This is a genomic window from Bacillus sp. N447-1, from assembly GCF_022701035.1.
In the GTDB taxonomy this organism is placed as follows: domain Bacteria; phylum Bacillota; class Bacilli; order Bacillales; family Bacillaceae_G; genus Bacillus_A; species Bacillus_A cereus.
Map to the genome: position 1 here is coordinate 1 of NZ_CP065510.1, position 57,671 is coordinate 57,671.

Sequence of the window (57,671 nt, forward strand, 5' to 3'; positions counted from 1 at the left end):
AACTCATTTTTAGCGATGCATCATTTCTTAATTACAATAGATAATTTATAATTTGCATGCTTGTTTAAATCCGTCAAAATTGATCTAATGATTCATTTGATGGAAATCTGCATTCAAGAAGATAACAACCATCCCCACTAATTTTATAGTTATTTATGATGTGTTTCTCTTGTGTTTTAATAAAAGAAAGATATGGCTGATGATGTGTATCTTTTATATAGATATTAATAAAAGCATACATAAAGCAACCTAACTTAACTTGATTTACTTTAATGCTATAACCTTCAATTACTCCATTATCCTCTAATTTAGCAACTCTAGATGCAGCTGCTTGTCCTGTCAAATGAACTTTCTCTCCTAATTCTTTCATAGTAATACGACTATTTTGGGACAACTCTTCTAATATTCGCATGTCTGTTTGATCCAGCATGAAATCAAATCCTTTCAAAGAAGTGTAAAAAACGTTTATGTAAATGTATCTCTTCTCAAGCAGTTTGGTAATACTAAAACCTGTGTTGATAACAAACTTTTTGAAAATAGCCCAACACTTTTACTTTAAACAAGAATAATTTAACATTTGTTCTCCACACATTATTTTAAATGAATCTCTACATTTTCTCCAATTAGAATGTTGTTTACCTTATTTAATAATCATGAACACAAAAATATGTTACTTTTTCAAACTTCAAGTCTAAATACAAAAACACTTGATTTTATCTATGTAAATACATATTGCGCATGTATAGAATATACGTAAGCAACTAAACAAAAATAATAAAGGAGTTGTAATTATGAAAATTACACAAATTAGAAATGCAACAATTGTTGTAGAATATGCAGGGAAAAAGTTTTTAATAGATCCAATGTTAGCTGAGAAAGGTACTTACCCACCTTTCCCAAATTCACCAAGACAAGATCAAAATAATCCTTTAGTTAGCTTACCAATATCAGTTGAAAATATTATTAATAGTATAGACGCTGTCATTGTTACTCATTTACATTTAGATCACTTTGACGAGGCAGCGCAAAAAATATTGCCAAAAAATATAAAAATGTTTGTACAAAATGAAGAAGATGCTGCAGAAGTTAGAAACGCTGATTTCCAAAATGTAGAGGTTTTACAAGAAGATACAGTCTTCGAGGGTATCCAGTTAATCAAAACAAAAGGCGAACACGGAAGAGGGGAAATCTTAAAACTTGCTGGTTTAGTGTGTGGCGTTGTCTTCAAGCATCCAACTGAGCAAACATTGTATGTGGCTGGGGATACAGTATGGTACGACGCTGTCCAAGAAGTGATTGATACAAATAAACCTGAAATCATTGTGGTAAATGCTGGAGACAATCAATTCTTTGAAGGCGGTTCTCTTATTATGGGGAAAGATGATGTCTATGAAGTTTATACGGCTGCTCCTAATGCAAAAATTATTGCTGTCCACATGGAAGCTGTAAACCATTGGGCATTGTCTAGAGAAGACTTAAAGAGCTTTATTAATGAAAAAGGAATCACGTCTAATGTGTTAGTACCAGACGATGGTGAATCTTACACATTTTAATTAAAGAAATACACAGCAATTGTAGAATTTATTTTATAGAGAGAGGAACCGTTATTATGTCAGTTGAAGCGAATAAAGAATTGGTCCGTCGTTTTTATGAAGCTATTCAGCAAGAGAATTATGAGGCCCTACATGATTTCTGTCATCCAGACTTTGTTTTTTACCCACAAGTGGATACACCGTTTCCTGGTGTAGAAGGTCTTGTTGAATCAGAAAAGAAAAACTTTGATGCGTTTCCAGGCTTCAAAATGCCGATTCAAGCGATGATAGCTGAAGGAAATCAAGTTGCCGTTTACTTCATGTTTGAAGGTACACATACAGGAATTCCATTTCTTGGTGTCCCTGCAACAAGTAAATCCGTTAGATTTTCTCTGATGATGCTGTTGCAAATTGCTGACGGCAAGATTATTGAGAAAAGATCACATGTTGATGTGCACGACATTTTACGACAACTTGGAGCTAATTAAGAGGCCCTTTTAAGGGCTTCTTTTATTATTTCTAAAGGCTATAGATGCGGCGATGATTAAATATGACTACCTTGTTGGGGGGAGCATCAGGAAACCAACATATCGCTGAAATTTTTGAATTATATTTATTAAAAAGGTTATCAAAGCGAAATAGTATTTAGTCATGCAACGATCTAACACCCTATGCTCTAGCCTTGCACACCCGGTGAGGGCTTTATTTATTTGGACATATTTACCACTTTCATTTCCGAAAAATTTAGATTAATCACCCTTTACCGACTTCCTTCATTCTCGGTCACAATATCTTATAGGAGATCCCCGATTCTCTAAAAACTGGATTTCACGGGATCCTTCTATTTATTTGACTCCGCTAAAATGATGTAATCATAATGTTTCAGAATAACTTCTGCGCTGTTATTTCCTCCTCTAGCTTTTAAATCACGTATCATTTTAATGATTTTCTCTCGTTCATCTTCATTTTGTTGTTGGTTTCTGTTGCAAAGTTGGAAAAAATATAGAGAGGTCTATAGATTTGAAACAGGTTTTAAGCAATCACTACTAATTGCTGTAGTTCTTTGCAACAGAACCAAATTTCTAGACTTAAAATATTGTTCAACTATATTCAACTAATTTTTTAAAAGTGATAAATGAAACCTTCGGAAAGCTCCTTTTATGTTGTTCGCCAATAATAGGCAAAAAAAATCATCGTGGCACCCAAGATAGCACAAATCATATACATAAATGAGTATGAAGAAAAATCAGCTATAGGTCCCATAGTAATACTACCTAGCGAAACACCTAAATCTGCCATGGCAATAAATAAACCAATTAACACATTACGACTCTTTTGTGGCAAGACAAAAGTCAGATACGTTGTTAATGCCGGATAGAGAAGTGCCTGAGGTATTCCCATTAAAATTGCACCCATATAGAAAAAAACTGCACCACCTGTTATAGAAAAGCTTACACACTGTGCAGCTATTGCTAAAAGAAGCATAGTCCCCATAATAAAAGACGCATGCCATTTACCGTCTGAAGGAATCCTTTTTCTTAAAGCAAAACGAACAAAGACAACAGTACCCGCCTGAAGCATGAGATAAATTCCAGCATTACCACTTTTTAATTGTGTAGCGTATAGTGGTATAAAGGTTGTAATAGCTCCAAATACAATTGAAGCAACTAACATTAACACACTGCATTTGAATAAAATTGGATTTCTTACTAACTGCGTAAAAGATTTAAGGATACTTACTTCTTGCTCATTACTATCTGAAACAGGTTGATTCTTGCTTTTTTCCATTTTAGCACTATAGCCAAACATCGCTGTAGAGATAGCAATCGTTATTAGTACCACTGTAAAATAATCCATTCCTCCAGTCTCCCAAATGCTGTATGCTACTACGGGTCCAATAATACCTGGCATATTAGCAAATAAAGAGTAAAGTGAAATCCCCTGAGAACGATCCTTCTCTGGCAGCGCATCAATTATACCCATCTGTAATGCCATTGAGAAGAAAGCTGTCGAAACTCCTTGTAGTATACGGGCAATTAAAAAGCCCCCTATTCCAGCAATCGTATATAGTATTAAAGCAAAACCATTGAGAATGAGAATAATACGTAATATTTTTAACGGGCCTTGCTGTTGAATAATATGGCCTGCCCACGGGCGAAAGAACATAGTTGTAAATAAATATCCTCCCATAATCAAACCAATTGTTGTATTGTTCGCCCCTAATATCCCCCCTTGTAAAGGAATAATAACGTTTAATATGGCATTAGCACTAAAATAAAGAAAAACTAATATATATAAACGCAGAAAAGGCCAAGACATAGCTCCATTCACAATTTCTCCTCCTAATTCTATAACTCTGAATACTGCAGCGTACTCTTTTCATATCTACAAATAATGAGGCATACTTCTCGTGAATAAAATCAAAACGTTACTACCATCCTCAGTAATTTCCTTGCATATTCTGAACGAACATCCTTTAATTGTTCAATCTGAGTTATTTCTTCAATCTGACCATCTTTAAAGATTATAATTCTATCGCAGATATAGGCAGCAGCCTGAATATCATGTGTTATAAAAATATAACTCATATCATAAATCTTTCTGAACTTCTTTAATAATTCAAGCACTTGTTTTTGAACAGATACATCTAAAGAACTGATTGCTTCATCTAATAAAATGCATTTTGGCTCTGTTGAGATGGCTCTTGCGATACATACTCTCTGAATCTCCCCTCCTGATAACTCATGAGGGTATTTCTTTCTATAGGACGGATTTAACCCCACTTGATTTAATAGATTATCAATCTTGCTATTGTATTCTTTTTGATCTTTTTTTTGAGTTTTTAATGGCTCCATAATTGCTTCTCCAACAGTAAAAAATGGATTAATTGAGGAAGTGTAGTCTTGAAAGACAGCGCTAATATTACCTAGCCTCACCGTTCTGTCCTCTACACGCTTTCCCTCAAATACAACTGTTCCACGATCAGGTTTTTCAATTCCTAATATCAAACGTCCTAACGTTGATTTTCCACTGCCACTTTCTCCGATGATACCGAGACATTCGCCATTTTTGCACTCAAAACTAACTTTTTTCAAGATTTTCTGCTTTTCTCTAGAAAAGGATCCACCTTTATTATAGGATTTTTCAACACGATCAACTTTCAACAATTAGAACCCCTCCCCACTATTTTCTTAAAATTATTACTCAGTGCTAATCTAGTGGATACTAAATATCTTGTATATTCATGTTGTGCCTCTGAAAAGATGGTTTGGATATCTCCTCTTTCAATAACTCTCCCATCCTTCATCACCAAAACGTTATCGGCAATTTTTTTTACAACACCTAAATCGTGGGAAACAAAAATCATCGAACAACCCATTCTTTCCCTTAATGTCATAAATTGTTCAACGACCTCAAATTGTGTAATTGTATCTAGTGCTGTGGTCGGCTCATCAGCAATGATAATATCGGGCTCTAATACTAATGCCAACGCAATCATAATTCGTTGCAGCATTCCACCCGATAGCTGGTATGGATACTTATTCATAATCTCTATCGGATCTTTCAACATGACACTTTCCATGGCATATTTCATTTTCCACTCTATTTTGCTGTTATCCCAACCAAAATGTTGAGCAAGTGTTTCTCTCACATGGACACCAATCACACAGGAAGGATTAAATGCACTCATGCCATTTTGTAGAATCATACAAAGGGTTTTTCCCCTTTTCTTCCTCATCTCTTTCTCAGAAAGACTATTTAAGTCTTCTCCTTTAAATAGAATATCTCCCGATTGATGAATCCAAGGTTTATTCAATCTCATAATTGACCTACAAGTTACTGATTTACCGCTGCCACTTTCTCCTACGATCGCCAGGCAATTTCCATATTTCAAATGAAATGAGCTATTATCAATGATCAGTCTACCAGTGTTGTTATCCCAAATTCTCAAGTTTTTGACTTCTAACAGATTCATAGATTTATTTTGCCACCTCTTTTTCTTTGAACTTATCTTTAAAGGTGATCCCGTTTTCTCGAGCATGATTATTAGAAGCTCTTAATTTAGGATCTAAAGCAATCTGAAGTGCATCTGATAAAAAATTAAAAGCCGATACCAAAGTAATAATAGCTAACCCGGGCGCTAACATTGACTCAGGCTTTGAAAACATAATATTTCTCGCCTCATTTAGCATCATTCCCCATTCGGCATTTGGAGCTTGAACTCCTAAACCTAGAAATGAAAAACCCGATATTTGTAAAATCATTGAACCAATAGAGCTACTTGAGATAACCGCTATATCAGGCAATGCAACAGGAACAATATGCTTACATATAATTTGTATATCACTAATACCAGATGCTTTAGAAAATTTCACATAGTTTAACTCTGAATATTGCATAACAGATGTTCTGATTACTCGAGCAAACCATGCCCATTTGATTAATATAAACGCAAGTAGTATATTCTTAAAACCCACGCCTAGAATCCCCACAACTGCCAATGCCATAACATACCCTGGAAAAGAAAGCATAATATCACAAAACCTCATAATAAAAGCATCTACTCGTCCTCTAAAGTAACCGGCTATGAGGCCTAAAATAGTTCCAATTAAAACAATTATCAATAACGTAACTAAAACCCATAGAATGCTAGGACGAATTCCATAAATTAGTCTAGATAAGACACATCTCCCTAAGTGATCATTACCGAATAGGTATTCCCACGATGGGGTTGCATACCGAAGTCTCATATTAACTTCCTCGGGATCATGTGGCGCAAGTAGAGGGGCAAATATACCAGCAACAATTGTCACAACAATGACTACCAAAGATATAATGGCTAACTTATCTTCACTTAAAGATTTTAGTATTTTCACTTATAGATCATTCCTTAATTTAGGATTCATTACAGCATTTATGATGTCGGAAATTATATTAAACAACACAAATGCTACCGCTAGTATGAGTACATACGCTTGGATGACCGGTAAATCTCTACTTAGGATAGATTTAACACTCAGACTTCCTAATCCCGGCCATGCAAACATATTTTCTATCACTACTGTGCTTCCCAATATAATAGGGATAGACATACAAAATATTGAAACGGCAACTTGCGATGAATTTCTTAAAACATGTATAATAATTTTCCTCTCTGTTAAGCCGCACGCTCTTCCATACAGTACATAATCTTCATTTAGATTATTTAACATCGAACTTCTAACAGTTCGAAAATAAATGCCTGTATAACTTACCGTGATGACAATAACCGGAAGAATATAACTTTTATACGAATCCATCCCGCTTGTTGGTAGTAGGTCTAATTTCACAGAAAAATACCAAATCATAATAGCGGCAAGCAAGTATGGCGGCATTGCTGTTAAAAAGAATAAAATCCCTCTTACTGATTTATCAATTACCCTTCCTTCTTTCATTGCACAGATCACACCTAATAATATTGACAAAATAATAATGGAAACAGATGACACTAAGGTTAGTTTTAATGTATTTAGAAAGGCTGGCCCTATTAATGACCAAACTGGTTTTCCTGTGACGTATGAATTCCCAAAATCTAATTGCAAGCAGGCAATGGTCCAATGTATATATTGTTCTATAAATGGTTTATCCAGCCCTAGCTTCTCTTTCGTTTGCGCAATTAATTCATCTGTTATTTCTGGAATATCTTGTGCACGTAGTACCATTTCAACTGGATCTAAAGGGGAAAGATTTATTAAAAAAAACGTTTCCAATGAAACAACTAAAAGTAAAGGAATTGATATTAATAGCCTTTTAATAATATAGATTCCCATAGAAAACCTCCTTTGAATAAAAAATATTAATAAATAAAAGGGGGAAATCCCCCTTTATATCCCTATTTAAAGTTCATTCTCTCAAATGGTAACTCATATTGTGTTTGCTTAAATGAGATGCCTTTTAAGTTTCTAGGAGCGATTACAGTGACACGACCATATGAAATTGGAATAAAGACTGCTTCCTCATGAACAATTTTTAAAATTTCAGCATACAATGATTTTCGTGCTTCCTCATTAGCTGATACCATAACCTCAGCAATTTTACTGTAAAGCTCGTCTGCCTGTGCAATACCACTTGTAGTATGCAAATAAGAAGCATTGGAGGTAAAACCAGCTATTGTACTTTGTGGATCATATGCTAGTCCCCATGTTTGATTGAATAATAAGTCATAGTCCCCAGTTGATCTTCTATTAGCGATTGAAGTTGATTGTTCACCAATAATTTTTAATTGAATACCTGTACTTTTTAACGAACTTTGAATAAATTCAGCCTCTGCTTTTTGAGAAGGAGAATTACTATCATAATAAAGATTCATTGCTAGTTTATTGCCAACTTTAGTTCTAACAACAGCATCACCTTGCAATACCCATCCTGCTTTTTTTAAAATATCTTTTGCTTTTTCTAAATCATAGCCTCGTTTCTTTAATGGAACGTCCGCATAATTAACATTAGAAGAAAACAGTGTATTAGCTACTGTTTCGGTATTATTTAAAATATCCTTAGTAATTGTTTCTCTATCAATAGCGTACCAAATGGCCTCACGAACGGCTTTTTCACTTACTGGATTATCAGTTTTACTACTATTAGCCACAATAATTTTCGTATTAATCGCTTCACTTCTAGCAATTTGATAGTTACCTGAATCAATCAATTGATTCATTGCCTCGACATCAATACTGTCTGCACCTCTATCATCTGTGAAAGCAAAATTAACTTCTCCTTTTTGTAATGCTAAAAATGTTGTTTCCCCTGCTGGCAAAACTTTCGAAGTAATCTTCTTAATTTTAGGTGAGCCACCCCAATAGTTTTCATTTGCTTTAAAAGTTGCGGATTCATCGATTTTCTGTTCATCGAGAATATATGGACCTGTACCGTTGTAGCCATTTACACCACTTTTTGTTCCCCCATTAACAAAATTTTTAGGTGATATAAATACATAAGGTCTAGTCATAGATAATTCAACTAGAGTTGGATAATATGCTTCTGATAGCACCAATTCAACTGTATATTCATCTACCACATTACAAGCTACTATTTTTGTTGATAGTTTAATCCAGGAATGCTTTTGTGCATTATTTTGTACAGCATCAATATTTTTTTTCACTGCTTCTGCGTTAAATGGTTCACCATCATGAAATTTCACATCTTGCCTTAGATGGAAAGTATATATTTTTCCATTTTTTGATATCTCCCATGATTTAGCAAGTAAAGGCTTAATCCCTTCTTTTGTATTTTCAACTAATGATTCATATACCATTCCTTGAGCGGACATCGAACCTGTATACAAATGCGGATTCATATCATTAATATCTTTAGATACCGCATAAGTTAATGTTTTTTTATTACTGGTTGAAGGATCACTCTCCTTCTTCTTGCTATCTGGGCTTTTCAAAATTACAAAGCAGGCAGCTAGAACGCATAAAGTAAAAAAAACTAGAGTCACTAACTTAAACCTTTTCATCAACAAAATATTCCTCTCCCTTTAGTCTTCTTAATTTAGGTGTAATTTATTGTTGCTGTTTAACTATGATTAACGTTCCAAACCTATTGATTAGAATACTGAATAAATCGAAATCATTACGATTTATATGGTATATTAGTCTATTTTATTTAAGATAAAATTATTCCACCATCTTTTCTCCAATACTTTTTTCTATTTCACTACAAATCATATTTAAATCTTCATCGAAACTTTGAATAAAATATGCGTTAGATAATGATTCTCCTTTATAGGATCGGGCAACTTTTTCAATTTTACTCTCATATGTTTTAATGAATTTATCTATTGTTGGACAATTTAAACCTAAATATTTTGCAATTCCTTGTATTATTTTGATACGATAATAGTCTTCCTTAGGCATTCTCGGGATATCCCAATATCCTTCTCTATTGACAAACATTTTTCTAATTGGAACAGCTGAAAAATCAAAATATTTCCCATCCTTATCTGGTTCTGAAAAGGATCAATTAATAGTGATGTATAACGTATATACAATAAATATTCTTGATGGATACTTTCTAAATGATTAAAATTTTCTATATCTTGCCGAGATAGACTTTCCAATCTTACTGGATAATTGTCATCTGTCATAAATTTCAACAAATTAAGTCTTTTAATCTTCATTTTTTCTACAATACTCATAATTTCTTTCCATTGGGCCAGCATATCATGTATTAAATATTGTGTAATTGGACCCTCAGGATAAATTTTATACACAAACTTTTGAGTATCTATATCCTCAAATATTGCACTTAGCGAAAAATCATTCATAAATAATGGTGGGTGGACATACAAAGAAATATTTCTTGTTTCTGCCTCAATTGGAGATTTCATGATTTCTAGAGTAATTCCTAATTGTTCAAATGCCTTACAGAGTATATCGACATTTTTTGATGGATAATCCGTCGAACCTATATAGATTTTTTTCTTAACCGCTGTTGTCAAAACATGATTAGAAGGGCTGTCGTGCATCCATCGTGTATCCCCATAATATGTAGAAAAACTAATAATTTCTGCTTCTGGATTAATACTAAACATATAATTACTTATTAAGCTGTTTGAACCAAAAGTCGGAGAAATTAAAACAATACACCTTACTTGTTTCAAAAGCTCCATATCAATCTGCTTTATTACTTCAATATATGCATCAGTTGTTACAGAGAGAATAATGGTATCCCAATTACCTTTAATTGTTTCATATCCTTTAAAAACTTGATCAACTAAGTATTCACCTTCCATATTTCGATGTTTTTCATTTTGAATACTTACACGAACTAGATGATTACTTTGCTTAAAAGTTGAAAAAAAGTTCTGTGAACGAGCAGATTCTCTTCCGGAAATCCCCACTTTGCTATTCAATTGTTTTTTTAAATTCACAGCAAGCTGGATAGATGTAGGGCCAGTTCCTAATACTAAGACACGCTTAAAAGCACTCATAAAATCCTCCCTTTCTCATAAGTAAACAGGTTATACTTTTTGATACAACTCAATATCAAACACATCATTTGAACGCAATATGTCATCAACTTTATTCCATTTTTGTTTATCGACTTCCCTCGAAGGATAATTAAATAGAGACTTTAACTGATTACCATATCTTATAGCTACGACTACATTTTCATTTGTTAATGTATGTAATTTTTCTAGTATGTTATATTTATCTTTAACGGTCGAACTAAAAATGATATGAGTCGCGTCTTTTGTAAAATCAAGATTTTCTACTGGTACTCTCTCTAATCTAATATTTAATCCTGCACCTAGTCTTTCTACAACATTTAATCCAAGTTCGATAGCTTCATCATCAATATCTATGCCAACAACTTCTGCTCCAGTTCGCTTAGCAATTAATATTGGTGTCATTGGAAATGAACCTGATCCTACTAGTAATACTTTTGAATCAGAAGTAATTTGAAAACTCCCAAATTCTTTTTCAATACATGATTCGATATTCTTAAAGTAATCAGTTATTTCAGCAACTCCAGTTAGAAGCTTCAATGCACGATATTTTTCCATAATAGCTACACAAAACGCTGATTTTTCTCTTAAGGAAACCGCAAGTTGCTTCAAATCATAGTGTTCTTGTTGCTGCAATTTCTCCCATATTTCTTTGTTCCGCGTGTTTACAATGAAGTGTGAGTATTCATCTATTAATGTCTCTAACTCCAAGCAATTATTGATAGTGTGATCATATCTTCCTGTCAAAGTATTAAATCTCTCCAGATAATTAATCATACATTTCAGAAAATTTTCTAAGTCATTCATTCATTTTCTCTCCAATACAATGTAATAGTTAAACAGTTATAAAAGCTTTTCCTTGTGCTACTATTTCAACACCTCCTTCAATTTTAAGACTTGTTAACTCTTCTTCATGACATTTGGAAAAAACAGTAATAGTTCCACCAGGTTGTCTTACATGTACAACAACCTCCTTTTGATTTTTCCAAGCCAAATAAGCTCCTAAAGAGGCAGTACCTGAACCGCATCCCCGTTCCCATATCATACTATCAAGATTTGGAACATAGATAAGCGGAGCCAATTCACTAGAATTCGATTTATACAATAGGATACCTATCAATTTAGTGTCTAAGGTTAATGCCAGTGATTTTGCTAATGTTTGGGCTTTTTTTCTCACTGATTCACTAATAGCCTCTACTTCTATCACTATATGAATAGCGTCATGATAATTCACTATAACAATGTCCAAATCGTTTCCTTCATGCTTTATAGTTTTCTGTTCTATCTCTTTAGGAACAGGCATAGTAACTTGGCAATAATACCCCTCAAACTCTCTTCTTACTTGACAAACTATGAGTTCGTCTGTTCCCGAAACCTCTAATAATATTTCTATTAAATCATTATGTTGAAGTCCTTTTTTATTAGCAATAAAGGTTGCAAGCGCCATACAAGCGTTACCACAAAACTCACCTCCAGCCATTTGAAGAAGTGCGTCGGCTTCATACTTTGTAGATTCTTCTATAAATCCTACTTGTTCTGCATACACACTGTCATACGACATAATTTTTTTTGCAATCGTCTTATACTCTTTAACTGGATGATTAGTCTTAACGAGAATTGTCATATTTTGAGTTGGATTAAATTTTATAAACTCTATTTCCTGTATCATCACAACTATCCTTTACACTGTTTTTTATTTACATTTTCTTTTTTCACAAAACGCAAATAGGAATGATTACGGTTTTCATTTCATGGAATAGATTATATCATAATGTTTGATGGCGTCAATATACTTTCTAGTCTTTTTAACTTAGAAGCTCTACTTTATACCCACCAGCATAAAAATAGATATACTATAAGAGGTATCGCCACATCGCTATAAAGCTAAGTTTTTACACTATCTATAAATGAAAAAAGAGATCGAATTTGGACATTGATTATTCGAAAAGCGAACAAAATTATAATTTGTTAAATGAACAAAAATTGAAATATGAGAGTATCATTAAACAAGAAATCTGTGAGGGGATGAAACGAAAACCTCGGGCTAATTCTATTTGTTATAACTGCTTCGCCGGATTATATGAATTCATTAAGTCCAAGAGAACAGAGACGCTATTTTGAGAATTTATTAGAATGTATTCAAGAGCGTTATGGTAAACAAAACACGTTATATGCAATGGTTCACATGGATGAAGCATCGCAACAGATGCATGTTGATGTGATGCCGATTACTGAAGGTTATCGTTTATGAGCCAAAGATATTTTCACGAAAGAAGAATTAATATCGTTACAAAATGATTTTCCTATGAAAATGCGTGAAAAAGGCTTTGATATAGAACGTGGAGAAGGTTCGGAACAAAAACATTTGTCTCCGCAAGCTTTTAAGGAAAAACAAGATTAACAGCTAGAAGTGGAACAGTTGTGGGATGTAAAAAAGCATTTATTAGAATTCCAAAAATCAACAAAAACTTCTTATCCATTTTACTTGCAAGTAAACCTGCGAATGGTCGAGTTAGCATAGCTGAAAGTGTGAATATATCAGTAACTAAACCAACCTGACTAGCTCCGCCTCCTATTTCGGTAACAAATAAAGGTAAGGTAGGCAATAGCATCTCAAAGATCATAAATAATAATGCGTTGGAAATTACCACAAAGACGAATGATAACGTCCAAATTTTATTATTTGTATGTTTCAATTGTATCTCCTCCTATTAAATCATTAATTCATTGTCATTATAACTGACTTTCGTCAGAAATAAAGTGGTGTAAAATATTCAAGGAAAGGAATAAAACCTAAAAAAACGTTTCTTCTGATGAAGAAACGCCTTCTAAATAATAATTTAAATACTTTCAATCTTGCTGATTCAATTACTACGTTTTCTGCCTCGACAACTTTATTATTTTTTAAAGGACTTTATTGTACGTTAAAAAACCTTATTATCGCTTAATAAAAAAGCCTATGAACGTTTGCAGAATACAGAATTAGTGCAAGAAAATAAAGAATTGAATCGTCAAGTTGATAGTTTGTATAGCGATTTAAAAGAAGCTTATAAGATAGTAACAACAAACATGATTCTAAAAAAAAATAGGTGCTATTCTTGAAGAAGCACCTATTTTTTAAAACGAAGCTTTAATCCATGGAGAGTATTAGCAACCTTCATAAAACAAGATTTACGGATGTCTCGCTATCATCAAATTTCAAAATATGTTCTACCTGCAAAGAGCAAGCAACTAATTTCTAGCCCTCTACCTTTCTTTCCTCTAATAATTCTTTTGCCATCTTTCGAAATTCCTGATTAAATGCATCGTCCATTCCGTTTTGAACATTTGAGAAAAGAATGACAAAAATTTGCTTATCCCAATTGAAATTATTAAATGTATTCCATCCAGATAATACACCATGATTATGGAAATAATCTGGATAAACATAAAAACTAAATCCATATTTCCTTGTAGAAGTTACATTGAACATATCTAATAAACTTTGCTTGGAAAGCAGTTTTCCCGTCAGAATTGCCTCATCTAATCTTTTCATATCGTCTACAGTTGTATACATTTCACCACAACCGTATAACCAGTGTATTTTCAACTTAGGAGTAGATACGAATTCATTATTTTTCTTTGTATAACCTTCTGCCAAAAATATATCTTCAGGGAGCTTTCCCCCCATACCAGATTGATGCATTCCAACTGGAGTAAAAATATGCTCTTTTACATATTCAGCTAATGGTTGCTTCGAGATTTGTTCTACAATATAAGCAAGGACCATATAATTATAGTCTGTATATCTCCAGCCTGTACCCGCAGGAAATTCAAGATTTTGTGAACCAATCCATTTTACTAATTTTTCATGTGATGCTGCATCTACCTTTCCCTTCCCTTGCTCTGGTAGTCCAGATGTATGCGTTAATAAGTTCCTTAAAGTAATATTTTTATCCGCGGGGAATGAAGGGATATATTGATTCACATTGTTTTCTATATTTAACATCCCTTTTTCTTGCAGCTGTAATATAGATACTGCGACTACTGTTTTAGTGATAGAACCAATACGATATTTTGTTCTTGGTGTCGTTAACACTTTATCCTTCATATTTGAATAGCCATACCCTTTTCGTAATACCACATGATTTCTATCCGTCACAAGTACCGTTCCATTAAACTCTTTTTCTTTTAAGTAGTGGTCTAATTTTTTCGATGCAATCTCATAACGGGCGCGCCTTTCAGTATTTACTTTTGGCTTATCATTTTCTATTTTACTTTTAGAATCTGAAAATGAATTTAGTTTTTGTATCCTACTTTTATTTGCTTGCATTAACATATATATACTTAAGCAAAAAAATGTAATAATAAAAAAAATGATTAAACATCTCTTAAGCATACAGGAGTCCTCTTTTTCTTCAATTTCTATTGATTATTATATTTATTCTATCTCTATTCATCTAAAACATGATTTTAATTTTTTTAATTCTATGAAAAGACTAAACGGATTCTCTATCTTTTTAAAGAATTATCCATACTGGGAGTTTATTCAAGGTATGTTTTCCAAGCCTGATACAAAAATAAAAGAGAATAAAGCGCATATGTTTCTAACGAAACCATATCTTATGCTGTAAGTTCAAACAATTGATGAATAAACTCCTTGTGATTTTGAATATACTAATTTAGTAAATTAATCTGTCTCTCTATTATAGGACAAATAGTATTTTTTAATGGTTTATAAAACCTATTACTCAATTCATGAATGAAATATCTGCTGTACATTGAATTTACAGTGGAATCGCTGGTTAGAGCTCTTCCCATTAAACTAGCACTACCCACTACCAAACAACCAGCTAGGCATCCTGCTATGATCACATATTTTATAATTCTCATTGTAAGCTCCTCCAGAAATTTTTAATAAATGAAAAGGTCACAAAAAGAAAATATTAATTTATATAGCTGAACTTTGACTTTTTCCAACAATGTTTCGTTGTGTTCTTCCTGTTTTGTGTCTTTCTACAATGTATACAAATGACAAAGCGAAATTGTTGCAGTGCTCAGAAAAATTAATTATACTAACAATTTTTTCCTATATATCCACTAAGATGTGGATGAGAGTTCACGAACTATAAAAAGGAGGCAAATCCGAGTTCCTACAGAAATGCTGCTCTTCAATTTTTGTTTGTGCTACCTTTGATTTGTTCCTTAAAACAAGTCAAAGACACGTTGTAAAATGAGTTGTACTTATAATATTCTCTTTTCAGCCAATAATATGCTGTAATGTCCTATTGGCAACCCTTTTCACTTTCATCTAAAATCTCCCTAACCAATTCAAGGAACCGGTTCTACAAAGGATTATAATACATTCTCAAATTTTAATATACATCTTAATTTTACCATTCCGGATTCTTCCTTAAATTACTGGTAGTTTTTGCTGCAAAGTTTTTAAAACAAAGCAAAATTTTTGTAAAATAGAATGAGGAGAATCTTAAATGGGATATTTTAAAGGAAAGCAATTTAAACAAGATAATATTTTGGTAACCGTTAGTTATTATTATGCGCTGGGTTCATGAATATGGACACTTAATTTATCAAATTTGGAAGGAGAAAATAAAAGCGTACAACTATCTTGGAAATTGGATGAAACCTATAAAAATCAAAGGAGAATGGCGTTACCTGCATATGCAGTTACAGAAAAAACATTACTTTCATTGGTTTTAAATTGGAATTGTTCTCATAAAAGCGTGATAGCAAAGAATAATAGTTGTAAGTTATATATTACAAAAAAATATAAGTACTAATACTTAAGAATAAAATTTAATCCACCGATTCATACATTTTGAGTAATCGACCATTATTTTATCCTCCAAGAACAGAATGTTCGTTCTTATTACAACCCCATTATTTACAATAAATACGGTACGTGAAATTACGTTTGAATATTAAGATTAAGGTCCATCTACTTAACAGGTTATAACTATTAGGATTTATCAAATTTTAAGAATACTATTTGTATGAGATATCCATTTAATTATTGTATAATAATATTAAAAATAAAAATTGTGGATTTACACCATACATCATTTCTTCTATCAAGAGGGTATTTATAAAAGAACTAAAAACATTTAAATATTTGTATGAGCATGTAGGTGATCAATTTATAATATCTATTCTTCTATTGGAACCATCTGACCTTGGAAAAACCGAATTAGGTGAATTATCAAAAAACTTTTTTAGATAGTAGTTCCCATATAGCTAAAATCAATTTCGCCAATCACAAAAGTGAAAGCTCACTTGTAAGTTTAATAGGAAGGCCTCCAGGTTATGTAGATAGTGAAAATGAGATTGACTTGGTTCAAAAAATTAATAAAAGTAAGGGCGGAATACTACTAGTTGCTAAATTTTAAAAAACAAATTCAGCAGTACACAATTTTCCCCTTCAGTTACTCAAAGAAGGCCAATTTGATGATGCATTAGGCAATATTCATAATTTAAAAGGATATATAATTATATTTACATCTAATTCCTGTCACACCATACAAAACCCCTAATTCTCCAATAATGGTCATTTTATCTCCATCCTTTCAGCTTGATAGACAAATTCCCTTAATTATCTCTGTACAATTAATAATCATCAATCAATTCATTCCAAGTTAATGGATGTTCAACGCGTCCTCTAATTAAATCCTGCAAAAAAACATCTCAAAACAAGTGAATTAGTTTAAAGAAATTTTATTTTTTTTGCATTTTACGGGGGTTCAAAAATGCAATCATCAATAACAAACCGGGTATCACAAATTGTAACGGTAGGTGCACATAGGTCATGTCAAATATCAACCCTATACTAGAATGTTCTGCAAAATTCCTTGCCATAACCTGCCCTAGAGAGACAATAATCACACCAAGTGGAATAAAAAGAGAATGGTAACTTTGCAACTTAATTAAATGAGCAGTTCCAACCGCAGCGCCATAGATGTATACACCTACTTTAAAAAATCCTCCTGCTACCATCATCATTATAACAACCGCATCAATCCGCTCAAGAAAGTCTGCTATGGAAACCATCCGTACTGTCACTAGTAGAGGTGCATTGATTCTCTCAATCAAATAAGGCCCAAGAACAGATAGCATTCCTATCATATTAATAGTTAATATTGCTCCTGCAGTTAAAACTGCAAACATACCTACTGTCTTTATCTTCATGCTATCTTTTAACGATGGCCAAACCATGGTAAATACAATCAATTCTCCATATGGTAATGAGAAAAGATTAGGAAATGATGCCTTCCATATATTTTTTATGTCTGTACCAAGTACAGGAGTAAGTTGTTTCAGATCGACAACCCCTGAAGCATAAATAATGATCCATGTAGAAATAAATATTATCAGAGCAATAGGGAACATTATTTCTGCCATTCTTCCAAACACTTCAATGCCGCCACGAAGAGTATAAATAATAACAACTACAAAACTTGCCATAATAATCAGAGTAGGGGTTCCAACTAAAACGCTAGAAATGATAAGTTCAGCAAAATCTCGACTAATCCTTGCAGCTTGAGTTATAAAATAAATAATATAAGTGATACATAATGGATATCCAATAAACTTCCCACAAATAGTTTGAATGATTTGAATTAATGAATTACCCGGATAATACTCAGATAATGTAGTAAAAATTGATATTAAAATACATCCACCAATCATGCCAACTAACAGAGCCAGCCAAGTATCTTGTTTTGCTTCTGTTCCTAAGGAATGCATAATAGCCGTTCCCATTTCAAAAGCTAACATTAAAAAACAGAGTTGTTTTATTCCTATTTTTTCCTGATTCATTTTATCCCCACCTTGGGTTATCAAGGAGAAAATGAGAAATTAATCTACGGATCTGAATTGTCACAGTAGAGCTTTCCTCTTTCTCCAAATCATCAATTTTTTTGTTTGTTAGCTATTATTAACATGCATTCTCTTATTTAAACAAAAGTTAAAATGAGACATGTTGGTTGAATTTAACTTTTGTTTTTCTAAAAAAATTTGCCGATTAGCAAAGTAAGAAGCATCGTTTCACATAGACTTTATTCCGAACATTTCCTGCTACATCAAATGAACGTCTAGCTGTAAATTTATACTTTCTTAAAGTACAAAAAGCAAGTTAGAGATAGTTTACAATTGAGTATTTATAACTAAATTAAGGAAATAATACCATTTAGATAAGATGCGAAAAATAATATATCTAACCATACTGACCAATATACATGAAGAGGGATTCCAAAATGATAAAAATTTGTTTTGCTGTTGTGCTCATCTCTTTCATCGGGGGGTGTATGTATTATTACGTAAATGAGATATTGTCAAAGCTTTTGGTTAATATAAATTTATACACTTTCACTATTTTGGAAATACTGATTGCAGTTATGGGCGCTTTCTACATAATCATTACGGCTATTCTGTTAGTAGTTTCCTTTATACGTAGGTTATTTTTTTCATCTGTTGGAAAAAAAGCATGATTCTTGCATTAAGGGAGCAGCTTCTCTCAACCTTCCTGAGAAATTTGGGTAAAAAGCGGTGTGAAAATTATAAAGAATTCAACGTGAGGGGGATTTTGCATGGTAAAAGTAACACTAGGTTGGTTGAAAAATTTAGGGATTTCTGAACAAAGACACACAAACTCTCCATGTGAATCCTCACCAACCATTAAGTCCCTCTTAGAAAGCGATAAACTTGGCACAGATCTTTCGCAGAATATAGAACAACTGAGAATAATCTTTGATCGCTCATCCGATATCGTATATAGGGAGTTTCGATTGGGCGAGATGCAAAAAGGAATGCTTATTTTTTTAGATGGTCTTACCGACATAGAATTGATTGATGACGATGTCATCAAACCTTTGCTGGAATATGGGAAAGATTCATTGTCATCTTCGATGCTTCATTTTGAGGAATTGGAGACTATACTTCGGAATCAAGTAATTTCTGCTGCACAGATAAGCAGCGGAGCAAAACTTCAAGAGGTGATAGATCATGTACTGTCTGGGGATGCCGCTTTAATCTTTGACGGTACAGGACAATCCCTATTCATCAGTGCAAGAGCATGGGAGTCCCGTGCGATCGAAGAACCGGCAACAGAAGCTGTTATCCGCGGTCCTAGGGAAGGATTTACGGAAAACTTACGAACCAATACGAGTCTCATTCGTAGGAGATTGAAAACCCCCCAACTCAAAATGGAAGCATTAAAGGTGGGGCGATTATCGAAAACGGATATTGTCATTACTTATTTGGACAGTATTGCGGATGAATCTTTAGTAGCTGAGGTCCACGAAAGAATTAACCGTATTGACCTTGATGCGATTTTAGAAAGTGGATATATTGAGGAGTTAATTGAAGACAATCCTTACTCTATTTTTCCACAAGTCCAGTGTACTGAACGACCGGATAAAGTCGTCGGCAATTTATTAGAAGGGAAAGTAGGTATTATTATTGATAATACCCCTTTTGCTCTGACTGTTCCGGTTACCTTTTATGAAATGCTACAGGCAAGTGAGGATTATTACGGACGCTATATGATTTCAACAACGATCCGATGGATGCGCTTTCTATTTTTGGGGATTGCTTTATTATTACCATCTCTCTATGTTGCCGTTTTAACGTATCATCAGGAAATGATTCCGACTACTCTATTATTCAGCATGGCCGCCTCCCGTGAAACGGTCCCCTTTCCAGCTATTGTCGAAGCATTGCTGATGGAAATTTCCTTTGAAGGATTACGGGAAGCAGGGATTCGTCTACCGAAGCCGATTGGACAGGCGGTGAGTATTGTTGGAGCTTTGGTAATTGGTCAAGCCGCTGTTCAGGCCGGTCTTGTTTCTGCCCCTATGGTTATTGTTGTTGCCAGCACCGGTATCGCTTCTTTTATCATTCCGAGCTTCAGTCAAGCAGTCGCAATCAGAATGCTACGTTTCCCTATAATGATATTAGGTGGAGCGCTGGGATTATACGGCATATTAATAGCCATCTTTTTTATTTTTAGTCATATGTGTCGTCTTCGTTCATTTGGCATACCGTATTTATCTCCTATGGCTCCTTTGCATCTCGGCGACCTTAAGGATGTGCTTGTCCGAGCTCCATGGTGGAGCATAAAAAATCGTCCGCAAGAGACAGCAAAGGGAAATCGACAACGATTGAATAAGTCATTGCGTCCACGGCAATCGAAGCAGAATAATTAAGATTCTTCATGGAAGGGTAATGCTAGATGCGAATACGAATTTTTTTGATTTTACTTTTTTGGATGATGCCATTTCTCTCCGGCTGCTGGAGTCGAGTGGAGATCAATGACCTAGCATTTGTAACCGCAACTGGAATCGACAAGATGGAGGATGGAAAAATCCGTGTAGCACTACAAATAGCTATTCCACGAATGTTGGGTGCTCCAGGTCAAGGAGGTTCTGGGGGTGAAAAAGGCATAGGAACCAAAGCTGTATGGGTTGTTTCAGAAAAGGGGACCACAATTATGGATGCCTATCGGAAACTTCAAGAAAAACTGCCGCGGGAAATTACCCTTTCCCATAACCGTATTATTATAATTGGTGAAAAAATGGCCCGGTCCGGCGTCTCATCGATACTCGATTTTTTTACTAGAAATCGGGAGGCTCGTATGCGCAGTTATATAGTATTCACAAAAAGTGAGGCTTTAACACACCTAAAATTCATTCCTAAATTCGAAAAAATACCAGCTGAAGTCTTGAGAGAGGAAGAGGAAAAACAAATTAGCTTAAAGATAAATCTGAGGGATTTTGCTCAGATGCTTGTGGCAGAAGGGGTAGAGCCGATTGCTGCTGAAGTAAAAATCGTGCCCTCGAACGTAATAAACAAAGAGGCATCCCAAAACCAGGAATCCAAGTCAAGTGTGGAAACTAACGAGTCTATCAAAGGGACAGCTGTGTTCAAAAAGGATAAATTAATCGGTTGGCTAAATAACAGTGAGACGAGAGAAATTCTTTGGCTACTCAATAAAATGAAAGCGGATGTAATCACGATAAACATCCCAAAAGAAAAGGGAAATGGAAAAGTAAGTGTTCAAACTTTCAAGGTAGAAACGAAATTTATCCCCATTCTTAAACAAGGAAAATTAAACATCGGAGTCCAAGTAAAAGTTAATGCTACTCTGTATGAAGATAACTCAAAAATGGATTTAAGTAATCCTAATAATGTTTTATTTTTAGAAAAAAAATTGAAGGAAAAAATTGAAGAAAGAATTCAAGCAATACTTGATAAAGCGCAGAATAAATTCAAATCAGACATTCTCGGATTTGGAACAGCTGTACAACGGAAATATCCAAAAGAATGGGAAAATAAGTTTAAAGAAAGATGGCATCAGGAATTTCCAAAACTGAAAGTCAAAATTAACACCAATGTAACGGTGGATCGTACGGGTTTAACGAAAAAATCTCTGATGAGGGAAGAGAAGGAGTTTCAGAAACGATGAAGGCAATATTGATTGTGATCCTTTTTGTACTGCTTACTTCTCGAGATATGCCCCAATTGATTAGAAACAAAAAATATCGAAAAGATTTACTCGTATATAGTTTTTTAATGTTGATAGGATTAATCTTGAGTATTTTTGCTGCTTTCCTTGTCTATCTTCCAATTTGGATGCAGGGTAGATTTCTGTTTGCAATTCCTTTGTTTTCCTGGTTCTTTTACAAAGTTTTTTAACACATAAAAATGTAAAAAGATGGCTGGCCAATTTTATCAAAGCATTAACAGGTTATGTCATTCGCTATACAATGAAAAAACGGAGTCTAATTGAAGGCTTCGTCTTTTCATTGTATATGGCATGAAGCGTTCCTAAATATTTCGCCTATTATTTTCAAATACACAAATTAAAGAATGAGCTTTATCTGTATTTAAAACCGTTGGTTCTCCATAAATTCGAACCAATTTATTTATAATTTACCATTTAAAAACTGTGCTTCTCCTAGCCCAAAACTCCAATCAGCATCTCCGTTGATAACAATAGAAATCATAATATCACTTGGATCTATTCCACAATTTTCTCCAAGCTCTTGAACCAAAAACTTATACAAGTTTTGCTTTTGATCCTCGCTTCTTTGCTTACTAATTACACTTATTATTACCATTTTTTCACTTCTCTCAAATCCTAAACCAGTATCTTCTATAACCAATTCATGAGCAGGATGCTGATAAACGATTTGATAACGATCTCTTTCTGGCACATCGAAAGCTTTCACTACTGCTCTGTGAGCAGCATCTAACAGACTTCTCAAAGCTTTTTCATCTCTTCCTTCTATTAAATCGAATCTAATTAATGGCATAATAAATAACCTCCAAAATTAGTATTTAGCTCCTGTACCTAATTTTACTTTTGATGTGGCAACATAGCCTGCTCTACTCTATCTTCAGCGTATTAAACTGAGATATTATTCGTGCCTTTTGGTACCGCACAAATGATTACATAAACTTTTACATCAGGGATATTCATCATTCTAATCTATTCTTTTTCTGGCCAAACCTTTACATTCGGATCTAACAGCCATTTATGCTCTTCTTCCATAATGCGGTCTATCCATGGATTATCAGCAAGATGACGAATCATCCAGCAAAAGTACATCGCATATCCAGGAGCCGTTGACTGTGGGTGATCAAGTTCACCTGGAATTGTAACAAAGCTATTATGCACAACACGGAATGCATCCTCGCCAATCATCGTACAGCCGAATCCTTGCGGCTTATTAAAACGATAATAATACACTTCAGGTTGATCATGGTGATGAGGTGGATAACTCGACCATCTTCCTGGATACGATATTACTTCTCCGATTACCATATTGGAGTATGCTGCGTTATTATAATCAAAAATAGTCCGAATCACACGCTGCGCTGTTCCTTCCAACACACCTTCACCAGCAACAACATTTTGACAATCCTCCGGCGTATAAATTTTAGAGGGAAATGCTCTATCGTTATCCGTTTTTTGAACAAGAACTTCACTATCAGCAAGAGCTGTTACCTTAATCTGTACATTACTCGCAACATGTAGACACCATGGATCTTCTTCAAAAACAGATTGTCTTTGAATCTCTTGCACATTACCTTCCCATTCCAGACGAACTGCACCTTCTAATAAAAGAACAGCTGTTTCCTGATCTTTATCGAATAAAATCTCTTCTTTTCCATTAGACATCTTATAAATGCCAATATCCATTAACATGTTCGCATACTGACCATTGCTTTCCGTTAATAAATTATAGCCTTCTTGTAATCCTCCTAAATTACCAATCAAATTGCACGCCGCCTTTCTGCTCCTGAACTACTAATCCTTCATGCTCCTCTGCTTTGTTCACACTGCCGAAGATTTGCATATGCTGCTTTACATTCTCATATGTCGCTTGAATTACACCCTGATGGAACGTAAAATAATCTGAGTACGGCGCATTTTGAACATATGCGTTGACAGCGCTTACCACATTGTTAAATGTAGCTGTTGCAACGTTAATTTTACGAATACCGGATTGAATGCATGCTTGGAAGTCTTCTGCACTAATGCCAGAGCCGCCGTGTAATACTAATGGGATATCAACAACCGCGTCAATTTCTTGCAAACGATCTAGACGAAGATTGGGATCGCCTTTATACATACCATGTGCGTTTCCAATTGCGATCGCTAGTGCATCAATACCCGTTTCTTCCGCAAAACGTTTTGCTTCGTCTACGCTTGTAAGTAGCATATCGATATTCTCTGAGCCGTCCTCGCTGCCACCTACTCTACCAATCTCAGCTTCTACTGTTGCACTATATCGCTTCGCGAGCACTACTATTTCTTTCGTCTTTTGAATATTTTCTTCTAGCGTATAGTGTGAACCATCAAACATAACGGAACTAAAACCGATTTCTAACGTTTGCTTAATTTTCTCGCTTGTCATACCATGGTCGAAATGAACAGCTACAGGAACCGATGCCCCCCTTGCTGCCGCTATCATTAAAGGACCAATCATATGAATCGGAGAGTGATTTAAGCGAATCTCTGCAATTTGTAAAATAAGGGGAGAGCGTAACTCCTCAGCTGCCTGAATCGCACCCATGACCATTTCCATGTTCGCTACACTGAAAGCTCCCACTCCATAATTACCTTGGTCCGCTTTTGTTAAAATGTCTTTCATTTTTTCTAATGTCATTACAGATTCACCCTTTCCATCACTATCGTATAAAACTGTGACTACAGCCCTATTTTTTCACTAATATAACGGCGAGCCTTCACCGCATATTCAAAAGGGTTTGCTAGTACTGGATCCTGCTCAGCCTCAACGATAAACCAGCCTGTATAGTTAGAAGCTGCAAACGTTGTAAATACTTCATCAAACTCAATTGCACCATCGCCTGGAACTGTAAAAACCCCAGCCTTTACTGCCTCTAAAAAGCTTAAATCCTGTTCCTTCACACGAGTCATAACTTCCGAACGGATGTCTTTTAAATGCACGTGTTTAATACGATGTTGGTGCTTTTTCAAAACATAAATTGGGTTTTCTCCCGAAAACATAAGATGCCCTGTATCAAACAACAAGGAAACAAGATTTGGATCTGTCAGCTCCATGAGCTTATCGATCTCCTCTGTTGTTTGAATCCCTGTTCCCATATGGTGGTGGTATACGATTTTCATATCCTTCTCCATAGCTAGTTCACCAAGTCGATGCAAGCCGTCTACTAACAGCTTCCATTCTTCCTCTGTAAATACAGGCTTTGCTTTGTAGACAGGCAGAGCTAAACCTTGAATGCTTTTGCCTTGCTCCGATACAACGATGACCTTCGCCTCCATTGCATGCAGAAAATCGCGTTGCTCGATGAATGCCTCTACCGTTTCTTCCATAGGCTTTGTTGTCAAAGATGTGCTGAACCAAGCACTTGCAATTTCCAACCCTCGAAGGGATAATGCCTTTTTCAATACCTCTGTATCGCGCGGGTATTTGTTCCCTACCTCGCTTCCAGTGAATCCTGATAGTGCCATCTCACTTAAGCATTGCTCAAATGTATTCTCGCTGCCGAGCTCTGGAAGATCATCATTTGTCCAAGCTATGGGGGCAATTCCTAGTTTGATTGTGTTTTCCTTAAACATATCTATTTTTTCTCCTATTCCCTTAATAACTTCTCGCTTTTTGTTTGTTGCTTTCCTTATAATCATAAGCTGCTTGAATGCTCTCGCTCTTCGACACTTCTGCAATTCCTACATGCCACCATGCCCCGTAACCATGTGTCATTGTTTTTGGCAATACCTTTACATCAATTAACGTAGAAACTGTTTGTGTTTTTGCATCTACAATCGCTGCTTCTAATTCCTCGAGCGTTGTCACGCGGTACGTTTTCACACCGTATCCAGCTGCGCTCATCGCATAATCAATTTTCATAATGCCGCCGTTTAACAAACCTGTTTCGCTATTGCGGTAACGGAACTCCGTTCCGAAACTACCCGATCCGTGCTCCATTTGCAGGTTATTTATACAACCAAATCCGGAGTTATCAAGCAGTAGAATATTAATTTTTTTCCCTTCCTGTAGGCTTGTCACAAGCTCTGTATGAAGCATGAGATAGCTACCATCACCAACAACTGCATATACCTCTTTCTCCGGATCAGCCAACTTTGCTCCAAGTGCACCCGCTACCTCATAGCCCATGCAGGAATAGCCGTATTCCATGTGATACGTGTTTGGCTTGCGCGATACCCAGATTCGTTGCAAGTCGCCTGGAAGGCTGCCTGCTGCTCCGACAATAATTGCATCTTCATCAATCAGTTTGTTGATTTGACCAATTACTGCTGTTTGAGTCAGCTTTGTGCCAAGCACTTCGCTGTATTCCGGAATCGCTTCGTCAAGTTCTGACGCAATCTCTGGTATAAAACCTTGCTCTATATATTCAATGCTGTACAAACGCTCTCGCTCTACTGCCCACTCATCCTGTGCAACAGCAATTTCTGTTGTATAACCAGATTGATAGCTAACTGCTTGCAGTTCTTTTGTAAGTATTGTTAACGCTTCCTTTACATCTGCCACAACCTTGACCGCATCCAGCTTGCTTGCATGGAAATCAGATACATTAATTGTTAAAAATTCTACATCTTTATGTTGGAATAATTGCTTCGATGAAGTCGTAAAGTCTGTAAATCTTGTCCCAATGCCAATGACAAGGTCTGCCTGCTTAGCGATCGTATTAGCCGCTAGGTTCCCTGTTACCCCAACACCTCCAAGGTTCAAGCAGTGATTACTTTCAATTGCACTTTTCCCTGCCTGTGTTTCCCCAAATGGAATATGGAATGTTTCTGCAAATTTTCTCAACGCTTCAGCCGCTTCAGAGTAGCGTACACCACCTCCACAAATGATGATCGGCTTTTTCTTTCGTTGCAGGAGCGCTACCGCGCCTGCGATGCTGGCCTTTGTTGGCACGCATCGCTCAATGCGATGCACGCGCTTCGCAAAAAAGGATTCTGGAAAATCCCACGCTTCACCTTGCACATCCTGCGGCAGTGCAATTGTTACCGCACCTGTATCTACCGGGTTCGTCAACATACGCATCGCATTAATCATCGCGCTCATTAATTGCTCTGGACGGCTGACACGATCCCAATACTTGCTTACAGCCCGGAACGCATCGTTTGTGGAAATGGACAAATCATGTGTATGCTCTATTTGTTGTAGAACTGGGTCAGGCTGTCTTGTTGCAAACACATCGCCAGGGAGCAATAATAATGGAATTTGGTTCGCAGACGCAGTGGCCGCACTTGTTACCATATTAGCTGCGCCCGGACCTACGGAAGACGTGCATGCAATAATTTGTTTGCGGTGCTTTTGCTTTGCAAATGCCATCGCTGCATGAGCCATACCTTGCTCATTACGTCCCTGATACACCTCCAGTTCTCCTGAGTCTTCTTCCAACGCTTGACCAAGCCCCGTCACGTTCCCATGCCCAAAAATAGTGAAAATCCCCTTAATAAAACGTTCTTGTTTGCCATCAAACTCGACATATTGTTGATTTAAAAACTTCACTAACGCTTGCGCAGTTGTCATTCTCAATGTATTCATAAGACCTCTCCACCTTCCCCTAATACATGCTGGTTACATTCTGTAAATATACGCACAATTTTTTTTATAATACAAGGATGCAACAAGGACAATCGTTGCCTTGTTGCATCCTACATTACCTATCTCTTACCAACGAGAAGTCACCATTTTCTTCCTTGTATAGAACTCTACACCGTCTGTTCCGTTAGCGTGAAGATCACCATAGAAGGAATCCTTCCAGCCGGAGAATGGGAAGAACGCCATTGGTGCTGGTACACCTACGTTTACTCCTAACATCCCTGCTTCGATTGTTTCACGGAACTGACGAACACTTGCGCCAGAGTCTGTATAAATACAAGCTCCGTTCGCAAAACGGGAGTTGTTTGTAATTTCAATCGCTTCATCCAGTGATTGCACACGAATAATGGATAAAACTGGTGCAAAAATTTCTTCCTGCCAGATTTTCATTTCCTGTGTGACTTCATCAAAAATAGTTGGCCCTACGAAGTAGCCTTTTCCTTGTACTGCCTCATCATTTCTTCCGTCACGAATTAAGCGAGCACCTTCTTGAATTCCCAGCTCGATATAGCAAAGTGTACGCTCTTTATGTCCTTCACGAATTACTGGTCCTAAGAATACATTCTCATCCATACCATTTCCGATATGTATCTTGTTTGCTTCTTCTACTAAACGTGCAATTAACGTATCCGCAATTTCTTCCTGTACCGTTACAACAGCAGCCGCCATACAACGTTCACCCGCAGAACCAAATGCAGCGCCGATAATTTGATTTGTTGCCACATCTAGGTTTGCATCGTTTAATACGATGGAGTGGTTCTTCGCACCTGCCAAGGCTTGTACACGTTTACCGTTTTCTGAGCCTTTTTTGTACACATATTCCGCAACCGGCTGGGATCCTACGAAGGAAATTGCTTTTACATGCTTGTGCTCAAGCAAACTGTTCACTACGTCATGCGCACCGTTTACGATATTTAAAACGCCTTTCGGAAGACCCGCTTGTTCAAACAGCTCAGCAAGACGAGCTGCTAAAATCGGTGTACGCTCAGATGGTTTTAATACAAATGTGTTACCGCATGCAATTGCAAGTGGGAACATCCAGCAAGGCACCATCATTGGGAAGTTAAATGGTGTGATTCCACCGATAACCCCAATTGGATAACGATACATCCCAGACTCAATACCTGTTGCAATATCAGGAAGCTGACGACCCATCATTAAATTTGGTGCGCCTGCCGCAAATTCTACGCACTCTATACCGCGCTGTACTTCTCCATATGCCTCTTTGTAACTTTTTCCATTCTCAAGAGTGACAAGCTTTGCAAGCTCTTCCCAGTTTTCTATTAATAGTTGTTGATATTTAAATAGAATTCGAGCACGGCGCGGCACCGCTATCTTTGACCATTTTTTGAATGCTTCATTTGCCACTTGCACTGCATTATCTACATCTTCCTTTTTAGAAAGAGGAACTGTTGCAATCACTTCTCCTGTTGCTGGGTTGTAAACCTGTTCTGCTGCGGATGTAGATGCATCTTTCCATTCACCGCCGATATAATTCTTTATTGCTTTTACTGCTGTTTGCGTCATATTCATTCTCTCCTTTTTCTAGTATTACTTTTATAGAATGTGTAATTCATTGTTAACGAGCGCCTTCTAATACTTCCTCTGCCATTGCCATAAAACTTCTAATCTCTTCAATTGTTGGCATCGCATCCGAGCAGCTATGCTTAGAGATGACGATTGAAGCAGAAGCTCCGCCTAATCTCATTGCCTCACGGATTTCCATACCTTGCATTAACCCATAAATAAATGCAGAAGCATACGAATCACCAGCCCCAAATGTTTTTAGTACCTTTGTTTTGAAAATACCGCCGCGATAAGAGTTTCCATCTCTTGTATATGCAATGGAACCGTCACCACCATGCTTAATAACTACGATTTTTGCATGGTGGGAGAACCAACGCTCCGCTGTTACTCTGTCATTAGATTCTTTATAATTTAATAACTTTTCCATCATATCGAATTCTTCGCGCGTACCGATGATCACATCAGACTTTTCAGCTGCCAGATTGTAATATACAGCTGTTTCTGCTTCTGATTGCCATGTGTAAGGACGATAATCAACATCAAAGAATACAACAACATCATGCTTTTTTGCATACTCAAGCGCCATGAAAACCGCTTCTCTCGATGGGCTTTTCGCAAGAGCCGTTCCAGAGATTAAGAGCGCTTTTGATCGCTTAATATACTCCTCAGGCACCTCGGTTGGTTCCAACTTTAAATCCGCCACATTATCACGGTACATCAGAATATTACAGTCTATCGGGCTTTTAATTTCTGTAAACGCCAAACCTGTCACCGCTCCTGTTTGATCAATGTAAACCTGATCTGTGTTAATATTATTGTTCTGTAGATACCCTGTAATAAAGCGCCCCATTTGATCATCCGACACTTTGCCGATAAAACCTGTCTTTAAACCAAGACGAGACATTCCAATCGTAATATTAGCAGGAGAGCCTCCAACATATTTTGTAAACGTTCTTGTTTCTTCCATTGGGCACTGTATTTCGTTTGCATTCAGGTCAATGCATAAGCGCCCAATAGCTATAAAATCCAGTGAACAATTTTCTTTAAATATAAGTGGATTCATTAGATAATACCTCCCTTGATGAATAAAAAATGAATTGTACACATTTAATCTGGGTTATATACAATTACAAAACAAATTTTCAATTCAAATCATTTTTACAGCAGTATCTACTCTTTTAACTGTAAAAAAATTGGCTAAAAAAGGACTGAGTATACTCAGTCCAAATGTAACGAATCCCTAAACTAGCTCACTTTTATACTTACTTTTATTTTTGGTAAGTATAAAAGTAAGTATTCTAATTAATGTCATATTCGAGGTACCTACAATGTATTATTGTTATAAAGTAAGTAAATTTAATATAGCCATTCAAATTCAGTTACAAGTTGAATCTCCTCAATTTTAACTGGCCGACCTGTCTGAACGGATTTAATACTAGCTAAAGCAACAATAAGAGCATTACGAGCATCTTCACCCGTCACCTCTGGCTTACCTCCTGAGCGTACACATTCAACAAAAGACTTCACTTCAGCAATATACGCGTCATGTAATAGTTCCGTATCTCTTCTGCATGTATCTACGCTAATTCCATCTGCAGTGTAACGCATCATATTTGTTTTTTGAATACCTCCAGCTGTCACCATTCCAGCTGAACCGAATACTTCACCACGAACATCATATCCATACAAAGCTTGAAAATTTGCTTCTGCTATTGCTAAGGCTCCATTATCAAAACGTACGGTTACAATAGCAGTATCAAGTAAGCCTTGGTCTTCAAACTCTGGACGAACCAATGCATCAGCTACTGCATAAACTTCGATAGGTTTTGCACCAGGATTCAAATAAAGCAATGTATCAAAATCATGGATAAGAGTCTCTAAGAAAATTGTCCATTCTGGAATTGATGTTGGGTCACTTAAAGCTGGGTCACGAGTTAATGATCTTAATAACTGTGGAGTTCCGATTCGACCTTCGACAATCTCATTATGAGCAGCTCTAAATCCTGAAGCAAAGCGTCGATTAAAACCAACTTGTAATGGAACATTTGCTTCACGAGCAGCTTCAATAGCTCTATCTGCTTCTTTCAATGTCACTGCCATAGGCTTTTCACAGAAAACAGCCTTTCCTGCTCTAGCAGCCGCAATAACAAGCCCTGCATGTGAACGTGCTGGAGCTGCAATAAGTACTGCGTCAACGGATGAATCTTGGAACATTATTTTTGGATCTGTATATATTTTTGCATCAATATCAAGCTCTTTAGCAAGTTTAACTGCAGCTCCTGGAACTGGATCTGCAATCGCAGTAAGTTTAGCTCCATGAACCTTATGGGCAACCGATGTGCCATGAAAACTCCCCATACGTCCTGCACCAACAAGGCCGATTCTAACTTCTTTCATCATTGTTTCCTCCCCAAATTAATATTTCCCCACAAGAATATATCGCTTCCATTTCATGATAAAAAATATATTTTTACCCTTTTTATTTATCCGTTCCGATAAAGGAAAGTACTTTCCTTTATTGAAAGTCTAACTCCACTAACTATTTATGTCAATAACAAAAGAAATTAAACTTCACAAAAACCCCAATAAACACTATAATATAAATATTTACATTTAATTTACATTTTTTTAACAACTTATTTAAATCAATTGTTTAGAGATCATCCTCAAAAACAAAAAACACAAAAACAAAGAAAGTCCTTTCCCTTTTTCACAAAGTATTAAATAGGGTATCTAAAAATTTCGAAACAAGATAAGTTTTCGCTTTTAAACACATTCAGAACGTTCATAAAAAAGATGCAATATTTCGAATAAATTCACAATATTCCCCCCTTTGGATTTGTTTATCTAAAGGATTGTTAAAAGGGTATGAACATCCTTAAAAAGCAAACTATGTACCCCTTTACATTTAGATACTTCTTGCATAGTCTAATGCAGATTCAGTACGTGTAAAAACATGTTTCTTTCCAATTCTTCCATATAAACCCGTTTGTTGGAATACTTCTTTTGGTTGATGCTGAACGCCTGAAACAAGGAGCATTCCTTGTTTTTCCAGCATTCTCTTTCGAATATGTTCTAACGTAGCTTCTGCTGAAGTATCCATAAATGAAACCTTACCCATACATAAGAGAAGAACTTTTGTTTTTGACTGTAATACGGGTTCTATCGCTGTTTCAAGTTCCTTTACAGAACCGAAAAATAAAGGTCCTTCCACTGTAAAAATACTAATTTGTGGACAATTCTTCCCCTTTACTACAATTTCCGGCTTCACATAGGAATCAACAGGATTTGATAATACTTTTTGAACCCTTAAAGATTTACTCATTTTTCCAACAAATAAAAGAAAAGCTATGAGTAAACCTACCCCTACTCCAGTAGTAAGATCTGCAAAAACAGTTAATAAAAACGTCAACATGAGTACAATTGCATCTCCTGTTTTTGTTTTTAGAATATGAATGAACTCATGTTTCTCACTCATATTCCAAGCAACAACCATTAAAATAGGTGCCATACTAGCCAGTGGAATATGAAAAGCGAGCGGAGACAGAAATAATAGTACAAGTAACACAACAATCCCATGTACAATTCCTGCCAAAGGAGAAGTGGCACCATTTTTAATATTTGTTGCGGTACGAGCGATGGCACCAGTCGCTGGAATCCCTCCAAATAAAGGTGCTACCATGTTCGCGATTCCTTGTCCCACAAGCTCTTTATTACTATTATGTTTACTATTAGCCATATTATCTGCTACCATGGCAGATAATAGAGACTCAATACCACCTAATGCTGCTATAATGCAGGCTGCTGGAAATAACATAATGATTTTATCGATTGTAATAGATGGTATTTTTAATTCTGGTAGCTGGTGCGGAATATTACCATATGTTGTACCAATGGTTTCAATATGATTCGGGAAAAAAATTGTTGCAATCACACTCGAAATAATCAAGCCAAGTAACGCACCTGGAATACGTGGTAGCCATTTCATAGCTGCGATAACAATCCCTAAGCAGAGTAAAGCAGTAAGGATACTATACGGGTTGAATGCAGCAATATTCGCACCAATTTCTTTCATGTTATAAAAAAAATTTTTTTGTTTTTCAAGATGGTGAAGACCTAAAAAATTTGCAATCTGTCCAGAAAAAATAATAACAGCGATTCCAGTTGTAAAGCCAATTGTTACAGGACGAGGAATAAATTTCATGAACTTTCCAAGTTTAAATACCCCCATAATGATTAAAAGAATCCCTGCCATAAAACCAGCAATCAATAAGTTTTCATATCCAAATTGCATCACAATACCAAATAAAATCGGAACAAACGCGCCTGTTGGTCCGGCAATCTGATATTTCGATCCACCAAATAAAGATACGAGAATCCCTGCAATAATGGTCGTATAAATCCCATACTCAGGTCGTACGCCACACGCAATGGCAAATGCCATGGCAAGTGGAATGGCTACAATTCCTACAACTAATCCAGCTAGCACATCCTTTTGTAAATTTGCTAACTGATATCCTGCATATCTAGCAGAAAGCTTCATATGTACGCCTCCAATTCATTGATTAATTTAAAAAATATTTGTACTTAAATTTGGATATCCATCTACAACAAGTTCTAACTTCCCTGTTTTTGGATGAATGACCAGCCCATGTACTGGTACATGGGCTGGTAGTAAAGGATGTTGTCGTATCATTTCCACACTATGTTGGACACTCTCTTGTACGTTTTGAAAACCTTTTAACCAAGCGGATAAATCAATCCCTGCTTGTTGTATTGTACGAATGGTGGTTGAATTGATGCCCCTTTGTTTAATCTTTTCTAAAAGGGGATCTGCTTGCAATCCTGCCATACCACAATCTTCATGACCAATCACACAAATTTCTTCTACCTGTAATTCATAAATTCCAAGTATAATACTGCGTATGACACTTCCAAAAGGATGTGAAATGACAGCACCTGCGGTTTTAATCATTTTGGCATCCCCATTTTGTAAACCCAATGCTTGTGGTAATAAAGTTAATAACCTTGTATCCATACAGGTCAAAATCAATAATTTTTTGTTTGGGAATTTTGTAGTAGAAAAAGATTTATATTCTTGTTTTTGCACAAATGTTTCATTATGCTTCAATACATCCTCTAATAATGTCATTTTGTAACGCCTCCCTCGTATTCATTACGGTTTCTTCTTTCAACGGTATCCAATTTTGAACTCCTAAGCACACCTTACCATTTACCGATATATGGTAAAAAAATTGTCCCTAATCATGTAAGAGCAGGGACGATATACCATAGCATTTGTTGCAGAGTCAAAAGATATATTACTTAACTTTTACAGTATAGGTTAAGGTTTGTGCAGGTTTCTGACCTTTTTCCCATGTTTGGGAACAAGCAAATTTCAGCGTGTACGTACCAGCTTTGGTTGCTTTAAAAGTCCATGTTTTTTTAGTTGGCACACCTACAGCATCACTTTGCTCTGGCTCTTTGACATTTTCTGTAACGAGTTGAATACTATCTGTATTTGTTGTGTAGCTCCATGAGTACCCAGTCGACAAATTTTCCTCCAACGTAATATCAAACGTTTTACCTGCTTTCACTTCCAATTCTTTCAGATGATCACTCTCCTGTTTAGGCTTGTTTGAATGAATTACTTTATTGCTGTCCGCTGGTTTTACAAAGGCATCACTAGCGGATGCACTCCCCATTAAGCTAAAACTACCGACCGCCAAACAACCAGCCAGGCATCCGGCTATAATCATAGGTTTTTTAATTTTCATTGCAATTTCCTCCATAAATTTTTTATTAAAAGGGCAAAAAACGAAAATATTAATTTTTATAACTGAACTGTAATTTCTTCCAAAAACGTTTTGTTGTGTTCTTACTGTTTTGTACCCTTCTGCTATGTATACAAATGACAAAACAAAATTGTTGCAGTTCTTTAAAAAAATTCTACAAATTATTTTTCTCTATAAATCAGAGATAGGAGTTCACAAATTATCAAAAGGGTGTGATCAGTATTATAAAAATTATTTATTTTTATAAATAGATATTAAAATGAACTTATAACAACAAGAAATCTACATATGCGTGACTTTAAAATACAGTTTGATAATTTATAAAAAAATCTTTTTATAGAGTATTCCTTTTTTCAATCATTGGGTCGGATTGTGGAAAAACAACTTGAAGATGATGAAAATATTTTGTTTAAATGTGAAATATTACACTTAAACTAATGTTGCAGGTTAATTGAAGAAGAATGGATTTTTTTCTCACTGTTTCAGATAAAAGAGTTACTATTCGAAGCACATTGGAACTCCTTTAAGTGATAATATTTTATGAATTGGAAAGCAATGGTGCCTAGGAAAAGAAGGATTGGGCATGTCTGCGAAAAAGTGGTTAAATAGATTGGTCGTTTTGCTTACGATGATTGTGGTTATGACAACTCCAGACTCACTTCAGTGCATTTGCCGAGTCAGGTATTGAGTCAATTAAAGTGATTGAGGTCGAGTTAAATGATGATGATCACTATTCAGACTGGCAGAACGACAATGTTGATATTGAAAAACCAAGATAAGAAAGAGCACACCTTCACAGTGGCAAGGCTCCAAATTGACGCCGAAGTCCAGCCAGGAAAGGAAAAAACATTACCGTTAAACCTAAAAAAACCGTTATATATGAACGACTATGTTACTACCATTTCCAGGAGGGACTAGATGGAAATATAATAGGCAAATAACAAGTAGGACCTATCGGGAGTAAAATATTTAAAAATCAAATTTTCCAATTTCTTACATAATGATTTTGAAGTGGATATGTCAAAAATTATGTATTATGACATATCCGCTTAGAGTTGCAAATCCATGAAAGGTTAGTATCATCCCTTTACAAAGTACTCCTAATTCATCTGAATCTAGTTATATGAATAATTTCTATGCTTTCTTATTTTGAGGGAATCAAGAGGTATTGCAGCTACAAAAAGAGCAATCCCACTCATGGATTGTCAGATTTTTAACGTCTTTGTTCCTGAATCCACAACTGAAACATAGTTGACTAGAAGCATACCACAGTTACCTACAATCGCAATACTACCGTTCGTTTGCTTAGTTGTGTAGGATTGAATTTTATTATCTTTAGATTTGAATCGTGAAACATCATGCTGTTTCTTGAAAAAACATGAAAAATTATCTGTGGTTTTTTTTAATATTGATTGAAGAACAGTACTATCTACTTTCTTAACCAAATTGTATTTAACGTCCTTTAATACCAGGAGAGTTTCTCACGTAACAAGGCAAAACTTACTTATCCTTCTTATTAAGGAAGGTGGATTCTCGAATTACTAACTTTGGGGATAACACGATTCGCTGTTTAGTTTCCTTCGACCTTTCAATCTCTTCAACTAATAGTTCAACCACCTTCTTACCCATTTCCTGAATAGGTTGTGCCATTGTCGTTAACGGTGGCTCACACACAGTAGAAAGAATCGTATCATCAAACCCAACGACCGAGAGATCCTTAGGAATATTTATCCCCAGTTCCCGCGCACCTTTTATTGCCCCAATTGCCAGAAACTCCGTTGATGCAAAAATAGCTGTTGGAGGTTCGCGTAACTCTAGAAGTTTTCGCGTCGCGTGTTTTCCTGCGTCAAACGTAGTATTATTTAGAAGCACCAAACTCTCATTATATTCTACCCCCGCTTCTTCAAGCGCCTGTCTATACCCCCGAACCCTTGCTCTAACTACCGACAAATCAATACTCTCAGTAATCATTGCAATTTTCCGATGCCCTAAACTCATTAAGTATTGTGTGGCCTCATATCCTCCCAAAAAATCATCTACCAACACCGTATCAACAGCAAGTGAAGGTATATCTCGTGAAAGTAAAGCAATGGGAATCTCAGCATTAATTAACTCTCTTATCGCCTTATGATCCTTTAATCCCGTAGCAATGATAATACCATCTACATATTTTTGCTTTAGTATAGAGATATACTCAATCTCATTTTCTAAATCATTATCGGTACTACAAACAATCAGACTAAAACCGAATTTTTTCGCATGATCCTCGATACTTCTTGCTACTTCCGCCATAAAAGGATTCGCAATACTTGGTATCAGGAGTCCGATAGTTTGGATACGTTTTTTTACGGATGCTACAACACTAGGCTGATAATTCAGTTCTCTCATGGTTTTCCTAACCTTTTGTCTAGTTTTCTCCGCAATACTTCCTGTATTATTCAGTACCTTAGAAACTGTTGAAATCGATACACCGGCTTTCTCTGCCACATCATATATTGTTATTGTTGATTTCATTTCTTTCCTCTCTTTTCTCTTAGTAGCCCATATATTTATTCTCTCCTATATTTAATTATAGGCTAAATAGCATAATATTGTTAAGGAAAATAACCCCTAATCTGGTTACTATGAAATTCACAACAGCATGAGGGCAAATCAGTTCAAATTAAAACACCGAATAGAACTAAGCACTACATTTTCCTGAATATTCTTTTAAAACGATTCTTTACTTTGTTTTCATTTAAAGCTAATACAATTTTCTCATTAGTTTTTGAAAGATTTTTAAGGAGAGTATCATCTTTTCATATACACCTTAATATCACGTGTACATCGACTTAGTAATTTTTTGAACCTCTATATTTAAATGATCCCACGCTTTTATCTTTTCTAATGAATTTTTGTAATAATTCGTAAGGACCTGAAGGTAGTCTTCTCCTTTAACTGCTGTAAAAGGGTTTGGCCCTTCTGCCACCATCTCCATAATGATTGGTCCCATATAATTGATTTCATGTAATACCTCTATCTGACCTTTTATATTTGAATGACCATTTCCAACTGCTTGGCGGTTAGAATCAGCTACATGATAAATACCTAATTTACTTCCTACGTTTCTTAATGCTTTAACAGGATCTACTTCTTCTATATTCATATGATATGCATCTAACAAAACAAGCAGCTTCGGGCTATTTACAACATCGATTAGTTTTAAAGCTTCTTTACCTGTGACAATCTGATGATTTTCATAGCGATTTAGCACTTCGAATACTACTTCAATATTTAAAATTTCTGCTTTCTCCATCACTGTTTTAGAACTCTCTACAAGAAGCTGCCAGTCCTTCGCAAGATCTCCACATCCAGCTGTTTTACCTACATCCCCATGTAAACAAATTCTACTTGCACCTAAATCACTCGCCCAACTTAATAAATCTAAGAAATATTGTATTGCTTTTAGTCTTATATCTTCATCAACACTAGAAATATCCACATTATTAGGTGTAACAGATAAGACCTTCAACTCATACTTAGATAATATATTTGCTAGTTCTCTCGGATCATGTGTTAAATCTCCTTGAACTTCGACACCATCTACACCAATTTCTTTCGCTATTTTACATTTTTCTTCAACAGAAATGTCTCCAAAAGACCATAAACATAAACCATAATCTCTACTCATTTTACTTCCTCCTGATTAATTATTCGTCATTTCATTAAATCAACATATATATGAATGAGTTTCTTTATACACTGGGCTCTTAAAACACTTTCAAAATAACTTTTTGTGGTTCATGTATTTTGTACTACTCCACAATCGCCAAATTTACAGAAAAACTTTACTCTCTAAAATATTATCATCCTGCAAATGATTTTTTTGATATTATTTCTGCCTCAATTTCCTCTAATGACTTCCCTTTTGTTTCTGGAACATATTTAAAAACAAAGAGAAATGCTACTATACCAATTACCGCATAAACGAGGAATAATGAACTAGCTCCTAAACTCTCTAATAAAATTGGGAAGGACAGTGATACCGCAACATTCGCTAACCACAAACATGTACTTGCAAATCCAATAGCAGTTCCTCTTATTTTTAATGGGAATATTTCGGCAAGAACAATCCATGTAACCATTCCCCAGCTTGCAGAATACGCTACCATAAATAAGCATAAACAACCTAATAATAACCAACTTGGCAACTGGAAAAATAATGTACCAACTCCCAATATTCCTAGCGCTAAAGACATTCCTATATTTCCAATAAGCATCAACTTCCTGCGACCTAATTTATCTACCAGCAAGGTTCCGATTATTGTAAATAGCACATTAATTATTCCTATTCCAATAGTCCCAGCAATTGCACTAGACGCTCCAATACCAGAATCCGTCAAAATAGTCGGTGTATAATAAATAATTGTATTTGTTCCTATTATTTGTTGAAAGACCGCTACTCCTACTCCAATCAAAAGAATTGGACGCATTAATGGAGAAAATAGTTCAGATAACGGTACCTTTTCTTCCGATTTTAATGCTCTTATGTTTCTTATTTCTATATCTGCCTCATCAATATCTCTCGTTAAGAGCAGTACTCTACAAGCTTCATCTTCTCTATTGTTTTGTAATAGCCAGCGAGGGCTTTCCGGCATAAAAAACATACCAATCATTAGAAGAAGAGATGGAACGATAGCTAGTATTAACATCCAATCCCAACGGCCAGATGCAGAGAAGGCATAATTGATAATATAAGCCATTAGAATTCCTAAGGCATTCATTAATGTATTTAGAGAAGCAATTCTTCCACGAATTGCAGCGGGAGCCATTTCAGATAAATATAATGGAACAATTGCAGATGCTCCACCTACAGCAACACCTAATACAATTCTAAATAATACTAAAATCTCTACATTTGGTGAAAACCCTGTTCCAATTGCCCCAATGGAAAAGATTACTCCTAACCAAATAATCAATTTTTTTCTTCCCATACGATCTGCCAAATTCCCACCAAATGCCGCTCCTATCAATGCCCCCATCAGCACTCCACTTACCACTAATCCTTCCATCAAAGGTGTTAGCCCTAAATCTTTCTTTATGAAAAGTAAAGCACCCGAAATTACTCCCGTATCATATCCAAAAAGAAATCCACCCAAAGCTCCAAAAAAGTAGATTATATTAATATAGACTTTGTTTGATTTCATAGCGGAACCCCCTGCTAATTATGTATTTTTTCCTTTTCCATCACATTTTATAGCGCTTTCATTTTCCCTTTCAGTTACACTTGCACCACCTGAAAAATCCCAAAAAAAGGAAAGTGTTTTCTTTAAGGGAGTCAAACTTAATAATTAATTCAAATCCTTTATTATCAATCTTTTAAGCCATTAATTTAATATTAAATCATAGTTTACCCTTATTTATGTCTATTTAATATCAACCTTACAAAAGAAAGAACTTTCTTGAGTATGAGTTTATATTTAAAAGGAATAGCTGTCAACAATTTTCTAAAAATTCTCTCAATAAAATCAAATCCTTTACAAGACTATATTTTACTGATCAGGTAATTGCCTGGAACCTTTTACAATTCCATTGAATTATTTTGTTTGTATGTTTTTATTCAACGTTTAAAGAGGAAAGCGCTTTCCTCTTTGGTTTTTATTTGTTTTAGATAGGGTCCCACCACATCGCCATCAACTAAAACAAATTTTGCCCCCTCAAAACGATAAAGTGAGCTTCTGTGTTACAAGAAGGGCCTTTTATCGTTTTGAGGGGGCTCTGTTTTCTTAACTTAATGGACATATGGTATTAACAGCATTTTTTTGATTTTGCATGCTAAATGGTTCTGGTGCAAAGATAACTCATAAACAAAGTGGGACATGTATTTTTTACTAACTTACAGCTTATGATCCGATATCAAACAATTTATCAATGAATTTTTTTGATTTTGGGCAGACTTAAATCCTTGATAACCTTGCTGCTTTCTCAGCATATGCATCGGTTTTATGGCATTCAATACACAAGTGGTTGTACGTAATAATTTGAATTCTAGCATAGAATGAACATGCTTTTTAATAAATTAATGACCCTGTTCCACGATGTTGTTGCGATATTTATCTTTCCTTAGTTCGATGCCTATAGGTATCTTTTTTTCGTTCTTTAATTCTTTGATTGCGATAAAAGAAGTTTGGTTCTTATTAACGGCTATCACACAGAGAGATGAAATATAAAAAGCCTGCAAAATTTTCTTGAAGAATCGCTTTGCAGGCTTATGATTTCTTGTTTTGCTTAAATAAAAATCAATCCTATTTCCTTTTGAATGAATGGTACGACATAAGGTAAAGTTAATCACTTTTGTCTTTCATATACGTCTTATTGATTTGCCAATAATCATTAATTAGCTTAATATAACGCCGTATTTGACCATCTAATTAGTTAATAAAATCTTATATAAATATATATCTTATATATATTTAAAATACAGATAAAACTTATATAGGTCTTGTAAATATGATTTTATTCCTAATATAACAAGGGATTTAAGTATGACATAGCGTAAAAATCATAAACGGTATAATTTAACAACACAACATAAGTCATTAGTAAGGTATAAAATCTACAAATAATCATAAATAAAATCATATATTTCTACATAAAAATGAGACAAATTGATACATCGTTAAACATATTTATACAATGGCTTAATTGCATATTAAGCCATTGTATTTCCAATTTTATTTTATTTACTCACAAACTATTCACATTATGTGCTAAATAATTAACATAATCCAAATTTATCACATAACTCACATTATTATTGATGATATTTGATAGATAAGTTAATAGAATGTATTAATATCAATGAAAATAGTACTATTTTATTCACATTCTTCTATATTTATCTACTTATCCACGAAATTTATTGTTTTTCTTATGATTTTTGTAGATATTTGTATACATTTCAGATGAAAATAACGTATTTATTTTAATATATATGTGGGAAATTAATTAAATGCAGTACAGTTTTGTATAGGAATGTATAAAAAAAGACTCTATTATGAATAGAATCGAGTAAATATGTCTATTAAGTGAAAGTAGTAGAGGGCTTTTATAGAATGAAATCAACACTAATAGCCCTCTATTTATAATTTTTTCAAAAATAGAGAGCAGATATCGTTAATTTTTTTCCATTACCTCAAGCACTTGTTCGGCTGTTGTTATATGAATACCAGCGCGTATTAATTGTTCAAAGACATGCATAAATGTAATCAAATTGAACTCTTCTGGTACTTCAATAACGCGAAGTTTTTCTTTAGGTAGTTTATCTATCTTTTCAATAAACAATTCGCGAGCAGCACTTGGAATAAAGCGGTCTTTATGTCCTCTTGTTTTTAGAAGTTCACGCATTTCTATTTCTAAAGCCATATAAGCATTTAGATCTGCACCTTGTTCATAGGCGTACTTTCTAAACAATGTTTCTTCTTGATACTTTAGATAGTTGCGGTGATATGATTCCTCTGTAACAGGTACAGCAAATTTGGATTTTAGTAACTCATATGTTTTACGGAACAGCTTTTTGATGTTTCGAAGAGAATATATAGAGAAATGTAATCCGAAATCAAATATAGCTTGCTCTTTTTGTTCTTTTGGAACATGTTGTCCAATAAGCGGGTAAATACCTTCTTTTGCTGCCGTATCAAGAATTTGATATTGTGATGTTTGATTTAATAGTTTTTTCAACGTATACACTAACTTACTTGGATATTCTTCATTACGATCTATCATGTCACGTAAACTGCGAATGACACTTCGAATTTGTCGATGACAAGTATACTTAAGTACATGAATAAACTTATTCATGTCTTGCGCAAATTCACCGATATTCAATTCTTGTAGCACAGATTCAATAAAACGAGCTTTTCGTGCATACTTAACCTTTGGGGTGAATGGATCGCGATACTGTACTTCTCCAGCTTCTTTTGTACATAAGAAATTTGTATGTAAGGATAGATATAACGTCGTATATCTTTTTTTATTTTTAACCCCTTTTTGTAATTTGCAAATTTTGAATAGAGGAGTCCCTGTACATGGTAATGCAGTTGTTAATTCTGTCATAACCGCACGGATTTGATGTGGGTATTTCTTATGTAAAAAGCGGTACATCCCACCAAAATGCGTTTTATTTCCTCTTTCATCTTGTTTGTCTAAGGAACGTTTAAGAGTCGTTTCGCGGTGCTGTTGCATAGCAATGTCCAAGAATAGCTTTTTGGCCGCAATTGAAAGCTCAAAGAAAGCTTTAGTAAACACGACTGGGCTAATATACACATAAGGATTTGCCTTTTCATTCCCTTCATTCATAAATTGAGTTAGCTTAATTGTATAGCGGCCATCTAATTCATTTTCAATTGTAATAATGTTATGTAAACTTAATTTCTTTAATGCAATATAAAATTGAGAATGCTGTATATAAGCAAATTCTTCTTTATATTGCTTATAGTCTTCCCACAGCATATGTACTGTGACATTTGGAATAATTCCATTTGTGTAACATTTCTTGTGTAGATATAAGAAGACTTCTAAATCTGCATTTGTAATGCCATATAATTTATGTTTTTGTCCCATTGTTTCTGAAATAGCAGATATTGTACGACGTGAAAAAGATGGTTTTGCCTGAGCCACAAAGCCGTCTACATCAGCAATACGTTCTTCATATGTCATATGATCGAGAATATCTTCAAGGTATGTATCTTTATAGCTGTAGTATTTCTCTTCAAAAGCTTTCACAAGTTTCTGCCAAGATTTCAAAGTTACTAGAACTGCATTTGTATCTTGTCCATTTAGACTACGTTGATTACGAATAATAAATGATTGTCCCATCTTTTTCACCTCCTACAAATAAATCCAGAAATATATGCCAAAACACTATAAAATATACCAATTATAATTATAGCAAATTGAAATTTGATGAAATATGCTCCTTTAAGAGAAAAAATGAAAAGATGAAATGTGTGTTCATCCCTTGAATATCAAGAGATTTGAAGATTTATCGGTTTTTTTATGGACATCATATAGCTACAGATTTTCATCTTTCTAGAAAATTGATAAATCATTAGAAATAACATCACAAACATTGGTATATCAATGTTTGTGATGTTATTTATATAAAAAGGGACATCATATAGCTGTGAATTTTCATACTTCAACTGTGAAATCGTTCGTGAAACAGCTTGTAAATGTTGATATGAAAGTATTGGAGCTTGAAATTTCTAATTTTAAAAGGAACATCATATAGCTAAAGTATTTTCATATTTGTAAAAAAGGGGACATCATACCGCTATAGATTTTCATGTTATATAAATAGTTGAAAATACAAACAAAGGGTAGTTAATGTATGATATCAAAGGATTAATAGAGAATTTATATCATTCAAAAGGGACATCATACCGCTATGAATTTTCATGTGTTTAATTATGGAATTATTACTGGAATAGCATTTAATCGTTGATATTAAAGGATTAAATCTTAAAAATTTTAATTCCAAAAGGAACATCATACCGCTACAGATTTTCATGTTTATGAAAAATAATACTATAGAAGAAGGATGTATGAAAAGTTAGGATACTGAGCAGGCATTTGAATTAAGTCGTATTTAGATTTTACAAATGGAACTGGTCTTGTATAATCATTAAAAGGGATGACCATAGGTATGAATACTAGGAGCTTGTAAGGGTGTAACGTAGAAAAATTTAAATAGAATATTCTAATTATCTTTCTTGTTATTCAGAAAGGGACATCATATAGCTAAGTATTTTCACGTTTAGAAAACCTTTATTAAATTTATGTAAGGAGCAAAATATATATGGAAGACGTTCTACAATTGTTTAGAGATGCATTATCAATAACAGAAACACTTTATAAACAGAACGAGCAATTGTGGCATAAATGGAATTCTTACTATGTAGATGTTGAAGCAGATAATAGTAAAATTGTAACTTCAGAATACCTTTCTCCATCATTTTCAATGCTTGTACAGTGGGTGAAGCAACAGCAAGAAAAAGGCATTTCAGCTTTAGATATATATAAAAATATTGATACTTACCAAATAACAATTCATGAGACAATTAATGTCTTTATAGCCCAAGAGTTTCGTAATGATGAAAAAAAGAATACTATAACAAATACACCAGTGATTGAATCTGATGCGAATATAGTGTATAAAAAATATTTAGAAGTAAATAATTCCGCTGTTTATTATAAGTTAAGAGATGGGATAGCAAAGAATCAATTTGAGGAAGATGAAAATACAAAATTAAAATCATATCCCATTGAAACGAAAGATAGTAATGGTGTAGCACAGCTTTCATCCCATAAAGATGAAGATCTAAGGTTAACGAATATTGGAGAAGCCGCAAGATGGAATACATTAGTAGATGGTGTAATGAGTAATATGGATGATTTAACAGCAGACGTATTAGACACCATCACAATTCAATGGCTAAATGAAGCAAACTCACCTGATGAATTTATAGATTTTTCATATGAACAAGTTTTAGAAATGTGCAGTATTTCAAAAGCAAATGCAAATGGTGTTGAATATTATAGAGTGGAAGATAAGATTAAGGTAGCTAAACGTATAGCAGCTTTAGCAAGTATTTTTATATACTTAAATGATGAGAATGAAGTAGTTGTACTAAATGATCGCGCTGAAACGGGGAAACATTATGAGGTAAAGCGTGAAGTGATTAAAAGGTTATTTGTATTAGATTCTGTAGTACTTTGGAGGGATAAAAATACAAATGAATACATGGGTATAGAATCGTGCCGAATTAAACCGGGAAGTTTTTTATCCAGTTACCTATATGGATCTAATAGCACTACTGCATTATTATCAAAAAAGGCCCTTGAATATAATAGCTATAGACACAAATTTCATAAAAGATTAATTCGTTATTTGACATGGCAGTGGAGAATTCGCCAAATGTTTTCTAACTTAAAAAGGCCTTATTCTATAGGGGGAGATAAAGGGTTATTAGCAGTAATGGGCATAAACCAAAAGCAAAAGCCTAACCGTATTCGTGATCAATTAGAAAATGTTTTGATTGATTTAGAAAAAGAAGGGGTAATATCCCATTGGGCATATGATAAAGGTTTAGATGAGGAACAATTGACGAAGAAGAATTGGTTTAAAAATTATTATTCACAGTTAGGAATTGTAATACTGCCACCTAAAGAATTAATTCATTCAATGGAAAAACTAGCAAAGAAGAAGACTATGGATGTAATATATGAGGAAAATCAGCCAGTAATAATTGAAGAAAAGCCCTTAGATATGAATGAGAATGAGCAACTAATTAGGAATAGAATAGAATTTATGCATCTGAAACAGAAGATAACTATGCGAGATCTCTCAGCAGAGATAGGTATATCACAGCCCACTCTTTCGAGATTCTATAATAAAAAAACAAAACGTCTTTCTGGAACTGCGAGAGACAAATTAACCCAATGGTATAAAAGACAAATAATTATCGATAAAATGTAAATTTAAGCTAAATTAATCTTAAAAAGAGTCCCAGAGTAGGACTCTTTTTAATGTAGTTATTGAATTTATTTCTTTAATATAAATCACGGAAATACAGAAATATCTGTTAATATTTTGAATTTTTTTCTGTTCAGGAGTTAATTCATTTTCTACATAACAATTTATCATTCTTAGCTAAGAAAGCTCCTTCCTCAATTTGTTTGTAGGTCAATAGCACCAACACATAGATGGGAGATGCATTGGCTTGTTACATAGTAAATTTATTTCCTTTTGAAGTTCTTCTCTTAATGTGTAAATCATATTATTAAAATGATATTGCGTACTCATTTCCCCACTCCCTTCTATAATCTGGAGGGGATTTCAGTTTCACTAAATGAAAATAAGCCCAAGGGATATTTCCTCCACTTGTTAATACAGAACATGGTGGAACATAAAAGTGCCCATCTTTCTTTTCAACTTTTGGAAATGCTTCAGCATACGCTTTCTCTTGATCTGGTTTCTCTGCTATGGTAAGTACTGACATTTTTCAACTTCCTCTCACTATTAAAATTTCGTATACAAAAAGGAGCAGCATGAACTGTGCTATCCCTGAAAACATTGTGTATTTGTGTACATTTACACATCAAACCTCTAAAGTAACGTAGCGCTATATCGCTCTTGTAAACACCTTATTTCATTTACTCGAATCCATTTTTTAGAATACAGTCATAACCTCCATGTTAAAAGAATAAGGATTAGGTGTGAGATAAATATCACTAAAGGATATTTTGCATTCCACTTTATATTTAAAGTTTTCCTAAAAATAAAATTCAAAAGCCAAGAACTAAAGATTGTAACAAAAACCTGAAAACCAATAACGATTCATTCCAATACATGATGATCTTTGTATGGACTAGCACTAGCCATACAAAGATCAAATAAAATCGGGTATGAAGGTATATAAACTAGCACATACGATAAAAAGTAAAGGATAAGTCTCATAAGTAACTTCCTATTCATAATAATGCTGCTCTCATCTATGTTTAATAAAAAAGGACAACATAGCGCTATGTTGTCCTTTTCATCTCTCACACCCCATTTGGCGCATATATGCTATTCTTCTAAATCGATACTTTTCTTTATATTCCTAGAACTTTTCGTCCAGTTTTGATAAATCACAGCAAATGCTTTTGGGGAATTTTTTTTTGGAAAGGCTTCCCTTGTACTGTTACATCTTTATATGCTTTTTCCACCTTATTAGTAACGTGATCAATATTTTGTTTTAAAAACAAATATTGATTTCACATTAAGTTTCCATATTTAGGATCTTGCTCAATTAACTCTGCAATTATAGTGTAAAGATCAACTTTTTCGGTTTCCATTTATAAAATTATAATTTTATAAATTTATATTTTTATACTTTTGTCTTTCCAACCCTCGTTGCTACAAATAAGACTATTTTCCTTGCTCCCGCTGTTTAGTAACATGATCACATTCATCATTCCACTCCCATTTTTTCTCTTCAGAAGGCGCTTTAGGGTGCTCAGGTTTAAATGCAAAAATGCTGCCCTCATACCGCAAATGTATTAATCTCTCCACAAACGCTTCCCTGCTTGATCATTACCTACACACAATGAAAGGCTGTCCGGGACATCTCCAATTCTTTCTTGCCTCTTCATGTAATAGTTAAATATAACTTGCGATTTCAGCCCTCCCATACTAACCAAATGAGTATCTTTCAGATCATGTTTATGTAACGATGCATAACTCAATAGGTCTATCGATGATTCAAAAAACTTTAAATGTCGAGGTTCACCGTTTAATACATTAAGGCCATAATTAACAGTGGGATTTTTCTCCACGCTTCACGTTTGTACTTATCTGTTTTAGCAATCCCTTGCTCAGATCCGCCCATCACTGCTTCTGTTTCACGGTCTTTCCGTAGAAACAATACATTATTGTACTTATCTTGCTTAATCATTCCTTTATTATGCGATGCATTTACTACTTGAGGATCAATTTTTCTATCATTCACCAGGTACTCTTTTGCCCTGTCAAAATGAGACACTTCTTTTGAGCAAACTGTTCATAGTTAGGGTGTTTTGGTCCATCTTCTCGAAAAGGGGGAATAAGAAAAAAGCAAGTGACAGTGGTACTTTCATAGACAGCAATATAAAAATACATGAAATTTTGCTCTTTATGTTTCTTCTGATTTTATAAATATTAAAGTAAATAAAAGGGGAAATTACCCTTGAGGTGATTATTAGAATGAAAAAAATTGGCTTTGTACTCATTTGTTCAGTTTTTTTGTTAGCGTTATCAAACCCATTTACTTTTGTGAAAGCGGAAACAGATATTTTAGAGACTTTTGTTAATGCTTTAATGAAAAAAGATGAAAGGTTTATGAAGTCTTGTTTAACTGAACTAGCCGAGCTCCCAGATATTAGTTTTCAAACAGAATTGAGTAAAGTTAAAAGAGTAAGAACTCCACAGAAGGATACTGAAGTACTCATAGCTTTTTCAAAAGATAACTATAAAAATAATAAGATCTCTTTTATTTGGGAAGTGACAACTAAAGGTACAAAGATATCCAATGTAAAGAAAATTTATGATGGGATGAACCCTTTAATTGAAGAGGCGAAAATTGTAAAAGAATATGAAATGAAGTTTAAAAATAATGTTTTAGTCCCAACTCAATTTCCTTTTAAAGTTAATGAATTTAATGGGTTTATTCACAATAAATATTTGGAATTATTATACTATAATGATACAGAGCAGGTAATTCTCAAAATCACAATTGCACCAATTGATATTAAGTTAGAAGAATATAAGCAAAAACATGACAAATTTTATGTTTTAAAGGATGGAACAAAGGTATTATATAGGGAATTCGACTTAGCGTATGAACTTAGATTTCAAAAGCAAGGAATAAATTATACAGTTTCAATTGGTAATAAGAAATCTTTAAAGAAAAATATACTGCTAATGATTTGATTAAAATTGTTGAAAGTATGAATTAACTAAAATAAGCATTTTGCTTATTTTAGCTGGAACATGCTTGTTTTCTAATTTATACTTCATCTTTATTATTAATATAAGAAAGTCTAAAAACAAAAATAATGGTAGAGCTAAAGATAATCCAACTGTAAACAGAGATAACAGACAAATCCATTTTTCTTTAATGTTATACTTTCGTGATTTATTGGACATAAATACCAAGAAAATAACACATGAGATTAAAAAAATTAACTGCAAAAAGGCCGATATCGTGTTAGTAAATAATAATTCTATTAATAAACCTAAATCAAGTCCATTATCCTTGAGGAACTGAATAAAAAATAGTACGGAAAAACAGTACTATTTAGCTCGAAAATTAAATATAATTTTTCTGCTGGATAATTCCCCCTTTTTTAACAAAGTTACTATTAGATTACCATAACTAATTCTAAGATCGTTTAAAATATATATATTATTGAAAATTCCTTTACTAAACAATCTGTCCCTTTAGTGAAGTAACTTTATTGCTACTCAACAGTTCCTTAATCCGCCTTTCAGTTCAGAGCTTCTTTTCACTATAAAAACGTCCCTTTAGATAAACAGATCCAAAGGGACAAAACATCGCGTCTTTTTTATAAACACTGTGACTTTATTTAAAAGCGACATTAAAAATATTCTTCATAAGTTCGCCGCAAACAAAAAGAACCATAGGAGCTCAGCCGAGATATGTGTAAAACTAGTTTATAGTAATACATCCTTTACCAGAAGGCGTTTTTATCTTCTTCAAAAATGTTAATTTTATAATGATTTAAATCAGCTTTACTGAATTCAATTAGGAAGAAACAAATTGCCCCCATCTTCTCTGCTGTCTTCAGGTAATCCAATGGATGCTGAACAATGTTCTTTAGATCAAAATGTGTAGGATTCTCTGTAGATTTTGCTTCAAACACTATAGCTCGTCCCCTATACACGCTCACCTTTACTTTTTAACACTTCTACAGGAGTAAGACGCTTGTTTATAAGCGCCACTCCCCCTCTCTGATACATTTCATTCACTAGATTGATAAGCATTTCAAATGCCATCCCACGATTACCTAGTCCCATTGTTATTCCTCACTTTCTATTAAAAGAATTATTTTATTCAAATCTTATCTAGAGCAACTATTCCTCTCCAATTAACCCATGCTACAAATCTTATTTCTTCACCATCCATTTCAAAGAACCTTACAAATATAGATGTAGAATCAATAGCTTCAACCGTACACTTATATTTCATTAGTCTGTTATCCTCATCAGACTGCATAATTTTATATTTACTTCCTTTTTCGAATTGGTTTAAAACCATGTCTTTTACTTTCATTTCTCTCTAACTCCCTGAATAAAGCTCAACATTCCGTCAATACTATAGATACCGCTTTTCTTGAGGTGCTTTTTCCATTGAATTCTCCTTAAATACTGAGCAGTTAGCTTTTGCTAGCTGCTCTTATTTCTTCATCTATATCATGTCTTAAAAATTCGATATGAACAAACCGTTCACTAATATCTACATATAGGTAAACCCAAACTAACGCTATTTCATCTGTTACCTTTGTAACTTTCCCTAATCCCTGTAGTTCTGGATAACCATTACCAAATGATTTTTATAAAACCTCAATTCAATTACCACATTTCCCTATAAAATTAAGTTTTTATATCAATCCTTAGCGGTTCTAAATAAGCAAACAAGATAATGAATGACCACCAACTATTTGTTAAATAAAAGATAAATCCTGCTAATGTTAAAATTCCTAAATTAAGAAACATTACTACTACGTATTGGCTTATCCTTCATTCTTCCTTTCTCTAAAATAACGATTTTTTCACATCTTTTTCACTTATATTTCACAAATACAAGTTAGAATAAAAAAAAGAGCCCTATATTAAAAGTAATTTCCCTTAGCTACTGCCCTATCTTATAGGGCTTCTTTTTTTATTTAAGTAACGATTTTGTATTAATATTCCGTTGTTGCTATAAGGGAAGGTACTTTAACACCACGTTTAATCACCCATTCAAATGGCACTTCTGTAAACTCAATTCCTGCTATTCTTTTTTGTTATTCTACTTCTGTTCCTTAGGCGATAAATCCTCAAAAGGAACAAACATCTTTTGTTGCAAACTAACCTCCCCCTCAAAATCTTCATTTATTTCATCTTCTTCATAACCAACTTCATTTTTATAAAACTATTTTGCTTGTTCTCCCGTTTCAGCACAAATCCAATCAATATTCTTCATTTTAAAAACTTTCGGTATATCTATTTCCCTCTATCCCTCTGAATAAAACTCAATATTCCGCAAATACTAATTACAACCTACCTTTCCCCAGGTAGTGCCTTCCAACAAGTTTTAATGGAGCAGTTAGCTTTTGCTAGCTGCTCTTTTATTTTATTAGCTCGTCACTATCTAATAAGGCAAACATATATTATGGATATAGGACACGTTCACTCGTATGCCCTCTTTCAATGTGAGGGCATTTTTTATTAAATTTTGCTTTAACTAATTTTTATATCTTATAAATTTGTAAGACTATTGTCACCTTTTTAAACAGTAAAAAAATTAATCAATCTATAGAATATAAAGTGTTAATTTTCAAACTAGACCGACACATTCAAAAGGTGAATCCTAATGAAAAAACTTTTATTACATTCCTTATTTTTGTCTTGCAGTATAATAATTCTTATTCCAGCTGTATGGATGTAATGCACAATAAATCTAAATCCTTGCCTAGCATAAAAATTTAATAAGGAAGCATGGCTGAATATCGAAGAAACTGCCAAGAAAGCAACTATTGAATATTTTAATAAAGAAAAGAATATTGATAGTGTGATTAGTCGAATTAGTTTCTCGGGAAAATATAATACACCTGAGGTTTATGTTGATAGGCATGTGATTGGCAGTGAGCACCACAAAATATCTGCTACTGTATATTCCGCTGAGAATTACAAATTTAATAATTCATCAAAAGATTAATTTATAAAGCGGTTAGCTATTGCTAGCTTCTTTTTCGTTTAAAATAACGATTTTTTTCACATCTTTTTCACTTGTATTTCACAAATACAAGACATTAACTATGTTAGAATAAAAAAGGTACTTCATAGTAGAACTACTTACCCTACATTAGAATTAATTGCCCTTATTTACAGCCCTATCTCATAGGGCTTCTTTTTTTATTTAAGTAAGGATGTTGTTTAAAAATCTTCTATATTCTATAATCGGTATAATTTGTTTTCTATAAATCTCTATGGCTTCTGGATGTGCAAAAAAAGGAGATAACCAACCCAAACATTTAATTTTTTCTGCATTCAATTTCGAATAGTAAAAGAATCCCATTGTATTAACTGCAAATATCGTTCCTAAATCTGATCTTCATGTAAAAAGCATTCTCTATTTGGACAAATAGCGTTGGTACGCTGTAAGACCTCTTCTACTTCTTTATATTGCTGATGCCAGAAAAACAACCCACAACGCATCACACAATTCATCTGCTTCGAAATAGAATTTATCCATCTCCACATGATGATTTATGTTCACAGACCACTTTGTTCCGTACTCTGAATACATATTCTCTATTTCTACGTGTCCATACTCCGATAGCATTGTTATCATATTTGTTGTATTGCATAATTTTGCTGTTTTAAGTAAGGTACTATGTCTCCACCCTTTTCCTTAAACACATCTAATGCTTCTTGAATGTGATCTGTTTTGTCCCATTGAACCCAAATAACATCTCTGAATTTATGATTATTTAGTGTTAGAATTTGTTCTGCAGTTGGTTCTATTAATTGTCCAAGTTCAATATGGGTTTTCATTGTTTTATACATAATTCACCATTCCTTTCAAACAAATAAATTGTTTAATTTCCGCTTATCTTATCAAACAATTTAAAAGTAAATTCTATAGGAGGCAATACGAACGTACAAATAGCCATTCCTAATGGAAAATACCAGATGTTCTCATAATTTTTCCTTTGATAAAAATCACGTATAGTTAGATGACCCATCCCTTGCACCCCCTTTCCCTACGAAATTCAAATTTGATATTAAATCTTTGTAAAGATTATTAGATTTCATCCCTTTTAACCAAAAAACTTTATATAATAGAATTGCAAATAATTGATTTGCAAAAAACTAATTTTCTGTGCGACATAACTCTTTGCTAGGAGAAATCCTAGCCTTTTTTATTTGACATCCAAAGGAGCGTATTTACTACTGAACATAGGGTTACTTTCCGTGTTTTTTGGGTTTTCAACTTCAGATCAGAATTTAACTAAATCTTCAGTCAATTAAATAATGGAGTCACTTTTTTCATATTTTCGTATCCTCCTAGAACGGCATTTTGTCATGTGGTTTATTTGTTAAAACTTTAATTACATAGTCGATATCTAACTTTTTCAGCTTGTCCGTTTCTTTGTCGGACATTTCTTTTAAAGCTTTAACTGCACGATCTATTTGTTTATCTTTAATTTCAACCACATCTTTCACCACATCCAATTGTTTTCCCGCAATCTACGCAATAGTCATATTGTGGTTCCATAACAGCTTCACCTGGGATGTATCCGTAATGTGTATCTATGTTTTCATGCTTACATTTAGCTTGTTTTTCTTTCTTTTTTTTCTCTAAAACCACTGAACAATACTGTTTTTCGTCTATTCTTAATCCATGTTTTGTTAACAGACGCTTTCCGTACTGCGCACACTGATATAACATTTGATCAGTAAAAACTTTCATTTCCACATTTCTCCTTATTTACTGGGAAGAGTCAATATGATATAATGATATTACTTTAATAATTTTTTGACTTTTCTTGAAACGCCTTGTCTCCCAACTGGGCGTTTCTCCATTTTTAATAGCGAACCATCTAACAATATGTTAAAATTTAGTTACCGATATGTGTAACAACCGGCCTGTGCTTCTGTACGGGCTTTTTTGATGCTAGTTTTTAGCTAGTGGATCCATTTTTCTCATTCCTTTCTGAAACCTTCACTCATCGGAATATCCAGGAACCCATTTGCTAGGTGGGGGATACCATTAGATCCCTGAATATTCCGGCAATCGAAGGCTTGTCTCATCCTTTTGAAATTGTTCGACGAGCAATTTCGTATTCGTACTGACATAACTTTCGAAGACTGTCCTGAGATCTTTATACAAGAAGCAACAAAAGCTTATGAAAATAAATTAAGAGAGCGTATGAATAAACGTTATCAAATGGCTATTTCTCAACAAGTTGAACAACAACGCTAGATTCACAAATTTGTTTATTATTTAATAGAATTCTCACTTCTACAACAGCCTCTGTTCCCTAGGGGCTTGTTTCTTGTTTTCGGTCACACTTCTCACCCCTTCTCTATTTAGCTAGAGTTATATACTCTTCTAAGGACTTCCCAATTGGACACATTTACCACTATTATTTTTAAAAAATTGCGATAACATATCATTACCGAGTATCCCTTAAATATTCGGTAATATCCTTATTGAAGGAAGGGCCCTATTCCCTTAAAACTCCAATACATAGGGCTCTTCTATTTATTTGTCTCTGCTAAGACGATGTACCCATGATTTTTCGAAATAATATCTATGCTTCTGTGTACTGACCTAGCTCTTAAATCTTTTATGATTCTTTTGTCTATACGTTCCATCAAATATACGAATCCACCTAAGCAAACGAAGAATAATCCAACCATATTTTACTCGATGTGGTAAGAGAGCAAATTGCTCTCTTTTTTTATTCCTTCGACAAAATACGACGAAATATTTGCGATTAAATCTGTTATGATATTTTCAAAATTCTTACATTTTTGGTAATGGAGGAAATGCATAATGAAAAAACCATTCTATAAAAAATGGTGGTTCTGGGTTATCGTAGTAGCAGTAGCTGGTAGTAACGGTGATGAAAAAGAAGAAGCTAAAACGACTTCTACTGAACCAAAACAAGAAGCTAAACAGGAAACAAAGAAGGATGAGCCTAAGAAAGAAGAAACAAAAAAAGAGGACCAAAAGAAAGAAGAGCCTCAAAAGGAACTTTCTAAAGAAGGTGAATCTTCTAAAGTTAAAATTGCTGTGGGAGCTGTTGAGACTTTAGAATCAGTTGGAAATAAAATTACAAACGAAAATGCAAAAGTTTCTCTGTTTCGAATAAATATAGATTTGAACCATATTTCTCAATGAACAATATAACTTAACGTGATAAAATATTATTTGGATGGGAGTCCAATACATATTATTAAAATTAAGATGGTTCAAGTCGAAGAAAGGCACTTTAGGGTGTCTTTTCTTTATGAAGAAATCCTATATAAGGGGGAATTGTGAATGAACATCCTGTCACTACCCCTATACTTACAAACAAGTATAGAATTTAGTCATAAGAATATTAAAACTGTTACTGCTTCTATTCAAAGTACTGTAGAAGAAAAGATTGTGGGGCGTATTCCAGAAGCTGGTGCTATATTATACGCAACTGAAAAAGAAGGAGAGTTAACTAATTTTAAACTCCAAGTAGATGGAAGGATTATATTTTTTCCGAAGTGGATGCATGTGTCTAATCAAACCTATTATCCACAACTCTACTACAGTGATATTAATCATGACGGAAAAAAGGAAATTAGTATAGTTTTAACTACAGGTTGCGGAAGTGAAGTAATAATACAGGAAGTTCATGTGTTCAATATAATTAAAAATAAACATGGTGAATTATTCAAAGAAATACCTGTTGATAATTCAATCTCTATTATTAATAAAAATGTACAAACTAAATTAACGAAATCTGAAGCCATTATTAAAATTGGTAATGATATAACTAAAATTAATATTAAAAAATTAGGGATTGAGCCAGCGCATATATTCTCGAATATAGCTTTTGGAAGTATTTTGAAATTTAAAGTTGTTAATAATAAACTAAATGCTATTGTTGGTGCAACAGTAGCACCTTCTGGAGGGTATTTAGGCGATATATACATTACTTATACTTTCAAAGATAATGAATATAAAATTGGCCAGATTAATTTTATTTCAAGTAGAAATTAAAGCATTACATCTCATTAAACATGTATATTGGATCAAGGCAAAAGTACTTCTCTGTTTGTGATGCTGTTCCTATCCGTGATGTAGTACCTCCTAAATTTCAAAAAGTTGTTTTAGAAACAGATACAAAAGGAGATTTACGTGTATTGATACCACTTATCTATAATCATATTACACCGTATGGGAAATTCCATAGGGATCCTTAATAAAAGATTAGCTATATAATTTACAAAGATACAACATCCTTTCGAGAAAATTGAATATTTCGCAGCTATTTCTTCTACAATACTTCTATAAAGAAAAGGTAGCATAATGCTACCCTTTCTTTTTACCAGATTAGTTATTTAGTAGATATTTCTCCTTTAACTTCAATTTTGACGTCAGCTTTTTTTAAAAGGTTTCCTACAGCACATCCCTTATCAGCTGCTTCAAACAATCTATTTGCTACTTGAATATGTTTTTCTGTAGCACTCTCGGATAAAACCATACGAGGGTAATGGATAATCTTAAACACACCATCAGATACATGACCTTTAGAATTCACATTCACTTCTACAACAGGAAGCTCTCTTGATTCAATCATTGACACAAGAACGGATGTATAGCAAGCTGTTACAGACGCTACAAGAACTTCTTTTGGGGAGGCACCATTTCCACTACCGCCTAATGCAGCAGGTATAGCAATCCTTGTATTAAGAAATTCTGTTTTAAGGACTCCATTCCCTTTCACTCCATTATGCCAAACAACATTAGCATTTGTTTCTACATTAACCATATTAAACACACCTTTAAGTAATTATTTTCATACATTGTCATTATTAAAATTTACTCGTATCATTCACTGCTTTTAGCACTATAAAAACTATTGGAATTTATGACTCATTTTAGACCGTCAACAATATATATCAATCCTGCCAAGAAACAGTATAGACTAATACGGTAACTTTAATCATCGCTACATCTATAAAGCCTTTAAAATAAAAAGAGACCCCTAAAGGGCCTCTTGATTAGCTCCAAGTTGCCGTAAAATGTCGTGCACATCAACATGTGATCTTTTCTCAATAATCTTGCCGTCAGCAATTTGCAACAGCATCATCAGAGAAAATCTAACGGATTTACTTGTTGCAGGGACACCAAGAAATGGAATTCCTGTATGTGTACCT

Annotated in this window: 41 protein-coding genes and 10 pseudogenes (1 of these 51 running past the window's edge); 12 read left to right on the forward strand and 39 right to left on the reverse strand. The window is 34.3% G+C overall.

All coding sequences use genetic code 11. The features are described from left to right. Positions 1 to 20: 20 nt before the first annotated feature. Positions 21 to 430, reverse strand: a pseudogene (locus IQ781_RS27300) (Lrp/AsnC family transcriptional regulator). Between the two features lie 361 nt (positions 431 to 791). Between IQ781_RS27300 and IQ781_RS27305 the strand changes: the two are divergent. Both IQ781_RS27305 and IQ781_RS27310 read left to right on the forward strand, forming a co-directional pair. Further along, positions 792 to 1,553: an MBL fold metallo-hydrolase gene (locus IQ781_RS27305; RefSeq protein WP_242808387.1), complete on the forward strand. Its 762-nt coding sequence runs from the start codon at positions 792 to 794 to the stop codon at positions 1,551 to 1,553. A gap of 56 nt (positions 1,554 to 1,609) precedes the next feature. Further along, positions 1,610 to 2,020 (forward strand): ester cyclase, encoded by a 411-nt coding sequence (locus IQ781_RS27310; protein ID WP_242808388.1) that lies wholly within the window; start codon positions 1,610 to 1,612, stop codon positions 2,018 to 2,020. A 670-nt stretch (positions 2,021 to 2,690) separates the two neighbouring features. Here the strand turns inward: IQ781_RS27310 and cntE are convergent. The 9 genes and pseudogenes from cntE to IQ781_RS27355 form a co-directional block, all read right to left on the reverse strand. Continuing rightward, entirely contained in the window at positions 2,691 to 3,863 is a 1,173-nt protein-coding gene (cntE, locus tag IQ781_RS27315; protein ID WP_242808389.1) for a staphylopine family metallophore export MFS transporter CntE, read from the reverse strand. A gap of 89 nt (positions 3,864 to 3,952) precedes the next feature. Beyond that, positions 3,953 to 4,699, reverse strand: coding sequence for an ABC transporter ATP-binding protein (locus IQ781_RS27320; RefSeq protein ID WP_242808390.1), 747 nt, complete (start codon positions 4,697 to 4,699; stop codon positions 3,953 to 3,955). Next, positions 4,693 to 5,508 (reverse strand): staphylopine uptake ABC transporter ATP-binding protein CntD, encoded by an 816-nt coding sequence (cntD, locus tag IQ781_RS27325; RefSeq protein ID WP_242808391.1) that lies wholly within the window; start codon positions 5,506 to 5,508, stop codon positions 4,693 to 4,695. Before cntD ends, IQ781_RS27320 begins: the two co-directional genes overlap by 7 nt. Positions 5,509 to 5,512: 4 nt before the next feature. After that, the gene (gene cntC, locus IQ781_RS27330; protein WP_242808392.1) at positions 5,513 to 6,409 is read right to left on the reverse strand and encodes a staphylopine uptake ABC transporter permease subunit CntC; all 897 of its coding nucleotides are present in this window, start codon (positions 6,407 to 6,409) and stop codon (positions 5,513 to 5,515) included. Next, the gene (opp1B, locus tag IQ781_RS27335; protein WP_242808393.1) at positions 6,410 to 7,342 is read right to left on the reverse strand and encodes a nickel/cobalt ABC transporter permease; all 933 of its coding nucleotides are present in this window, start codon (positions 7,340 to 7,342) and stop codon (positions 6,410 to 6,412) included. It lies immediately after the preceding gene. Between the two features lie 62 nt (positions 7,343 to 7,404). Next, positions 7,405 to 9,027 (reverse strand): staphylopine-dependent metal ABC transporter substrate-binding lipoprotein, encoded by a 1,623-nt coding sequence (cntA, locus tag IQ781_RS27340; protein WP_282093706.1) that lies wholly within the window; start codon positions 9,025 to 9,027, stop codon positions 7,405 to 7,407. Positions 9,028 to 9,187: 160 nt separating this feature from the next. After that, positions 9,188 to 10,503, reverse strand: a pseudogene (locus IQ781_RS27345) (opine metallophore biosynthesis dehydrogenase). A gap of 30 nt (positions 10,504 to 10,533) precedes the next feature. Continuing rightward, the gene (locus IQ781_RS27350) at positions 10,534 to 11,328 is read right to left on the reverse strand and encodes a class I SAM-dependent methyltransferase (protein ID WP_242808394.1); all 795 of its coding nucleotides are present in this window, start codon (positions 11,326 to 11,328) and stop codon (positions 10,534 to 10,536) included. Positions 11,329 to 11,356: 28 nt separating this feature from the next. Next, positions 11,357 to 12,190 (reverse strand): histidine racemase CntK family protein, encoded by an 834-nt coding sequence (locus tag IQ781_RS27355; RefSeq protein ID WP_242808395.1) that lies wholly within the window; start codon positions 12,188 to 12,190, stop codon positions 11,357 to 11,359. Positions 12,191 to 12,486: 296 nt separating this feature from the next. Between IQ781_RS27355 and mobV the strand changes: the two are divergent. Beyond that, positions 12,487 to 12,922: pseudogene (gene mobV, locus IQ781_RS27360) on the forward strand (MobV family relaxase). A gap of 34 nt (positions 12,923 to 12,956) precedes the next feature. On the opposite strand, the pseudogene IQ781_RS27365 reads toward mobV, so the two are convergent. Together IQ781_RS27365 and IQ781_RS27370 are read right to left on the reverse strand one after the other, a co-directional pair. After that, positions 12,957 to 13,217: pseudogene (locus IQ781_RS27365) on the reverse strand (MFS transporter); the annotation flags it as partial. Positions 13,218 to 13,759: 542 nt separating this feature from the next. Then, positions 13,760 to 14,899, reverse strand: a complete 1,140-nt coding sequence (locus IQ781_RS27370) for a serine hydrolase domain-containing protein (RefSeq protein WP_242808396.1) — start codon at positions 14,897 to 14,899, stop codon at positions 13,760 to 13,762. A 1,093-nt stretch (positions 14,900 to 15,992) separates the two neighbouring features. On the opposite strand from IQ781_RS27370, the pseudogene IQ781_RS27375 reads away from it, so the two are divergent. Further along, positions 15,993 to 16,206: pseudogene (locus IQ781_RS27375) on the forward strand (IS6 family transposase); the annotation flags it as partial. Positions 16,207 to 17,232: 1,026 nt separating this feature from the next. On the opposite strand, the gene IQ781_RS27380 reads toward IQ781_RS27375, so the two are convergent. Continuing rightward, entirely contained in the window at positions 17,233 to 18,333 is a 1,101-nt protein-coding gene (locus IQ781_RS27380; protein ID WP_242808397.1) for a GerAB/ArcD/ProY family transporter, read from the reverse strand. A gap of 770 nt (positions 18,334 to 19,103) precedes the next feature. Between IQ781_RS27380 and IQ781_RS27385 the strand changes: the two genes are divergently transcribed. Further along, on the forward strand, positions 19,104 to 20,720 hold the full coding sequence (locus tag IQ781_RS27385) for a spore germination protein (protein ID WP_242808398.1): 1,617 nt from the start codon (positions 19,104 to 19,106) through the stop codon (positions 20,718 to 20,720). Positions 20,721 to 20,746: 26 nt separating this feature from the next. Further along, positions 20,747 to 21,979: a Ger(x)C family spore germination protein gene (locus IQ781_RS27390; protein WP_242808399.1), complete on the forward strand. Its 1,233-nt coding sequence runs from the start codon at positions 20,747 to 20,749 to the stop codon at positions 21,977 to 21,979. Between the two features lie 460 nt (positions 21,980 to 22,439). Here the strand turns inward: IQ781_RS27390 and IQ781_RS27395 are convergent, their stop codons facing one another. From IQ781_RS27395 to IQ781_RS27445, 11 genes are all read right to left on the reverse strand, one after another. Continuing rightward, a complete protein-coding gene (locus IQ781_RS27395) occupies positions 22,440 to 22,829 on the reverse strand; it encodes a tautomerase family protein (RefSeq protein WP_242808400.1) in 390 nt (129 codons plus the stop codon). 176 nt (positions 22,830 to 23,005) lie between these two features. After that, a complete protein-coding gene (locus IQ781_RS27400) occupies positions 23,006 to 23,797 on the reverse strand; it encodes a 5-deoxy-glucuronate isomerase (protein ID WP_242808401.1) in 792 nt (263 codons plus the stop codon). Next, positions 23,787 to 24,689: a class II fructose-bisphosphate aldolase gene (locus tag IQ781_RS27405; RefSeq protein WP_242808402.1), complete on the reverse strand. Its 903-nt coding sequence runs from the start codon at positions 24,687 to 24,689 to the stop codon at positions 23,787 to 23,789. The genes IQ781_RS27400 and IQ781_RS27405 overlap by 11 nt, the downstream gene beginning before the upstream one ends. Before the next feature lie 41 nt (positions 24,690 to 24,730). Beyond that, the gene (gene iolE / locus IQ781_RS27410; protein ID WP_242808458.1) at positions 24,731 to 25,624 is read right to left on the reverse strand and encodes a myo-inosose-2 dehydratase; all 894 of its coding nucleotides are present in this window, start codon (positions 25,622 to 25,624) and stop codon (positions 24,731 to 24,733) included. Between the two features lie 22 nt (positions 25,625 to 25,646). Continuing rightward, positions 25,647 to 27,581, reverse strand: coding sequence for a 3D-(3,5/4)-trihydroxycyclohexane-1,2-dione acylhydrolase (decyclizing) (gene iolD, locus IQ781_RS27415; RefSeq protein WP_242808403.1), 1,935 nt, complete (start codon positions 27,579 to 27,581; stop codon positions 25,647 to 25,649). Positions 27,582 to 27,707: 126 nt separating this feature from the next. Further along, positions 27,708 to 29,165 (reverse strand): CoA-acylating methylmalonate-semialdehyde dehydrogenase, encoded by a 1,458-nt coding sequence (locus IQ781_RS27420; RefSeq protein WP_242808404.1) that lies wholly within the window; start codon positions 29,163 to 29,165, stop codon positions 27,708 to 27,710. A 52-nt stretch (positions 29,166 to 29,217) separates the two neighbouring features. After that, entirely contained in the window at positions 29,218 to 30,228 is a 1,011-nt protein-coding gene (iolC, locus tag IQ781_RS27425; RefSeq protein ID WP_242808405.1) for a 5-dehydro-2-deoxygluconokinase, read from the reverse strand. Between the two features lie 293 nt (positions 30,229 to 30,521). After that, on the reverse strand, positions 30,522 to 31,562 hold the full coding sequence (locus IQ781_RS27430; RefSeq protein ID WP_481748672.1) for a Gfo/Idh/MocA family oxidoreductase: 1,041 nt from the start codon (positions 31,560 to 31,562) through the stop codon (positions 30,522 to 30,524). Positions 31,563 to 32,073: 511 nt separating this feature from the next. After that, positions 32,074 to 33,708, reverse strand: coding sequence for a SulP family inorganic anion transporter (locus IQ781_RS27435; RefSeq protein WP_242808407.1), 1,635 nt, complete (start codon positions 33,706 to 33,708; stop codon positions 32,074 to 32,076). Positions 33,709 to 33,735: 27 nt separating this feature from the next. Beyond that, on the reverse strand, positions 33,736 to 34,317 hold the full coding sequence (locus tag IQ781_RS27440) for a beta-class carbonic anhydrase (protein ID WP_242808408.1): 582 nt from the start codon (positions 34,315 to 34,317) through the stop codon (positions 33,736 to 33,738). 169 nt (positions 34,318 to 34,486) lie between these two features. After that, entirely contained in the window at positions 34,487 to 34,942 is a 456-nt protein-coding gene (locus tag IQ781_RS27445) for a protease inhibitor I42 family protein (RefSeq protein WP_242808409.1), read from the reverse strand. Between the two features lie 601 nt (positions 34,943 to 35,543). On the opposite strand from IQ781_RS27445, the pseudogene IQ781_RS27450 reads away from it, so the two are divergent. Continuing rightward, positions 35,544 to 35,901, forward strand: a pseudogene (locus IQ781_RS27450) (cupredoxin domain-containing protein). A gap of 559 nt (positions 35,902 to 36,460) precedes the next feature. Here the strand turns inward: IQ781_RS27450 and IQ781_RS27455 are convergent. The 5 genes from IQ781_RS27455 to IQ781_RS27470 all read right to left on the reverse strand — a co-directional run bounded on the left by IQ781_RS27455 (position 36,461) and on the right by IQ781_RS27470 (position 43,816). After that, positions 36,461 to 37,474, reverse strand: a complete 1,014-nt coding sequence (locus tag IQ781_RS27455) for a LacI family DNA-binding transcriptional regulator (protein WP_242808410.1) — start codon at positions 37,472 to 37,474, stop codon at positions 36,461 to 36,463. Between the two features lie 301 nt (positions 37,475 to 37,775). Further along, entirely contained in the window at positions 37,776 to 38,630 is an 855-nt protein-coding gene (locus tag IQ781_RS27460) for a sugar phosphate isomerase/epimerase family protein (RefSeq protein ID WP_242808411.1), read from the reverse strand. 175 nt (positions 38,631 to 38,805) lie between these two features. Then, positions 38,806 to 40,146: a sugar porter family MFS transporter gene (locus IQ781_RS27465; RefSeq protein ID WP_242808412.1), complete on the reverse strand. Its 1,341-nt coding sequence runs from the start codon at positions 40,144 to 40,146 to the stop codon at positions 38,806 to 38,808. Positions 40,147 to 41,018: 872 nt separating this feature from the next. After that, positions 41,019 to 41,291: a DDE-type integrase/transposase/recombinase gene (locus IQ781_RS28525; protein WP_481748673.1), complete on the reverse strand. Its 273-nt coding sequence runs from the start codon at positions 41,289 to 41,291 to the stop codon at positions 41,019 to 41,021. Between the two features lie 824 nt (positions 41,292 to 42,115). Next, the gene (locus tag IQ781_RS27470; protein ID WP_242808413.1) at positions 42,116 to 43,816 is read right to left on the reverse strand and encodes a hypothetical protein; all 1,701 of its coding nucleotides are present in this window, start codon (positions 43,814 to 43,816) and stop codon (positions 42,116 to 42,118) included. A 982-nt stretch (positions 43,817 to 44,798) separates the two neighbouring features. Here IQ781_RS27470 and IQ781_RS27475 point away from each other — a divergent pair. Next, positions 44,799 to 46,478, forward strand: a complete 1,680-nt coding sequence (locus IQ781_RS27475) for a helix-turn-helix domain-containing protein (protein WP_242808414.1) — start codon at positions 44,799 to 44,801, stop codon at positions 46,476 to 46,478. A 331-nt stretch (positions 46,479 to 46,809) separates the two neighbouring features. Here IQ781_RS27475 and IQ781_RS27480 read toward each other — a convergent pair. Both IQ781_RS27480 and IQ781_RS27485 read right to left on the reverse strand, forming a co-directional pair. Beyond that, positions 46,810 to 47,001 (reverse strand): annotated as a pseudogene (locus tag IQ781_RS27480) (toprim domain-containing protein); the annotation flags it as partial. 911 nt (positions 47,002 to 47,912) lie between these two features. Further along, positions 47,913 to 48,531, reverse strand: a pseudogene (locus IQ781_RS27485) (DUF3991 domain-containing protein); the annotation flags it as partial. Between the two features lie 194 nt (positions 48,532 to 48,725). Between IQ781_RS27485 and IQ781_RS27490 the strand changes: the two are divergent. After that, positions 48,726 to 49,451 carry a hypothetical protein gene (locus IQ781_RS27490; RefSeq protein ID WP_242808417.1) on the forward strand — a complete coding sequence of 242 codons (726 nt, stop codon included), beginning with the start codon at positions 48,726 to 48,728 and terminating at the stop codon, positions 49,449 to 49,451. Here the strand turns inward: IQ781_RS27490 and IQ781_RS27495 are convergent, their stop codons facing one another. The 6 genes and pseudogenes from IQ781_RS27495 to IQ781_RS27520 all read right to left on the reverse strand — a co-directional run bounded on the left by IQ781_RS27495 (position 49,452) and on the right by IQ781_RS27520 (position 54,219). Then, positions 49,452 to 49,790 (reverse strand): DUF2834 domain-containing protein, encoded by a 339-nt coding sequence (locus IQ781_RS27495; protein WP_348773937.1) that lies wholly within the window; start codon positions 49,788 to 49,790, stop codon positions 49,452 to 49,454. It abuts the gene before it with no gap. Between the two features lie 482 nt (positions 49,791 to 50,272). Beyond that, a pseudogene (locus tag IQ781_RS27500) lies at positions 50,273 to 50,558 on the reverse strand (Holliday junction resolvase RecU); the annotation flags it as partial. Positions 50,559 to 50,595: 37 nt separating this feature from the next. After that, entirely contained in the window at positions 50,596 to 50,814 is a 219-nt protein-coding gene (locus IQ781_RS27505) for a hypothetical protein (RefSeq protein WP_242808418.1), read from the reverse strand. A gap of 2,279 nt (positions 50,815 to 53,093) precedes the next feature. Then, a complete protein-coding gene (locus tag IQ781_RS27510) occupies positions 53,094 to 53,312 on the reverse strand; it encodes a hypothetical protein (RefSeq protein WP_242808420.1) in 219 nt (72 codons plus the stop codon). Positions 53,313 to 53,813: 501 nt separating this feature from the next. Further along, positions 53,814 to 53,963 carry a hypothetical protein gene (locus IQ781_RS27515; RefSeq protein WP_242808468.1) on the reverse strand — a complete coding sequence of 50 codons (150 nt, stop codon included), beginning with the start codon at positions 53,961 to 53,963 and terminating at the stop codon, positions 53,814 to 53,816. Next, positions 53,956 to 54,219 (reverse strand): hypothetical protein, encoded by a 264-nt coding sequence (locus tag IQ781_RS27520; protein WP_242808422.1) that lies wholly within the window; start codon positions 54,217 to 54,219, stop codon positions 53,956 to 53,958. The genes IQ781_RS27515 and IQ781_RS27520 overlap by 8 nt, the downstream gene beginning before the upstream one ends. 345 nt (positions 54,220 to 54,564) lie before the next feature. On the opposite strand from IQ781_RS27520, the gene IQ781_RS27525 reads away from it, so the two are divergent. The 3 genes and pseudogenes from IQ781_RS27525 (at position 54,565) to IQ781_RS27535 (ending at position 56,511) form a co-directional block, all read left to right on the forward strand. Beyond that, complete coding sequence (locus IQ781_RS27525; protein WP_242808424.1) at positions 54,565 to 54,732, forward strand: hypothetical protein; 168 nt, start codon at positions 54,565 to 54,567, stop codon at positions 54,730 to 54,732. Between the two features lie 576 nt (positions 54,733 to 55,308). Continuing rightward, positions 55,309 to 55,608, forward strand: a pseudogene (locus IQ781_RS27530) (DUF4352 domain-containing protein); the annotation flags it as partial. Between the two features lie 189 nt (positions 55,609 to 55,797). Further along, positions 55,798 to 56,511 carry a hypothetical protein gene (locus IQ781_RS27535; protein ID WP_242808426.1) on the forward strand — a complete coding sequence of 238 codons (714 nt, stop codon included), beginning with the start codon at positions 55,798 to 55,800 and terminating at the stop codon, positions 56,509 to 56,511. A gap of 337 nt (positions 56,512 to 56,848) precedes the next feature. Here IQ781_RS27535 and IQ781_RS27540 read toward each other — a convergent pair whose 3' ends face one another. Then, positions 56,849 to 57,283, reverse strand: coding sequence for an OsmC family protein (locus IQ781_RS27540; protein WP_242808428.1), 435 nt, complete (start codon positions 57,281 to 57,283; stop codon positions 56,849 to 56,851). Between the two features lie 216 nt (positions 57,284 to 57,499). Then, on the reverse strand, positions 57,500 to 57,671 hold the end of the coding sequence (locus IQ781_RS27545) for an ester cyclase (protein ID WP_242808430.1). Its footprint extends 251 nt past the window's final position; the window shows 172 of its 423 coding nt (coding positions 252-423); its start codon lies off the right edge, out of view; it ends in the stop codon at positions 57,500 to 57,502.

Coding starts and splice junctions, on each gene's coding strand:
- IQ781_RS27390 (WP_242808399.1), top strand. CDS start 20,747: ATGCGAATACGAATTTTTTTGATTTTACTTTTTTGGATGATGCCATTT.
- IQ781_RS27440 (WP_242808408.1), bottom strand. CDS start 34,317: ATGACATTATTAGAGGATGTATTGAAGCATAATGAAACATTTGTGCAA.
- IQ781_RS27470 (WP_242808413.1), bottom strand. CDS start 43,816: ATGGGACAATCATTTATTATTCGTAATCAACGTAGTCTAAATGGACAA.
- IQ781_RS27535 (WP_242808426.1), top strand. CDS start 55,798: ATGAACATCCTGTCACTACCCCTATACTTACAAACAAGTATAGAATTT.
- IQ781_RS27460 (WP_242808411.1), bottom strand. CDS start 38,630: ATGAGTAGAGATTATGGTTTATGTTTATGGTCTTTTGGAGACATTTCT.
- opp1B (WP_242808393.1), bottom strand. CDS start 7,342: ATGGGAATCTATATTATTAAAAGGCTATTAATATCAATTCCTTTACTT.
- iolE (WP_242808458.1), bottom strand. CDS start 25,624: ATGTTTAAGGAAAACACAATCAAACTAGGAATTGCCCCCATAGCTTGG.
- IQ781_RS27435 (WP_242808407.1), bottom strand. CDS start 33,708: ATGAAGCTTTCTGCTAGATATGCAGGATATCAGTTAGCAAATTTACAA.
- cntD (WP_242808391.1), bottom strand. CDS start 5,508: ATGAATCTGTTAGAAGTCAAAAACTTGAGAATTTGGGATAACAACACT.
- IQ781_RS27520 (WP_242808422.1), bottom strand. CDS start 54,219: ATGAAAGTTTTTACTGATCAAATGTTATATCAGTGTGCGCAGTACGGA.
- cntA (WP_282093706.1), bottom strand. CDS start 9,027: ATGAAAAGGTTTAAGTTAGTGACTCTAGTTTTTTTTACTTTATGCGTT.
- IQ781_RS27445 (WP_242808409.1), bottom strand. CDS start 34,942: ATGAAAATTAAAAAACCTATGATTATAGCCGGATGCCTGGCTGGTTGT.
- IQ781_RS27420 (WP_242808404.1), bottom strand. CDS start 29,165: ATGACGCAAACAGCAGTAAAAGCAATAAAGAATTATATCGGCGGTGAA.
- IQ781_RS27510 (WP_242808420.1), bottom strand. CDS start 53,312: ATGTATAAAACAATGAAAACCCATATTGAACTTGGACAATTAATAGAA.
- iolC (WP_242808405.1), bottom strand. CDS start 30,228: ATGAATCCACTTATATTTAAAGAAAATTGTTCACTGGATTTTATAGCT.
- IQ781_RS27305 (WP_242808387.1), top strand. CDS start 792: ATGAAAATTACACAAATTAGAAATGCAACAATTGTTGTAGAATATGCA.
- IQ781_RS27355 (WP_242808395.1), bottom strand. CDS start 12,190: ATGATACAGGAAATAGAGTTTATAAAATTTAATCCAACTCAAAATATG.
- IQ781_RS27370 (WP_242808396.1), bottom strand. CDS start 14,899: ATGCTTAAGAGATGTTTAATCATTTTTTTTATTATTACATTTTTTTGC.
- IQ781_RS27455 (WP_242808410.1), bottom strand. CDS start 37,474: ATGAAATCAACAATAACAATATATGATGTGGCAGAGAAAGCCGGTGTA.
- IQ781_RS27385 (WP_242808398.1), top strand. CDS start 19,104: ATGGTAAAAGTAACACTAGGTTGGTTGAAAAATTTAGGGATTTCTGAA.
- IQ781_RS27405 (WP_242808402.1), bottom strand. CDS start 24,689: ATGACATTAGAAAAAATGAAAGACATTTTAACAAAAGCGGACCAAGGT.
- IQ781_RS27395 (WP_242808400.1), bottom strand. CDS start 22,829: ATGCCATTAATTAGATTCGATTTAATAGAAGGAAGAGATGAAAAAGCT.
- IQ781_RS27475 (WP_242808414.1), top strand. CDS start 44,799: ATGGAAGACGTTCTACAATTGTTTAGAGATGCATTATCAATAACAGAA.
- IQ781_RS27540 (WP_242808428.1), bottom strand. CDS start 57,283: ATGGTTAATGTAGAAACAAATGCTAATGTTGTTTGGCATAATGGAGTG.
- IQ781_RS27350 (WP_242808394.1), bottom strand. CDS start 11,328: ATGAATGACTTAGAAAATTTTCTGAAATGTATGATTAATTATCTGGAG.
- IQ781_RS27490 (WP_242808417.1), top strand. CDS start 48,726: ATGAAAAAAATTGGCTTTGTACTCATTTGTTCAGTTTTTTTGTTAGCG.
- IQ781_RS27430 (WP_481748672.1), bottom strand. CDS start 31,562: ATGAAAGAAGTTAGAATCGGCCTTGTTGGTGCAGGACGTATGGGGAGT.
- IQ781_RS27465 (WP_242808412.1), bottom strand. CDS start 40,146: ATGAAATCAAACAAAGTCTATATTAATATAATCTACTTTTTTGGAGCT.
- IQ781_RS27310 (WP_242808388.1), top strand. CDS start 1,610: ATGTCAGTTGAAGCGAATAAAGAATTGGTCCGTCGTTTTTATGAAGCT.
- IQ781_RS27380 (WP_242808397.1), bottom strand. CDS start 18,333: ATGAATCAGGAAAAAATAGGAATAAAACAACTCTGTTTTTTAATGTTA.
- iolD (WP_242808403.1), bottom strand. CDS start 27,581: ATGAATACATTGAGAATGACAACTGCGCAAGCGTTAGTGAAGTTTTTA.
- IQ781_RS27505 (WP_242808418.1), bottom strand. CDS start 50,814: ATGAAAGTAAAAGACATGGTTTTAAACCAATTCGAAAAAGGAAGTAAA.